The sequence below is a fragment of the Pseudoalteromonas sp. SG43-6 genome, from assembly GCF_014164365.1.
GTDB classification, from domain to species: domain Bacteria; phylum Pseudomonadota; class Gammaproteobacteria; order Enterobacterales; family Alteromonadaceae; genus Pseudoalteromonas; species Pseudoalteromonas rhizosphaerae.
In genome coordinates, this window is sequence record NZ_JACJEZ010000007.1 from 73028 (window position 1) to 130698 (window position 57671).

At 40.4% G+C, this 57671-nt stretch carries 38 protein-coding genes, 5 tRNA genes and 1 pseudogene (1 of these 44 cut by a window edge); 23 read left to right on the top strand and 21 right to left on the bottom strand.

Annotated elements, in window-relative coordinates; translation table 11 throughout:
- The first annotated feature begins 108 nt into the window (after positions 1 to 108).
- The 10 genes from H5201_RS04750 to H5201_RS04795 all read left to right on the top strand — a co-directional run bounded on the left by H5201_RS04750 (position 109) and on the right by H5201_RS04795 (position 9856).
- A tRNA-Phe gene (locus tag H5201_RS04750) sits at positions 109 to 184 on the top strand.
- A 72-nt stretch (positions 185 to 256) separates the two neighbouring features.
- Positions 257 to 332: transfer RNA gene (locus H5201_RS04755), tRNA-Thr, on the top strand.
- A gap of 49 nt (positions 333 to 381) precedes the next feature.
- Positions 382 to 457 (top strand) — tRNA-Phe (locus H5201_RS04760).
- 58 nt (positions 458 to 515) lie between these two features.
- Positions 516 to 591 (top strand) — tRNA-Thr (locus H5201_RS04765).
- Positions 592 to 640: 49 nt separating this feature from the next.
- Positions 641 to 716, top strand: a tRNA-Phe gene (locus H5201_RS04770).
- 413 nt (positions 717 to 1129) lie between these two features.
- Positions 1130 to 2530, top strand: a complete 1401-nt coding sequence (locus H5201_RS04775) for a TolC family protein (RefSeq protein ID WP_182717019.1) — start codon at positions 1130 to 1132, stop codon at positions 2528 to 2530.
- A 2-nt stretch (positions 2531 to 2532) separates the two neighbouring features.
- On the top strand, positions 2533 to 3834 hold the full coding sequence (locus H5201_RS04780; RefSeq protein ID WP_182717020.1) for an efflux RND transporter periplasmic adaptor subunit: 1302 nt from the start codon (positions 2533 to 2535) through the stop codon (positions 3832 to 3834).
- A complete protein-coding gene (locus H5201_RS04785; RefSeq protein WP_182783811.1) occupies positions 3831 to 6914 on the top strand; it encodes an efflux RND transporter permease subunit in 3084 nt (1027 codons plus the stop codon). Before H5201_RS04780 ends, H5201_RS04785 begins: the two co-directional genes overlap by 4 nt.
- 121 nt (positions 6915 to 7035) lie before the next feature.
- Positions 7036 to 8388 (top strand): magnesium transporter, encoded by a 1353-nt coding sequence (locus H5201_RS04790; RefSeq protein ID WP_149980876.1) that lies wholly within the window; start codon positions 7036 to 7038, stop codon positions 8386 to 8388.
- A gap of 550 nt (positions 8389 to 8938) precedes the next feature.
- On the top strand, positions 8939 to 9856 hold the full coding sequence (locus H5201_RS04795; protein WP_182783813.1) for a lipopolysaccharide assembly protein LapB: 918 nt from the start codon (positions 8939 to 8941) through the stop codon (positions 9854 to 9856).
- A gap of 65 nt (positions 9857 to 9921) precedes the next feature.
- Here the strand turns inward: H5201_RS04795 and H5201_RS04800 are convergent, their stop codons facing one another.
- From H5201_RS04800 to H5201_RS04815, 4 genes are all read right to left on the bottom strand, one after another.
- A complete protein-coding gene (locus H5201_RS04800) occupies positions 9922 to 12444 on the bottom strand; it encodes a TonB-dependent siderophore receptor (protein WP_182717024.1) in 2523 nt (840 codons plus the stop codon).
- Between the two features lie 225 nt (positions 12445 to 12669).
- Complete coding sequence (locus H5201_RS04805; RefSeq protein ID WP_182783815.1) at positions 12670 to 13665, bottom strand: GGDEF domain-containing protein; 996 nt, start codon at positions 13663 to 13665, stop codon at positions 12670 to 12672.
- A gap of 177 nt (positions 13666 to 13842) precedes the next feature.
- Positions 13843 to 14238, bottom strand: a complete 396-nt coding sequence (locus H5201_RS04810) for a DP-EP family protein (protein ID WP_182739399.1) — start codon at positions 14236 to 14238, stop codon at positions 13843 to 13845.
- A 19-nt stretch (positions 14239 to 14257) separates the two neighbouring features.
- Positions 14258 to 17506, bottom strand: coding sequence for a winged helix-turn-helix domain-containing protein (locus H5201_RS04815; RefSeq protein ID WP_182783817.1), 3249 nt, complete (start codon positions 17504 to 17506; stop codon positions 14258 to 14260).
- A gap of 232 nt (positions 17507 to 17738) precedes the next feature.
- Here H5201_RS04815 and H5201_RS04820 point away from each other — a divergent pair, with 232 nt between their 5' ends.
- Positions 17739 to 18173, top strand: a complete 435-nt coding sequence (locus H5201_RS04820) for a hypothetical protein (RefSeq protein ID WP_182717028.1) — start codon at positions 17739 to 17741, stop codon at positions 18171 to 18173.
- Positions 18170 to 18367: a helix-turn-helix transcriptional regulator gene (locus H5201_RS04825; protein ID WP_145237509.1), complete on the top strand. Its 198-nt coding sequence runs from the start codon at positions 18170 to 18172 to the stop codon at positions 18365 to 18367. The genes H5201_RS04820 and H5201_RS04825 overlap by 4 nt, the downstream gene beginning before the upstream one ends.
- A 44-nt stretch (positions 18368 to 18411) precedes the next feature.
- Here the strand turns inward: H5201_RS04825 and H5201_RS04830 are convergent, their stop codons facing one another.
- On the bottom strand, positions 18412 to 19614 hold the full coding sequence (locus H5201_RS04830) for an MFS transporter (protein ID WP_149980869.1): 1203 nt from the start codon (positions 19612 to 19614) through the stop codon (positions 18412 to 18414).
- A gap of 447 nt (positions 19615 to 20061) precedes the next feature.
- Between H5201_RS04830 and H5201_RS04835 the strand changes: the two genes are divergently transcribed.
- Positions 20062 to 22212 carry a TonB-dependent receptor gene (locus H5201_RS04835; protein ID WP_182783819.1) on the top strand — a complete coding sequence of 717 codons (2151 nt, stop codon included), beginning with the start codon at positions 20062 to 20064 and terminating at the stop codon, positions 22210 to 22212.
- Positions 22213 to 22254: 42 nt separating this feature from the next.
- Here the strand turns inward: H5201_RS04835 and H5201_RS04840 are convergent, their stop codons facing one another.
- Positions 22255 to 23133 carry a LysR family transcriptional regulator gene (locus H5201_RS04840; protein WP_182717031.1) on the bottom strand — a complete coding sequence of 293 codons (879 nt, stop codon included), beginning with the start codon at positions 23131 to 23133 and terminating at the stop codon, positions 22255 to 22257.
- A 111-nt stretch (positions 23134 to 23244) separates the two neighbouring features.
- On the opposite strand from H5201_RS04840, the gene H5201_RS04845 reads away from it, so the two are divergent.
- Positions 23245 to 24213 carry a TDT family transporter gene (locus H5201_RS04845; protein ID WP_182717032.1) on the top strand — a complete coding sequence of 323 codons (969 nt, stop codon included), beginning with the start codon at positions 23245 to 23247 and terminating at the stop codon, positions 24211 to 24213.
- Between the two features lie 64 nt (positions 24214 to 24277).
- On the opposite strand, the gene H5201_RS04850 is transcribed toward H5201_RS04845, so the two are convergent.
- The 3 genes from H5201_RS04850 to H5201_RS04865 form a co-directional block, all read right to left on the bottom strand.
- On the bottom strand, positions 24278 to 25093 hold the full coding sequence (locus H5201_RS04850; protein ID WP_220497016.1) for a GyrI-like domain-containing protein: 816 nt from the start codon (positions 25091 to 25093) through the stop codon (positions 24278 to 24280).
- A gap of 430 nt (positions 25094 to 25523) precedes the next feature.
- The gene (locus H5201_RS04860; RefSeq protein ID WP_182783821.1) at positions 25524 to 26924 is read right to left on the bottom strand and encodes a pre-peptidase C-terminal domain-containing protein; all 1401 of its coding nucleotides are present in this window, start codon (positions 26922 to 26924) and stop codon (positions 25524 to 25526) included.
- A gap of 297 nt (positions 26925 to 27221) precedes the next feature.
- On the bottom strand, positions 27222 to 27392 hold the full coding sequence (locus H5201_RS04865; protein ID WP_182783823.1) for a DUF2986 domain-containing protein: 171 nt from the start codon (positions 27390 to 27392) through the stop codon (positions 27222 to 27224).
- Between the two features lie 471 nt (positions 27393 to 27863).
- Here H5201_RS04865 and H5201_RS23445 point away from each other — a divergent pair.
- From H5201_RS23445 to H5201_RS04895, 6 genes and pseudogenes are all read left to right on the top strand, one after another.
- A pseudogene (locus H5201_RS23445) lies at positions 27864 to 29093 on the top strand (methyl-accepting chemotaxis protein); the annotation flags it as partial.
- Positions 29094 to 29237: 144 nt separating this feature from the next.
- Positions 29238 to 30728 carry a dipeptidase gene (locus H5201_RS04875; RefSeq protein WP_182783825.1) on the top strand — a complete coding sequence of 497 codons (1491 nt, stop codon included), beginning with the start codon at positions 29238 to 29240 and terminating at the stop codon, positions 30726 to 30728.
- Between the two features lie 217 nt (positions 30729 to 30945).
- Positions 30946 to 31569: a YqiJ family protein gene (locus tag H5201_RS04880; RefSeq protein ID WP_257325469.1), complete on the top strand. Its 624-nt coding sequence runs from the start codon at positions 30946 to 30948 to the stop codon at positions 31567 to 31569.
- Between the two features lie 62 nt (positions 31570 to 31631).
- Complete coding sequence (locus tag H5201_RS04885; protein WP_145237480.1) at positions 31632 to 33734, top strand: flotillin family protein; 2103 nt, start codon at positions 31632 to 31634, stop codon at positions 33732 to 33734.
- Positions 33735 to 33815: 81 nt separating this feature from the next.
- On the top strand, positions 33816 to 39137 hold the full coding sequence (locus H5201_RS04890; protein ID WP_182783827.1) for a DNA repair ATPase: 5322 nt from the start codon (positions 33816 to 33818) through the stop codon (positions 39135 to 39137).
- A 28-nt stretch (positions 39138 to 39165) separates the two neighbouring features.
- Positions 39166 to 39429: a biotin/lipoyl-containing protein gene (locus H5201_RS04895; RefSeq protein WP_149980857.1), complete on the top strand. Its 264-nt coding sequence runs from the start codon at positions 39166 to 39168 to the stop codon at positions 39427 to 39429.
- 80 nt (positions 39430 to 39509) lie between these two features.
- Here the strand turns inward: H5201_RS04895 and H5201_RS04900 are convergent, their stop codons facing one another.
- The 6 genes from H5201_RS04900 to H5201_RS04925 all read right to left on the bottom strand — a co-directional run bounded on the left by H5201_RS04900 (position 39510) and on the right by H5201_RS04925 (position 46134).
- Positions 39510 to 40652, bottom strand: coding sequence for a N(5)-(carboxyethyl)ornithine synthase (locus tag H5201_RS04900; protein ID WP_182717038.1), 1143 nt, complete (start codon positions 40650 to 40652; stop codon positions 39510 to 39512).
- Between the two features lie 375 nt (positions 40653 to 41027).
- Positions 41028 to 41582, bottom strand: coding sequence for a zf-TFIIB domain-containing protein (locus tag H5201_RS04905; RefSeq protein ID WP_182783829.1), 555 nt, complete (start codon positions 41580 to 41582; stop codon positions 41028 to 41030).
- A 141-nt stretch (positions 41583 to 41723) separates the two neighbouring features.
- Complete coding sequence (locus H5201_RS04910) at positions 41724 to 41876, bottom strand: DUF2256 domain-containing protein (RefSeq protein WP_145237463.1); 153 nt, start codon at positions 41874 to 41876, stop codon at positions 41724 to 41726.
- Positions 41866 to 43380 carry a cryptochrome/deoxyribodipyrimidine photo-lyase family protein gene (locus tag H5201_RS04915; RefSeq protein WP_182783831.1) on the bottom strand — a complete coding sequence of 505 codons (1515 nt, stop codon included), beginning with the start codon at positions 43378 to 43380 and terminating at the stop codon, positions 41866 to 41868. The genes H5201_RS04910 and H5201_RS04915 overlap by 11 nt, the downstream gene beginning before the upstream one ends.
- A 169-nt stretch (positions 43381 to 43549) precedes the next feature.
- Positions 43550 to 44515, bottom strand: coding sequence for a carbohydrate kinase (locus tag H5201_RS04920; protein WP_182783833.1), 966 nt, complete (start codon positions 44513 to 44515; stop codon positions 43550 to 43552).
- A 461-nt stretch (positions 44516 to 44976) separates the two neighbouring features.
- Positions 44977 to 46134, bottom strand: a complete 1158-nt coding sequence (locus H5201_RS04925; protein WP_220491209.1) for an ROK family transcriptional regulator — start codon at positions 46132 to 46134, stop codon at positions 44977 to 44979.
- Between the two features lie 288 nt (positions 46135 to 46422).
- Between H5201_RS04925 and fucP the strand changes: the two genes are divergently transcribed.
- Positions 46423 to 47730 carry an L-fucose:H+ symporter permease gene (gene fucP / locus H5201_RS04930; protein WP_182783835.1) on the top strand — a complete coding sequence of 436 codons (1308 nt, stop codon included), beginning with the start codon at positions 46423 to 46425 and terminating at the stop codon, positions 47728 to 47730.
- A gap of 80 nt (positions 47731 to 47810) precedes the next feature.
- On the opposite strand, the gene H5201_RS04935 is transcribed toward fucP, so the two are convergent.
- Positions 47811 to 49124 (bottom strand): DASH family cryptochrome, encoded by a 1314-nt coding sequence (locus tag H5201_RS04935; protein WP_182783837.1) that lies wholly within the window; start codon positions 49122 to 49124, stop codon positions 47811 to 47813.
- Positions 49125 to 49218: 94 nt separating this feature from the next.
- Here H5201_RS04935 and H5201_RS04940 point away from each other — a divergent pair, with 94 nt between their 5' ends.
- Positions 49219 to 49830, top strand: coding sequence for a flavin reductase family protein (locus H5201_RS04940; protein WP_182783847.1), 612 nt, complete (start codon positions 49219 to 49221; stop codon positions 49828 to 49830).
- A 107-nt stretch (positions 49831 to 49937) separates the two neighbouring features.
- Here the strand turns inward: H5201_RS04940 and H5201_RS04945 are convergent, their stop codons facing one another.
- Both H5201_RS04945 and H5201_RS04950 read right to left on the bottom strand, forming a co-directional pair.
- Positions 49938 to 50366 carry an OsmC family protein gene (locus tag H5201_RS04945; RefSeq protein ID WP_182783839.1) on the bottom strand — a complete coding sequence of 143 codons (429 nt, stop codon included), beginning with the start codon at positions 50364 to 50366 and terminating at the stop codon, positions 49938 to 49940.
- A gap of 219 nt (positions 50367 to 50585) precedes the next feature.
- Positions 50586 to 51185 (bottom strand): FMN-dependent NADH-azoreductase, encoded by a 600-nt coding sequence (locus H5201_RS04950; protein WP_182783841.1) that lies wholly within the window; start codon positions 51183 to 51185, stop codon positions 50586 to 50588.
- Between the two features lie 361 nt (positions 51186 to 51546).
- On the opposite strand from H5201_RS04950, the gene H5201_RS04955 reads away from it, so the two are divergent.
- A complete protein-coding gene (locus tag H5201_RS04955) occupies positions 51547 to 52050 on the top strand; it encodes a DUF6622 family protein (protein ID WP_182767472.1) in 504 nt (167 codons plus the stop codon).
- Between the two features lie 44 nt (positions 52051 to 52094).
- On the opposite strand, the gene yghU is transcribed toward H5201_RS04955, so the two are convergent.
- From yghU to H5201_RS04970, 3 genes are all read right to left on the bottom strand, one after another.
- On the bottom strand, positions 52095 to 52934 hold the full coding sequence (gene yghU / locus H5201_RS04960; protein ID WP_149980847.1) for a glutathione-dependent disulfide-bond oxidoreductase: 840 nt from the start codon (positions 52932 to 52934) through the stop codon (positions 52095 to 52097).
- Between the two features lie 512 nt (positions 52935 to 53446).
- Positions 53447 to 56740 (bottom strand): two-component regulator propeller domain-containing protein, encoded by a 3294-nt coding sequence (locus H5201_RS04965; protein ID WP_259399655.1) that lies wholly within the window; start codon positions 56738 to 56740, stop codon positions 53447 to 53449.
- Between the two features lie 790 nt (positions 56741 to 57530).
- Positions 57531 to 57671 carry the 3' end of a rhomboid family intramembrane serine protease gene (locus tag H5201_RS04970; protein ID WP_145237407.1) on the bottom strand. Its footprint extends 456 nt past the window's final position, so only the last 141 of its 597 coding nucleotides appear in the window; its start codon lies beyond the right edge, outside the window; its stop codon occupies positions 57531 to 57533.

The window sequence follows — 57671 nt, forward strand, 5'->3', positions numbered from 1 at the left end:
CCTTTGTGATTTTTTATTAATACTGAAATTGCCCAGATAGCTCAGTCAGTAGAGCTAAGTGGGAATTGCATTGAAAATCCTTTGTGATTTTTTATTAATACTGAAATTGCCCAGATAGCTCAGTCGGTAGAGCAGAGGATTGAAAATCCTCGTGTCGGTGGTTCGATTCCGCCTCTGGGCACCATTATTTAAATAATGGTGTTTAAATCAAATGATTAAAACATTATTATGCGTGCCTTAGCACACAGTTTAGTGTGCCGACTTAGCTCAGCTGGTAGAGCAACTGACTTGTAATCAGTAGGTCAACCGTTCGACTCGGTTAGTCGGCACCATTTATTTAAATTAAATGTTTTAAAAACATTTAATTAGCACTGTTTAAGTGCCTCGATAGCTCAGTCGGTAGAGCAGAGGATTGAAAATCCTCGTGTCCGTGGTTCGATTCCGCGTCGAGGCACCATTTATTAAAAGTTATCAATCTTTAAAATTGAAACGTGCCTTAGCACACAGTTTAGTGTGCCGACTTAGCTCAGCTGGTAGAGCAACTGACTTGTAATCAGTAGGTCAACCGTTCGACTCGGTTAGTCGGCACCATTTATTTAGATTTATTGTTAGGTTAACAATAAATCAGCACAGTTGATGTGCCTCGATAGCTCAGTCGGTAGAGCAGAGGATTGAAAATCCTCGTGTCCGTGGTTCGATTCCGCGTCGAGGCACCATTTATACTAAAGCCCTGCATGAAAATGCGGGGCTTTTTTGTTTTTATTTAAGTTAAAACATAAGCGGCCTCGAACTACGTTCGATTACAAAATGCTTCCCTGTATTTTGCCCTACGGGCCATCCTTCGGACGTTAAAAATTGTTCCAGACAATTTTTTGCCGCCTCAGTGCACCATTTATATTAAAGCCCTGCATGAAAATGCGGGGCTTTTTTTTTAGAGAAAATTAGCACAAGTAAAGTTTGCCAAGTACTCGGTTGAGTTTTCTAATTCACCTTTCACCTTTAATCCCACAAAACCTGCGCTTCACCGCTGTTTCCTTTAAGCATGTGTAATGTTATGTAAAGTCAGTTGAGCTATTGCTGCACTGGTGCTTGAATTACACTCATAAATAGCAGTAATTCAGGTTTTTATATGATTTGGCAACTTAAGCCGAGTTTAGTGGCGGTGAGTGTGTTGCTGCTCAGTGCATGCAGCAATCAGCTCAATCCTACTGAACGTGCGCAAGATATCGCAAATACCCCAGAGCTTTGGCAACAAGCGACTACGTCTGCATTAAAGGTTGAAGATAATTGGCTGCAGCAGCTAGAAAACCCACAAGTTTTTTTTCTAGTTGAACAGGCATTAGCAAATAACCAGCAAATTTTGCAGTCCGGTTATGATGTTGCTATTAAACAGCAGCAGCTAATTGCCACAGGCGCCGCGTTGTGGCCGAGCTTGGATTTATCTTCGCGGACGAATCGCAGCAAAGATAATCGCCCTGTTAGCTACAATAATGCCAGTTCGGCAAATTTAACCCTCAGCTACGAAATTGATCTATGGGGCAAGCTATCTGATGCGCAGCGTCAAGCTAACCTTGAATTTTTAGCAGAGCAAGCCAATTTTGAGCAAAGTAAGCAGCGCTTAGTAGGCGATGTAGTCAGCGGCTGGTTTAATGTCATCAGTGCGCAAAAGCTATTGGCACTGTATCAACAGCGTGAAAAAAACGCTGAGCAAAATTTGGCAATTATTGAATCGGGTTATCGCCAAGGTTTAAATGATGCGTTAGATGTGTATTTAACGCGTAATGAACTAAATACTGAACGCTCGCGAATTGCCGGGCAAAAAGCGACATTAAATCAAGCTATTCGAACACTTGAACGGCTAACTGGAGATTATCCAAAAGGCGCCTTAACTGTCGAGGCCGAGCTACCATTATTAGATAAACCTATTCCATTAGGTTTACCGTCAGAATTGATCACCCGTAAACCAAGTTTAATGGCCAGTTGGTATCAACTGTTAAGTACCGATGCTAATTTGGCCTATGCCCATAAACAACGTTTTCCCAGCTTAGATTTATCAGCAACGTTAGGTGATAGCACAGACCGAGTAAGCGACTTGTTTTCTCCGTCGAGCCTGGCATGGTCGTTGGTTGGTAGCATTTCTATGCCGCTGTTTGATGCAGGTAGACTAAAAGCAAACGAGGAAGCTGCGCGGTTAGCAGTGCTAAGCCAAGAGCAAAATTATTTAGCGAGTTTGTATGATGCATTTAATGATGTTGAACAAGCTATTTCGCAAGAGCAGTCATTACAACAGCGCTACCAGGCTACGCTTAAAGCGCAAGAAAATGCTATTGCAGCAGAGCAATTATCATTTGAGCAATATCAAAGTGGTTTAGTCACTTACACCACCGTATTAGATGCACAAGACCGCTCTTTTGATGCACAAAGCTCAGTCATCGAAATTAAAAACCAACTTATTATTAACCGTATAAATCTTCATATTGCCCTTGGTGGCGATTTTTCACAGCCAACCAACGCATCAACAGAGCAATAACTATGAACTTAAAAACCAGAAAAATATTGATCCCAGCCGTAGTGATTGCAGCAACCGCAGCAATCGTTATGTTCATTCAAGGTAACCCGCCGCAAGCTAATCGTTTTGCAGCGCCACCTAAAGCACAAATTAGTGTGGCAGTGCAGTTACTAACACCGCAATCATACCAAGTGATGATTGATAGTTTTGGCACCGTAAAACCACGTACGCAAAGTGGCTTAGTTGCTCAAGCATCGGGGCAAATCATTGCGGTTAGTGAGCAGTTTCGCGAAGGGGGCTTTTTTGAAAAAGGGGATGTGTTACTGCAACTTGATGATAGGGATCACCGCGCTGAAGTAAAAGCCGCACAAGCAAACTTATTAACTGCGCAACAGGGCTTACAAGAAGAGCAAGCGCGAGGACGTCAAGCTTTGGTTGACTGGCAGCGTTTAGGTAATGGTGCACAAGCGAGTAACTTAGTGTTGCGCGAACCACAATTAGCCGCAGCGCAAGCACAAGTGTTGTCAGCTCAAGCGCAACTTGAAAAAGCTGAACTTGATTTAGAGCGTACTAAAATTACAGCTCCTTATGCCGGTCGTGTACTCAGTCGCAGTGTTGATCTAGGCCAAGTGGTGTCTAATAATACTCAGCTTGCAACGATTTATGCCATTGATAGTGTGGAAATTCGTCTGCCAATCAAAAATAAAGATTTGCCATTTATAAACTTACCAGAGCAATATCGTGATGGGCAAAAAAATGCACTTGGATCAGCGGTGCATTTCACTTCAGACTTAGTCGGCAAGCAAAGTTGGCTTGGGCAAATTTCGCGTACCGAAGGAGCTATTGATGAAAGCGCCCAACAACTGTACGTGGTGGCACAAATTAATGATCCATACAAAGCAACAGCGCAAAACCAATACCCAATTAAGATAGGGCAATATATTAAAGCGCAGATCAGCGGTAAACAGGTAAACGATGTATTGGTTATTCCTAACAGCACCATTTATCAAGGCAGCTATGTGTATGTTGTTGAGCAAGGCGTACTTAAGCGTAAAGAGATTAGCTTAGCATGGCAAAACGCCACGCAAGGAATTATTGCCAGTGGTTTAACGGCTGGTGAACAGTTGGTACTCACACCGCTTGGTCAGGTGAGCTCGGGTACGCGAGTTAAAGTAATGGGTGAACCCGCAACCTCGACAGAACCTGTGAAAAAACAGCGCCCAAGTCGTGAGCAGCTAGAAGAGATGGCTAAGAAACAGGGTATTACTGTTGAGCAGTTAGTTGAAAAACGCCGCGCAGCAAGATCGCAAGGAGATAAACCATGATAGCTTGGTTTACCAAAAATCATGTTGCAGCTAATTTATTGCTGATCAGCATTGTATTTGCGGGTCTATTTAGTTTAACTACGCAAATACCGCTTGAAGTATTTCCTTCATTTGAAACCGATCGCATTAGCGTTAGCGTATCATTACGTGGCTCAACGCCAGAAGATGTAGAGCAAGGGGTGACGATTCGAATTGAAGAGTCAGTGCAAGATTTAGAAGGGATCAAGCAGATCTCAAGTCGCTCCTCAGAAGGCTCTGCCTCGGTTAGCATCGAAGTTGAAAGCGGTTATGATCCGCGGGAGTTATTAGCCGATATAAAAAGCCGGGTTGATGCGATCAATACCTTTCCTGTTGATGCCGAAAAGCCCGTTGTAGCTCTTGCAGAGCGCAAGCGCGAAGTCATTGCAGTCACCGTTGCCAGCGATTACGGCGAAAAAGAAACCCGCGAATACGCCGAGCAAGTACGAGATCAATTACTACGTTTACCGAGCGTGACGCAGGTTGAACTAAGTGGCGTGCGCGATTACGAGTTAGCCATTGAAGTCAGTCAAGATACATTACGCCAATATAGTTTAAGTTTAAGTGATATTTCACGGGCCATTAGCAATTCGAGCTCAGACATTTCTGCGGGGAATTTAAAAACCGAAGGCGGCGACGTACTCATTCGCTCTAAAGGCCAAGCTTACCGTAAAGACGAATTTGCCCAAGTTGTAGTAAAACACCAAAGCGATGGCACCATAATTCGCCTTGGAGATATTGCTAAAATTAGCGATGACTTTGAAGAAACCCCAGTGCGCACCCGCTTTAATGGTAAACAAGCCGCGTTTATTGATGTGTACCGAATCGGCCCGCAAAGTGCTATTACCGTGGCGGATGAGGTTAAAGAATTCATTGAAAACCAGCAAACAAATCTGCCGATGGGGTTTGAGCTGAGTTACTGGGATGATGATTCAGAACTGGTTAAAAGTCGTATTGCCACGCTTACCACTAATGCCTTACAAGGCGGCATTTTAGTGTTGGCTTTACTGACGTTATTTTTACGACCGGCCATCGCATTCTGGGTGTTCATTGGTATTCCAGTATCGTTTATGGGGGCTTTTTTAGCGATGCCATTCTTTGGTGTAACACTGAACATTATGAGCTTATTTGGTTTTATTTTAGTACTGGGAATTGTTGTTGATGATGCCATTGTTACTGGTGAAAATGTTTATACTCATTTAAAAACGGCTGAATCAGGTGAACAAGCGGCTATTCGTGGTACCCAAGAAGTGGCAACGCCGGTAACGTTTGGGGTTTTAACCACAGTCGCGGCCTTTTTACCTTTGGCGTTTATTGAAGGTGGCCGTGGCGCGTTATTTGCGCAAATTCCAGTGGTGGTGATCCCCGTGCTATTATTCTCGTTAATTGAGTCTAAGTTCGTGTTACCAGCGCATTTAAAGTACATCAAATTACGTCATCAAAAAGGCGAGCCCTCAAAATTTGATAAGTTCCAACAACGTTTTGCTGATGGTTTTGAGCATGCAATCTTAAAATACTATCAGCCCATTTTAAACCTCGCTTTACGGCATAAACTAGCAACGGTGAGCTTGTTTGTTGGTATTTTCTTGATCATTTTAACCATGATCACCAGTGGTTGGACTAAGTTTATTTTCTTCCCACGTATTCCAAGTGAAACGGTTCGAGTTAACTTAACCTTGCCAACGGGCACACCGTTTGAAGTGACTAATAAATATGTCATTGATATGTCGGATAAAGCACGCCAATTACAAGATAAGTACCGCGATGAAGATACAGGTGAAAGTGTTATTTTAAATATACTCGCCACCACAGGCGGGCGCGGTGGTGCGTCTAATTCCGGCAGTGTTCGTTTTGAAATAACACCCGCTGAAAGCCGCGACTCTGATATTGGCTCGCGCGAGCTTGCCAGTGAATGGCGCGATTTAATTGGTATAATACCGGGTGCAGAGAGCTTAACCTTTAGAGCCGAAATTGGCCGCAGTTCAGATCCGATTGACGTACAACTGAGTGCAACCTCACTCACCACATTGCAAGAAGTGGCTGATCATGTCAAAGCGCGGTTAGCGACATACCCAACGGTATTTGATATTGCTGATAGTATGTCCGATGGCAAAGAAGAGCTACAAATAGAGCTAACAGAGCAAGGCCTAGCACTGGGGTTGAATCGTGTTGATGTATCGCAACAAGTGCGTAATTCATTTTTTGGTGCACAAGCACAGCGCATTCAACGTGGTCGCGATGATGTGCGAGTAATGGTGCGTTTACCAATTGAAGAACGCCGCTCAGTGGCGGATCTAAAAGATATTTTAATTAATCTACCCGATGGCGGCACAGTGCCTTTATCGCATGTAGCTAAGCTGGTGCCGGGACAAAGCCCTTCGTCGATTAATCGCATTGATCGCTACCGTACTTTAAATGTGACTGCTGATATTGAAAAACAAAACACCAATATGACGGTGCTACAAGCTGATTTAAAAGAGTATTTAGATGAACTTGTACAGCAATACCCAGGAGTAAGCCACTCACTTGAGGGTGAAGCTAAAGAGCAGCGGGAATCATTTGGTTCACTCGCGTGGGCATTGGTCTTTGTGTTTTTCATTATTTATGGCTTATTAGCAATTCCATTTAAATCTTACTTGCAGCCATTAATCGTTATGAGTGTGATCCCATTTGGCATGATAGGCGCAGTTATTGGACATTGGATCATGGGCATGGAACTGACCATTATGAGCTTACTCGGCATGCTAGCGCTGATTGGCGTAGTGGTGAATGATTCACTGGTATTGGTTGATTTTATAAATAAAAAACGCAGTGAAGGTGGTGATTTACTGGAGGCGGTAAAAATGGCGGGCGCATCACGTTTTCGCCCTGTAATGCTAACCAGCTTAACCACCTTTATAGGCTTAATGCCGCTGCTGTTTGAGAAGGCGACACAAGCGCAATTTTTGATCCCGATGGCGGTGAGCCTTGGCTTTGGGATTATTTTTGCAACCTTTATCACCTTGTTGTTGGTGCCAGTGAATTACTTGTTGATGGAACGCTTGCAAGGCTGGTTTAAATAAACAACTTTCCCCACAGCTAATTAGGCTGTGGGGAATACGAAATACGATGCAAAATTTCTCAAACTATTTTTTCAAGCTGAGGTAAACTAAACACAAAGTAGTTAAATTCAAAGGCTTCAACATGATTGAATACCCGATTGATCAACTCCCACAGCTTATTGATGAGCTTTTACAATGTGATACTACAGAGCGTAAAAATAAGCTGTTAGCTGACGCCAAAGAAATACTCTCGACAGAACATTTATCGTTATTATTTGAAGCCTTACCAAAAGATCAGCGTATTGATATTTGGCAATTATTAGATGAAGACACCCAGCACGAAATATTCATTAATTTAGGCGCCGATAGCTGTCGTTGGCTATTACAAACACTCGATGAAGATGACGGTTTTAAATTACTTGATGAAGTAAGCGTTGCTGAGTTACTTGAACTTGAAGAAGTGATCCCTGAGCGCTTTGTTGAATACGCTCGCCGTCAACTTGATGAAGTACAAACCAAGCAATATGAATTAGCGCAGCAATATAACCCTGAGCAATTGGGTCATTGGCTTGATTTTGATTCACTTAAGGTTTCAGACAAACTAACGGTCGGTGGCGCACGAAAAATCCTGCAAAAAGGCTTACCGCAATATACCGAGGTTATTTATTTAGTAAGCCGCAAAGGTACGCTAATTGGTGAGGTATCGGTTAACACGTTATTTAAAGCTAAGGATTCAGATACCTTATTAAGTTTTGCTGATCACGATATCACCTCACTGCATGCTGACGATGATTTATACGAAGCCGCGGAAGTGGTGATCCACAGTGAAAAAATGGCAATGCCCGTTGTCAATGTCGATAACAAGTTACTGGGGCGATTAAAAGTTACCTCAGCTTATGAATTACGCCAAGAGGTCACCGATGAAGCGGCGGCAAAAGCGGGTGGTTTACGTGAAGATGAAGATCTATTTGCCAGCGTACGAAAAAGTGCGAAAAACCGTGGTATTTGGTTAGGCATTAATTTAGCAACCGCATTTTTAGCATCCTGGTTTATTGGATTATTTGGCGCAACCATTGAGCAAGTAGTTGCATTGGCAGTATTAATGCCGGTAGTTGCATCAATGGGCGGTATTGCCGGTAGTCAAACACTTACCGTAATCGTGCGCGGTTTAGCGCTTGGTCAGGTAACCGACTCAAACCGTAAGGCGTTACTTAAAAAAGAGCTTAGGGTAGGGGCTGTAAATGGCTGTGTGTGGGCTATGGTAATTGGTGTGCTTACCTATTTCTGGTTTAGTGATGTGATGCTCAGTATCACTATTACAGTGGCTATTTTGCTTAATTTAATTGCAGCCTCTTTGTCTGGCGTGGTGATCCCTTCGATTTTAGATAAAATGAAAATCGACCCAGCACTGTCAGGTTCAGTAATCTTGACAACAGTGACCGATATCGTTGGCTTTGTCACTTTCTTAGGGTTAGGTAGTTTATTACTACTTTAGTATTTTAGTGTACGCAGTATGATAACTTTTACAGGTATTTGATTAATTTCAGTTTTATTTCTGTTGTGTGAACCTTTAGTGAAGAACTGGTTGGCGCGTATCATCTGGTTCTTTTTTATCATAAAGTACAACTCTCGCAGTTGCGAGCTACATAATTAAAAAGGAAATACTCAATTTCAAAGAAACCAGCTAAAGCAATCAGTAAAGAAGTAAAATCGATTAAAAAAGAAATCAGCGCTCGTAAAGATAAAGTCGCAAAACAAAAAGCCAAAATAGGTAAGCTTAAAAAAGCGCTGAAAAAAGCAGCTTAATTTAGCATACAAAAACACTGCTGTGCGGCTAGTTATTTAGTGCCATCAGTAAAGGTATATAAATATACTTTTCAAATACTTAGGCAATTATAAAATATTTTTGTAATTGCCAAGCCAGTTTTTTATCCCACTTTTTGTTCATCATGCTCTGCTAGTGCGTAATATTTGTTAATAATTTTATGCAAATATGTTTTAATCTATGTATATCCTTTACAGCATTAAGCGTTTGCTTAAATTTTATGATAAAAAATCACTTAATAATCGCTATTTTTATCTTTATTTTCTCTACGCTAGCTAATGCGTCTGAACACTTTAGTGATCACGAACAATTCTGCTTACAGCAGCCAGAGAAAGACTGCTTAGTTTATATCAATGAACGTATAGAGCAATCAGGGCTACATTCAACTCGGTGGTATAAAGCCAAGTCTTACTTATTTGATTATTATTACGATAAAAGTGATTATGAAACCTTAAAAACCATTGTAGAGCCATTCGCAGAACGAGATGATCTACCTGAAGTATTTAAAGTCCAAGCTTACTTTTATTACGCCAAAGCCTTACGTTATTATGGGGATATTGAGCGTGCAAAAATATATGCTAATAAGGCTCTTACAGATATACAGTTGATGTACGACGCGTTTGCAGATCCAATGCGAATGCTTGAGTTAGCCAATTTGCAGTATGTTTTTGGTAATAAAGAATCCGCTTTTCAAATGCTACTCAAAACCGAACGAAAGTTTGGCAAGAGTAAAGACCCAATTTTTAATTTTGAATTACATTCCAATAAAGCAAATATTTATCATGCTTTTGGCGATTTAGAAAATGCCAGAGATAGTAGAAAAAAAGCACTCGATCGGATACTTCCAACTCAGCATCAAGGCAAAATTATTGTTGCACAAGGGAATTTAGCGCGTACATATCAATTGCTCGGACAGTATGACCTTGCCATTAAGTATTATGTTGACTCGTTAAGTTATATGATCGATGGCAGCGATGATATTACCAAAGCTTCGCATACATTAAGGCTGGCAGAAATATGCTGGCAAGCAAAAGATAATCAGCAGGCCATTAAGTGGTTTAAAGCGGTTAAAGTGAGTGACTTAAATCGTAACCATAAAATAGTCTATGAACAATTAGCTAAAGCCTTAACTTTGTAGCGATTGTAACTATGCACCCTCGATAAGACGGCCCATATTTATATGGGCCGTAGTTATTTGTTTAATTAAAAGCTAAACGCTACATTCGCATAAACAAAGCGGCCATCTAAACTATATGGCGTGAACCCGCTGTAAGTGAAAATTTGGTTAAAATCACTATAACCAATATTACTTACCGTATCTTGCGGGTACTGATCAAATAGATTATTAGCACCTAAAGCAAGTTTCCATTGCTCAGTTGGACGATATGCCACTTCAATATCGGTGAGCCACTTTGCTTTTAGAAGCTCATCACCCTCAGCACTACTTGAGGTATCAACTACTTCACCATAGCGTGTTGCACGAAGCGTGGTTTGAATATTTTCATAATCCCATGTTGCAGACAGGTTCCATTTATCTGCTGGTGTGCCTTTTTCGAATCGAGAAATTTCACGTCGTGCAAAGTATTGATATTCATCACCTAACGCTTCCAGTTCCGGTGGATTGTCTTTCACATGAGTAACTTCTGTATCGTTAAAGTTTACAGCGGCACTTAAGCGTAAGTCACCATAGTCAGCTAAACCAAGTAAATAGGTGGCAACAATATCTACCCCTTGAGTACGCGAATCGATAGCATTGGTAAAGTAGCGCACACTTTGGGTATTAAGCTCAGCGGCTTGTTGTAAAATAGCTTCAACAGCAGGGCCTTCTAAGTTTTCAGAAAGCACAATGCGATCATCAATATCGATACGATAAGCATCAAGCGTGAAGCTAAAATTACCTTCTGTGAAGATAAAACCAGCGGTCATATTGACAGACTCTTCAGCGTCTAAATCTTTTGCGCCAAGCGCTTTGGCAGCAGGCTCACTACTTGGAAATAATCCGACTTCTCTAGGTACGCCATTTTCAAATACAGTGCTGACTGATTTATAAGACGTTTGTGCAAGAGACGGTGCTCTAAAACCACTACTGATAGCACCACGTAACGATAATGAAGGAGTAATGCTATAGCGGCTGGCAAGTTTCGCTGTAAAAGTACTGCCAAAGTCACTATAGTCTTCAAATCGACCTGCTAGCACAGCATTCCAATTTTCAGTGAGGTAGGTATCAAATTCAGCAAATAGAGCAATGTTATGGCGGCTTTTATCAGTTGCACTATCCGGTGAAAAACCTGATAAAACTTGTGCACCACCGGCGGCAACAGGTACGCCTTGTGCATCAAGTACCGTTAAATACGAAGCTTGTTCACCGGCTTTGATTTGGTAGTTTTCATGGCGATATTCAGTACCAATGGTAACAAACACGTCATCAGGTAAGCCTAAGTCAAAGCTATTGCTGGCATCCATGTTAACAAGGAATTGTTCATACACTAATGCGCCATTATCAAACTCTGTCGGACTGTTAGCACCCATAGAGGTATTGATGCTATTGCTAACACCTAAGGCAAAATCATTGCGACCATAATTAGTGCTGATATCCCATGTCCAATCATTACTAACCCCATTTAAACCGATAGCAAACGAATAGTCGTCAACATCAGTGTCAATGTTTGGTAAAAACCCATCTGGATAAACGCTTGGCAAATTACGGTTGTCTTTGGCACGACGATAGAAACCGCCTGAGTTACCTTTACGATTTGAATAACTGGCAAAAGAGTAAAGTGATAAGTCATCACTAAAGTCGTAGCCAAGATTATAAAATAGCGCGATATCTTCAACATCGGCTTTACCAAAGCGGTGATTATAACGGTCAAACGTCAGCTCTTTTGGATCAAGCGCGCCATTTTCATCACGATTATATTGTTCTCGCTCATCAATACCTGAGCGGTTAGTTGGCTCGTTGTTACGGGTTTCAATTGAGATATTGATAAAGCCATTCTCGCTTAGCGAAAAGCCCGCATTGGCACTTGCAGTTCGGGTAATACCATCGTTTACTTTACGGTCTTCGCCTTTGGCAAAGCTTAAATTACCTTGCGCATCAGCACTGGTGCTGAGTAACTGAGGAGAGCCCGCCATTTGTGTGTCGTACTCACCATAGGTGTAGCTTACACTACCGCCTTCATCGGCATCTTTGAGTACAATATTGATCACACCAGCAATGGCATCTGAGCCATATTGAGCCGCTGCACCATCACGCAGTACTTCGACGCGCTTAATCGCAGAGGTTGGAATATTATTTAAATCAACAGCCGTAGAGCCGCGGCCAACTGTGCCACCTAAATTCAATAAAGCACCTGAGTGACGGCGTTTACCATTGACAAGTACTAAGGTGTGATCGGGAGCTAGGCCTCTTAATACTGCAGGTTTTGCATGGTCAGTACCATCAGCGAGGGTTGCACTTGGGTAGTTAAAGCTAGGTAATTGGGCTGCAAGCACTTGGCTTATTTCTAGTTGGCCTGTGGTTGCCAGATCACGACTGGTTAGCAAGTCTACAGGAACTGTACTTTCCGACAGGCTGCGTAAACTACGACGTGTGCCGGTGACCGAAATAACTTCAATATCTTTTACTTCGTTTTCGCTAGTTGGTTGCTCTGCTGCAATGGCACTTACTTGAAAAGCAAATGTACTGCATATTGCTAAATGTAGGGGCAGTTTTTTTAAGTTAGCCATATAGTAATCCCTTGAGTATGTTGATTTTAACCAACAACATTTTACTAATAAAATGTTTACTCAACAAAGAATAGATCAGAATACCATAGTAGCAATGTACCTTAATTGTTAATATTTTGCGTCTTATGTAACTGTTAGTGTGTTTTATTTACAAGTTGCAGTTCTGTCTGCAAAAAGTAATAGCGAGCTGTAACTTATAGACAAATGATTTACCGTTATAGCGTATTAAGCACTAATACTAATTTTATTTCTGCCGTCAGATTTTGCTCTATATAAAGCCGTATCAGCGGCACATATTAGCGCTTCGCAGGTGCGGTATTGGTTATCAAATTCGCAGGCAATACCTTGGCTCACACTTACTTTAACTTCTGGCGGTAGGCCAATATCAGTAAATGACATCGCATTAATTTGTTGTTGAATATGTCTGGCAACAACTGCGGCACTATCACGGTTGCAACGTGGCAGAATAACAGCAAATTCTTCACCGCCATAGCGAGCGGCTAAACAATCTCTTGATGGTATACATTGCAAAATAACCTTGGCTATTTTTTGTAAGCATTTATCACCTTTTATATGGCCATAGTTGTCATTAAACTTTTTAAAATAATCAACATCAATCAGTATTGTGCTCAAAGGCTGGTGGCTTTGAATACTCTCTGCCCAAAATTTATTTAATGACTCATCAAGCATAAAACGGTTAGCAAGGCCGGTTAAGTGATCAGTCGATGCTTGTATTTTTAATTGATTAAATACTGCTTTGTGTGCACTTAAATCATGTAATACACAAACGTATAGCTTTTGTGCACAGGCAATGCTTTGTGGCATGTTAGAAATAGATAAATCGGCTTCAATTATACTGCCATCTAATTTATTTATTTTAACTTCATTTGGGCCAAAGTTAAGGCGGGTGTCTTTTATATCAAGCCAGTTTAATAACGTGTACATGTATTTGTCACGATCTGTTTCGTGCAAAAACGGCAGTAAGCTTTGGCCAATTAACGATTGTTGTGAGTCACCTAAAAGTTGCGCCGCCATCGGATTAACAAACTCAAACGTGCCTTGTTCATCGATAACAAAAATACCTTCGGCAGTGCCATTAAATAGTTCTATTAATGCGCCAAACTGTATGTGTGACAGGCAGGTCGACAATGTTTTACCCGCAGCTTTTGATTGCTGTGTTGTATTAAGTGCTTGGTTATTATTATTTGTTTGCTTAGACACGTTTGATCCTTACGCTTTGCTATACGTTTTTGGTGTCTATAAATTTACTTAAAAAAGTGCAAATAAACCTTCTGGTAATCTTCTGGTTTTAAGGTGTTGATTTTTATTGTCTTATTTTTTAATTTGCACAGGTTTTTAACTAACCTATGCAAAGTATTCAGGCGTTATTAGCCTGTTTTAGTTAGGTTCTTTCTTATTTTCAATTTGTGGATCCGGGCTTTTGTAAGTTTTACCGCCGCGTTCTACTACAAAACGCATGCAAGTACGGCCGGTATTTTCATTTGAATCATAAACACAAATGGCTCTACCCCCTTTTATTAATGCGCCTGCAAAGTCTTCTTTAGGGCAAGGCTCTACAGAGCCTTCTACCTCAGAGAACTCAACATCAACGAATGTGATGCCGTCATTGGTCGTGTTATCTCTAATGATATAAAGGCCAATTGAATTGGCATCTACAACGCTGCCACCACCGCTAACTACTTTGTCATTTTCATAGTAAGTTATGATCGCTTCGTCATTGTCGTTTATAGTAATGTCCACGTTAAATATAAATGGAGTTAAGGTTGGAAGCATGTTTTTTCCTTTTTGATTGTTATAGTTCAAAGTTACTGATGCCCAATTTAATTAGGCTGTTTTTTAAGCCTGTAATCTCGGCGTCTCTATTTAAGCAAGTATGCGCTTTAATGAGTGGGAAGGTATAGTATATACTTTTGCTTTTTTTATTCTCTAAAGTGATAAGTATATTTTGGCAATATTGTTTTCTTTTTTCTTCGTTTGGAGTGAGTTTTGCATTAATTAAATATAATTTTACTAAAATAGAGGTAAAGCTAGTTTCGTCAAATCGAGTTAGTTGTTCTTTATAATCATCACTTTGTTCAAGTGCTGTTAAAAGTGCTCTAGCTTTAGGCTCAAAACCTCGTTGTAAAAAATATTCAATCAAGCTTATTTGGGTATTAATTACTTCTGTACTCCTAAAACCCTCTTGCGCTATAAAGCTTAGTATGTCATCCACCTTGCTATTAACCTTTTTATCATCAGATAACATTAATTGCAAAGCTAAAAATCTATAATAATAGCGCTGAATTTGATTATTATCAGGGTCTTGTATACGAGCTTGGTTGATGGAGTCAGTCGCAAGCTTAGCTTTTTCATACGCTGCGCTTTTATCAGTAAAGTAACTTAATAAATAGCTTTGCTGTATATATTGATAAGCAAGAGCACTGTGCAAACTGGCATCGTTTGGGTATTGTAACAATAGAGTCCCTAGCTCGTTAGCAGCGCTATTAAGCATGCCCAATGCTTCATTAAAGTTACCTAATTTCTCATCAGTACTGGCAAGCCAGCTAATTGTATCTGTTTTATCACGTAATAAGTTTTTATTGTTGGGTTTAAGCTCGAGTGCTTTGTTTTTAAGATTTAGCGACTCTGTGAAGCTTTGTTTTGCAGCAGCATAGTTAAATTGTTTTAAATATAACGAGCCGAGAGAGTTATGTGAATAAGACAACTCCATAATGGAGTTAAAGTCATTGGGTGCTAGGGAGTACATTGTTTCACTATAGGCTTGGTATTTTTTAAACATTGGCTCTGTGGCAGCGTAATCACTTTTATCATAATGAAGCTGCCCTAACCAAAAGGCATTGGCACCCGCAAGCGTTAATAACTCTAAATTATTAGGCTGTATTTTTAATAAAGCCTCAAGGCGAGTGCGGGCGTTTTCAAACGCGGTATAGGCCTCACTGGTTTTACCGCGGGAATAGGCGACTTCCCCCATTGCCTCAAGGGTTTGCGCGTATTGAAAGCGGTTGTTAAATTCGGCTTTTTGGTCGTTAAAACTAAAAAATGATGCTTCATCTTGTGCTTGATTAGTAAAATACTCCAGCGCTTTATTGCTAATACCATCGAGCAAATCCATACGTTTAACGCTACGCAGTTTATCGGCAAATTCACCCACCATAAAACCAAGTAGGCTTTCGGCTTCTAAGCGCTGTTGCTGCGCGACTTGCTCGGCGTGGTAGCTGCGTACGCTCATAAAGGTGGCTATAAAACTGAGTAAAATAAGTGCAACCGCGGTGGCTTGTAACACTGTTTTTTTACGTTTTGCCCTGCGGTTTGATGCTTTAATTAAGCTCAGTTCAGCAGCGCTGAGGGTAAACATAGCGTTATTTATCAGGCTTTGTGCTTCTTGTAACGGCTTGCCCTGGGCTAATAAAAAGTCGGCATGTTTTTGCTCGTTTAACCAACGCTCGGTGGCGATTTGCAAGCGACTTTTAATGGCTAAGCTTTGTTGGTGGTGGTTTATCCAGTCTATGGCACGTTGCCACTGACGTAGTAGCGCTTCGTGTGCCAAACTAAAACAGGCTTGCTCGTTTTTAAGGTGCGATACAAATAAGCGGCTATCGACCATCGCTTGTGCAAGTTGTGTTTGTGCCGGGGTGGTGAGTTCATCCCAACGGGCTGCGCGGCTGGTGAGGGTTTCGCCATCGGCGTGCAGGGTAATTAGTTTTGATAATACCAAGCTCAGCTGGGATTGTTGTTGCTTGGGCAGTTGTGTAAAAACGTGCTCAGCTTTTTGGCCAATCGCGCCTTCAATACCGCCCAATGCTTGGTATTGTGAGACTAATAGCTCATCGTCTTCGCTGCGCTGTAAGTACAGTTGTTGCAAAGTGTATTGCAGCATTGGCAGGGCGTCGGGGTTATTGGCGGTTTCGTTACAGAGTATTTCATCCAGTGGGGTTTGGTGCTCAGGGTCAAGCTGCCAACTAAGCCCTGCGGCTAAAGCTGGCAGGCGGATCATCTGTTTTAATTCAGTGCGAGTGGGAGGCAGTAAGTCAAAATGGGCGCCATTGGCTTTGCCCGCCATTAAGCTAGGTTGATTAACCACTTGCGGATAAAAGTCATTTCGACAGGCGCTAAATATAATCATGCAGTTACTGGTGGCCAGTAACTCTATAATTGTTAAAAACTGGCTGCGCTCTTGCTCGCTAAATACTGGCGACGACAGTAATACTTCAAGGCGGTCAATAAATAAAAATAAATACGGTTTTATATGGGCTGTTTGGCTTTGCTTTACAGCCATTTGGCAACCCTCAATAACTTGCTCGGGCGCGTTTTGTAATAACTCGCTCAAAGTGTCGGCACTCATATCACTAAGCACCGGGGCGTCGTTGATTTCTAAATCAAGTAGGGTAGAGGCTAAATCGAGAAATAACCGATCTTTAGTTATATCAGCAAAATCAAGTTGGCAGTATGACTCAACCCGAAAGCCATCAAAGCCTGATTCACTCATTAATGCCGGTAATATACCTGCATTGACTAAAGATGATTTACCTGAGCCACTAGAGCCGAGCAATAAGCTAAAAGCACGGCCAAAACTTATTTGTGCCGATACCCGTTGTAATAGTGTATTTATTTGTTTGCTGCGGCCAAAAAAAACATCGGCTTCATTGGGAGTAAACGCGCTTAAGCCAACAAAGGGTGAGCTGCCTTGCCATTTACTATGGCTGGCTTTTTGTTCTTCATCGAGAGGGAGCTCTATTTTGGCGATAACGCGGTAGCCGCGCTTGCGGATTGTCTCTATGTATTGCGGATCACTGGCTTTGTCGTCAAATGCTTTACGTAATTGCGTGATAACTTTGTGCAATGGATTATCGCCCACCGCAACAGTGCGCCAACAATGGTTAATGATCTCGTCACTGCTAACTAATTCTCCTTGTTTTTCGCATAATAACAATAAAACATCCATCGCTTTGGGCTCAAGTTGTTTGACTTGCGCACCTCGTCGTAAGCTATTGGTGGCAGGTGTTACTTGCCATTCACCGACAAAGAAAACAGATTTACGCATGCAGGGCTCATCATTGTTATTGTTAAAATTGAGGTTGCTTTAAACAGCTTTGTTTTATCCTACTGCAAGCAATAAGTTAATACAATATTCTGAGTTAAACGTTAAAAAGCTTTATTAAACAGTCACGGTACAAGCTATGTCTGCTATACATTACTTTATGTAAAGCTTGCTTGACTTTTCTGTGAGCCTCAACAATACTTAGTCAAGTTTACTTGACTAAAAAGGCGAGAGCATGAAACAACAAACAGGATTAACATTCAAACAACGCAACAAACTAAACGCTGTTTATTTAGCAAAGTGGACTCTGGCGTGGGTTTTAACTTTGGCGCTTGCGTCATTCGGGCCATTGTTGCTGTGGGGCGAGCAGAACACGCTACTTAGTATAGTGGCAATTATGGTTAATGTTTTCGCAGGTATTATGATGATTATGGCAAATAAACGCCATTTAGCTGGCTTAGATGAATTGCAGCAACGGTTACATTTAAATGCGATGGCGATTACCTTAGGAGGGAGTTTAGTATTTGGTTTAGCATACTCGGTATTACAAACGAGCGGGGTAATTTCGTTTCGACAAGGGATTTCCCATTTAGTGATGTTTATGGGGATAACTTATTTAGTGTCTGTCGTAGTGATGAATAAACAACTTGGCGCTGAGGACGAAGAATGAAAAACCGCCTTAAAGTATTGCGCGCAGAGCATGACCTTACTCAGGCAAAATTAGCAGAGCTACTTGATGTATCAAGGCAAACGGTGAATGCTATCGAAAAAGGCAAGTTCGATCCTAGTTTACCATTAGCGTTTAAAGCAGCTCGTTTATTTAAATTAAAAATTGAAGATATCTTTCAAGATGAAGAGGTATAAATTCTACACTCTGCGTGCTTAAAGTACGCAGAGTGTAGTGCTGTTTATGGGGCAACTAATTGCGGTTTTTGTTTACCCATTTGCAATGCACTCAGTAACCACATGATAAATCCACCAGCAAATAACACTGCGGCGACATAGCCGGTTTGATTAGGTTGCGCGCCTTGTGCAATTGCTAAGCCGCCAACCCAAGGACCAATTGCATTTGCAGTATTGAATGCGCATTGTACAAGTGCGCCAATCATTGCGTGCCCATGCGGAGATACATCCATCAACATAGTTTGGATAACTGTGCCAAGTCCGACACTAAAACCAATAAAAAATATAACTGCATAAAGTAACCAAATGTTATGGCTTGCCATTACATAAGTTGTAGCAAAAACGATTGCGCCAACAAGTGCTATACCAGTGGTTTTAAGGGGCGAATGATCCGCCGCTTTACCTAAAATATAGTTTCCCAGCGTACAACCAATACCGAACATAACCATTGCAATTGATATAGTGTAGGCTGGTGTGTGGGTGACCACTAAAATTGTATCGGCAATATAAGTATAAATGCAAAACACCCCGCCAAAGCCAACAATAATGATCCCTAAAATTGACCAAACCAGCTTATTTTTCAGTACGCTCAACTCGCTTAATAACGACGAAGGGGCTGAATTTTTTGTGTTTGGTATGAACTTTACAATTAGAATTAACGCAACAAGTGCCAGCACTGCGGTGCCCGCTAAACAATAACGCCAACTAAAATTTTGACCGACTAAAGTAACCATAGGCACGCCAACAATCGTTGCTATGGTAAGGCCCATAAATACTTTAGACATAAAGCTGGCGCGTTTATTGGCAGGTGCTATATCTGCGGCTAATAAAATGGCAACAGCAAAATAAGCTCCGTGGGGTAAACCACTTAAAAAGCGAAATAATATAAGCTGCTCTAACGAATTAGCAAATGCGCTTAAGCCGTTAAATATAAACATCATCGACACAAATAATAGCAAAGCATTACGCTTGCGCATGTTTGCTGTGGTGATCATAAAAAACGGTGCGCCGATCACTACGCCAATCGCATAGGCGCTAATGGTATAACCGCTTTGTGCTGGTGTTGAGGCAAATGTTTCGCTGAACAATGGCAGCATCGGCATCATCGAAAATTCCGATAATCCTAAAATAAAAGTACCCAGTGCAAGTACTAACAAAATAGCGGTAGTGCTTAGCGTATTGTTCACGACGCTAGGTTCAGGTGACATAGATAACCCTTGTAAAAAGACTGACGACAAAATATGAATGATTTATTTAATAAAAAGCAGGAAACTGCAATTTTGAAGAACCAATTAAACCGCGATTGTATGATAAAAATAAGTCAGCGTCTTGCACTAAAAACAGTGTATTTAGAGCAGAAAATACGATTTTAGATTGCAGTGTTTTTGGCTGAATAGGAACGTTCTAATTTTCAATGACTTGATATATTCACCTTGGTTATTAAGCGTCATGCTGATGAAAAATAAATTTTCAGTGGTCGTGGCTATTTTATGTTTTTAGTGTTCTAACAGCCTTTTAAAAGTTATTAGCGTGTTTAAAATAAGAACAATAAACATCGAGTCAGAGCTTGGGGTGCGACAATTTGTCGCGTGTTCAGTGTTGTCGTCAAGTTATATACTTTGCTTATCTTAAACCTGCTGTAATTAAAGAATAAAATGAGTAACCACAATCCACCTATCAATTCACGTTATGCACTTTCTCCGTTAGCACTTTGCATTGCGAGTTTAGTCTCTCCTTATGTACTGGCTGATGATTCAATTGAAGTGATTGAAGTACAGGGCCAAAACGTTAACAGCCATGCAAATTTAGGTTCTGCTGAACAGCTTTTAACTGAGTTGGGGGTGGATTTCTCTGCGGCAGGTGGCATTTCTAGTTTACCTATATTAAATGGCATGATGGGCGATAGAGTTAAAGTACTGGTCGATGGCGCAGATATTACTGCGGCCTGTGGCAATCAGATGAACCCACCATTATCTTATATTTCGGCTAATCAGCTATCGTCTTATCAAGTGATTGCAGGTATTTCGCCAGTAAGCGCTGGTGGCGATAACATTGCCGGCGTTATTGTAGTAAACACCATTGCTCCGCAATATGGTGAGAGTGATATGTTAGTGTGGCATTCAGGTTATGTGTCGGCGCAGTATCGCAGTGTAAATAATGCGCAAGCGGTTGGTGTTGGCGCACGACTTGCCAGTGACAGCTTTAGTTTAAATTATCAAGGTGCCTTTGAAGACGCTGATAGTTATGACGATGGTAATGGTGATTTAGTATTAGATACTCTATATCGCGTGCAAAATCATGCATTAACCGCAGCGCTGCGAGATGAAAAACAACAGCTAGTGGTTAAATTAACGCATCAAAAAATACCCTTTCAGGGCTTTGCTAATCAATATATGGATATGACGGATAACACCAGTTATGGCATAGTCACTCAGTATAAACGCCAGCTTGAAAGTGGTGAGTTTCGAGCGCAAATAAACTTTAATGATGTAAAGCACGAAATGGGTTTTTTCAGCGCTGAAAAAACCGGCATGATGCCGATGAATACCGACGCGCAAGATATCAGTTATCAACTTAATTGGCGTTTAGACTTTGATGCTGACACTGTATTACTGCTCGGCCAAGAATACTATGGTTACCGCATTGATGATTGGTGGCCTGCGATTGAAGGCTCAATGATGATGGGGCCTAACGACTATGTAAATATTAATGACGGTGAACGTGACCGCTACACCGGTTTTGCTGAGCTGCAAAAGCAGCTAAATAACAAGTGGTGGGTCTCTGCTGGTACGCGTATTGAATATGTGCAAACGGATACCGGTGAAGTGCAGCCATATTCAGACATGGGTGATGGCATGAATGGAATGTCAGGTATGGGAAGTATGCCAGCAATGAATATGGCAGATCCAAATAAAGATGCTGCAAAAGAGTTTAATGCCATGGATCGCGCGCGCAGTGACACGCTTGTGGATGCCAGCCTATTATTACGCTACCAAATTACTAATGAAGATGAACTACAATTTGGCTTAGCACGTAAAAATCGTGCGCCTAATTTATATGAACGTTATAGCTGGGGTGTCAGCACAATGTCGACCAGTATGATTGGTTGGTTTGGTGATGGTAATGGTTATATTGGTAACCCAGACTTAGTAGCCGAAACCGCGCATACCATCAGCACCAGTTACACTAAATCGGCAGAAGATGGTCAGTGGCAAATAACAGCTAACGCTTGGTATACCCAAGTAAATGATTATATTGATGTTACTGTTGTTGGCAGTACTAACCGCACAGATAAGGCATTAACTGAGCGTAATACCCTGCAATTTACCAATTTAGACGCCACACTTTATGGCACTAAGCTTGAAGGTATTATCCGTGTTGTTGATAGTAAAAATGCAGGCACATGGGATTTAACCGCCGCGCTTAATAGCACCCATGGCGAGCGTGATGACAGTGATGAGCCGTTATATCAAATAATGCCACTGCATAGCAAAATAGCCCTTGAGCAACAACTCGGTAAATGGCAAAACTCATTGAGCTGGGAGTGGGTAGATAGCAAAACGCGTGTAGATCCACGTCGTATTGAAAATCTATCAGCCAACTATAGCTTAGTGAATTTAGCAACCAAGGCGACATGGGATAAGCTAACAGTTAAGTTGGCAATTACTAATTTACTTGACGAATACTACCAGCAGCCTTTAGGCGGAGTCAGTATTGCCCAGTTTAATGTGGATCAAGGCCAAGGCTTTAACCAATTAGCAGGACAAGGTCGCTCGGTTAATGCCGGTATCAGCTACGCATTTTAAGTAAACTACCTAAATGTAGCCATGATGTTTAGCATGGCTACATTATAGCTGATCACAAAAATCTATAAACTGCGTTAGCAACGGGTTTTTATATTTGTCTTTATGCATTACTAACCAAAATTGCCTTTGCATAGGGTGGTTTAAATTAAGTTTTGTAACGCGGCCATCTTGTAAAGCGTATTGTGCCGCGAGTGACGATAAACATCCCAGCCCTAACCCTTCAGCAACGCTGTTGATCAATGCCTCTGTGGTATTGAGCTCAAAACTTTGGCTCCAATTATCGATATGTGTAGCGAGGTTTTGTAAAAAGAATGAGCGTGAACCAGAGCCGGCTTCCCTTAATACCCATTCGCTGTTTGCTAAGTCATTAAAACTAAGCTGTGGTTTTTTAGCTAAAGGGTGGGACAGCGGCGCAATAATACACATAGTGTCTTTACTAAACACGGTTGAGACTAAGTCGCTTTGCTGGGCTTGGCCCTCTATTAGTGCAATGTCGAGTTCAAAATCGCGCAGTTTTTGACAAATAAGCTCAGAATTTGAAATAAAAACTTGCTGTGAATAATGCAGCTGTTGTTGGCGAAATCCACTAAGTATAGAGGGTAACACATGATTACCAATGGTATCGCTGGCACCTATTTTTAAGGTGCCGCTGGCTTTTGCGTGGGACGAAAAAAGCGTATTAATATCATTTGCTCTGTGCAGTAATTCATCGGCCAAGGGCAGTAATTTTTGCCCTTCTTGATTTAAAATTAAGCGATGATTTACTCGGTCAAACAGTGGGTGACCTAACTGCTTTTCAAGCTCGCTAAGCGCCATGCTCACCGCCGCTTTAGACAAGTAAAGCCGCTCAGAGGCTGCGGTAAGTGTTGCATGCTGAGTAATACCTACAAACACTTTAAGTTGTTTAAGAGAAATATTCATGAGCTTGGTGTTTAATTTTTATGAACATGTGTTCTATATAATTAGATTTAACTAAACAAAATGCAAGGTTAAACTTCTTTATAAGATAAACAGTGAGTGTGGAGTATAAACATGTTTAATTATATAAAAGCCAAAGTAATAACCGCACCTACCCCAATGGGTGGATTAGCATTAGGCATAGCCAGCCTTGGTTGGGCTTGGGAAAATATGTTTAATGTAAATGGCGCAGCGCAATACACTGGGGCGGCAATTGCGAGCGCATTATTATTAATACTTGGCTTAAAATTTTTACTGTACCCACACTTATTAAAGGCCGATTTAGCGCACCCTGTTGTAGGTAGCGTTGTGCCTACTTTTGCTATGGCAACGTTGGTGGTATCTAATTCGTTAGGGCACGTTAATCCATTAGCAGGGGATGTGCTTTGGGTAGGCGCATTTTTATTGCACTTGGGATTTTTATTGAGCTTTATTATTCATCGTGTTCGTGAGTTTAAAATTGAGCACATGGTGCCAAGTTGGTTTGTACCACCGGTGGGTATTATTGTTGCCGATGTCGCGTTCTCGGGTAACCCAGCACTGTTGTTTTTAGCACAAGCAGCACTTTATTTTGGCATGTTAATGTACGCAGTTATGTTGCCGTTAATGATTTACCGGATAATATTTGCTGAGCAAATTCCTGATGCTGCACAGCCCACATTAGCTATATTAGCTGCGCCGGCAAGCTTATCGTTGGCGGGGTATTTCACTGTAGTGACCCAGCCGTCGCCAGTGATAATTGGGGGGTTATTTGGTATTGCCATACTAATGACACTCATTATTTATACGGCATTTTTTAAATTACTACGCCGCAGGTTTTGCCCTGGGTTTGCTGCATTTACCTTTCCCATGGTCATTGGTGCTACGGCGTTATTTAAACTCGCGGATTGGATGCTAACTATGAATGTTGATGTACAGTTTATAAACCAAATACATCATTTAGCGGTAGTTGAATTGCTAGTAGCAAGCGCTGTGGTTGGCTATGTAGCGATCCGTTATACGCATTATTTTAGTTCCTTGGCTTTAAACGGCTTGAAGGTGTGAAATTGTAATAGTATGAATACAGAACGAAGAGGCAATAATGAGATTTTGCCTCTGCGGTTAATTATTATTTTAGCGGCAAGTAAATATCAGTTATTAAATCACACTCATCTACTTCATGAATGAGATTTAAGTAATGAAAGAAGCACGGAAAATCTCTAACTTCTTCAGTGCTGTTTGGTAACCATTGACGATATAGATAATAAACAGTGTCGCTGATAGTGTCATGACTGCCAAAGTGCTTGACTAAAGCGCAGCGACCTGCCGGGATCTCACCATTTCTTACGCCATATTGATTATCGCTAATTGGTTGCTTGACGCTGCCGGCGAAGTCAAAGCGAAAATCGTTGTCGTCAGTCACCGCAGGATCGCTATAAGGGATGCCATAAGTATCACTGGTTTTTACCGGTGATAAGCCTGACTCTTTTCGCCATTTAATAAACTGTGCGGCTGTTTCCATAAGCTTAGTGGCCGAACCGTTGTGGGTAAGCAACGCAACAGCTTGCGGTGCAAAGTGAACAATTTCTACTTTCATATTACTAACCTTTAATTCAGGTATTTTAAAGTCAAACTGCGCATGCCAATGTGGCCAGTTTGGTGTGCTTCTGAATTGAGTTGGGGATTGAGCAAAAACACGTTTGAAAGCACGACTAAAAGCTTCAGGACTTTCAAAACTTGCCTCTAATGCAATATCAATAATGCGTTTGTGATGCTCAAAAGCAAGCCGATAAGAGGCGCGCTTTAAGCGAGCAAATTGCGTGTACTTAGTAACGCTTACCCCCATTATTGAGATAAATAAACGATGAAAATGAAATTTAGAACAATAGGCAACGGCACTTAAACTATCTAATGTAAGTGGCTCATCAATATGGTTTATACCCAAGCCACCTCAAGATGCAGAATTCAGCGTTTCACAGGTGCTTAATATCAAGGCGTTACTTTGCAAGAATGGCAGTCCCTTTTAAGAAGTAACAACGATGAGAGTATGTGCCTGTGAAACGCCCAACGGGTTGGTTTAAAAGCGATTTATACTGCGTTATTAATTTTAATAATAGAACCACTATTACTTGCAATCAATGCCTTGCCTAAATCGCTTTTAATTCCAACTGAAACTTGCATCTTGAGGTGGTTTGGGTATACGTAACCACAGACATGATGGATGCGCTGTAGGTGCGTGTTTTTCATAGTTACTCGTTATACTTTTATTCAGAAGTGGCGTCAGTGTGACAAAGTAAGAGAATGCCTGCCTGATTGAAATTGCTCAAGTTGCTTTTTAAATAAAAAAGAGCCCAAAGGGCTCTTAACTGGGGGAATTAATAAGGATTGATAGGGGAGTAGAAGTTATTGTTATTACCATTAATGCTCACGTCTAGTTGCATACCATTATGAGCGTGGCTAACCACATTGTAATTATCACCAGGTAGTAGCTTTACTCTATTAATATTTTGATAGTTTACTGGGCTCCCACATTGCAATGTCACTCTTTGCGTATTAGCGGTTTCTTTAAAGATGTAAACTTCATTGCTGCCGTCAACAACACCTGTACCAGAGGCATCGATGAACAGTGAGGTTGCCTCACTGGCTGCAATAGAAAAATACTGATTGCTGTGATGGCCTAAAGACACGATGGCACGCCCCATTCTGTCACGTTCTTGGAAGTGCGTATCGGTTAAGCTGTTGTTTAATACAGGCACATCAATAAATCGACTGCTGAAGTTAAGTGTTTCGTGGCAAAAGTCAGTGACTACTTCATCTGATACTGCGCCAGCAACGCCATCTGGGTCGTACACGCTGTTTGCCATTAACGCCATGCCTGCAGACGTTCCGCCAACGACACCGCCTTTATCAAAAACGTGTTGCACAGCGGTTTGTACTTTTGTACCTTGCCATTGATTAAGATAATCTGATTGGTCACCGCCTGCAATCCATACAAATTCGGCGCTGCGGATAGCCCAGTCAACATAGTCATCATTCGCTTTGTTGCGAGTATCAATGATCAGTGTTTCTACTGAGTCGGCATTCATTAAGTTCAGTAAATAATCGTTGTAGGCGTCAGTACCTGAGGTTCTAAGCACAACAACATCGGCACCGCTGCCAACATGGTTAGCAACGCGATTACTAAATGCTTGATCAACATCGCTGCCACCACCCATCAGTAATACAGCACCTTGATCAGCTGTTAATGTGCTGCATGAATCAGCACTGCCACCTTGTAAATATGCTTGTAATGAACTTGGCTTTGCAGGGCGAGAGCTATAGCCACAATCACCGCTGCCACTTCCGCCACCGGTGTTACTACCTTCACCAAAATTGACCGTTAAATCGTACCAACCTGTACCGGAGTAACGCGTTACTTTTACATAATAAGTACCCGTTGATTGTGCGTTATAACTGCCTGTTTCTGGAACATTACTGGTCGCCCCTTCGGCAACAGCAGATCCTATTTCTTGGTATAATGCCCAGTCAAAATCATCGTTAGTGTTGTGCTCAAGGCTGACCTCAATAGGCCCGACTTGAGTTACTTCAAAGCTAAACCAATCAGTATCATTGCGGCTCAACGAGCCTGCAACGGTGGTATTACTACAAAGTGGGGAATTTGCATTGCTTTCAGTGTCGTTTGATTCAACTTCGTTTGTTAAACAAGCATTACTTGCAAACGAAAAAAACATGCACGCGGCTAGTGTTCCATTAAGAATTGAGAGTTTTCTTTTCATTATTGTTACCTGAATTTTAATTACATAGAAGCCTTCCTACTGCGAGGCATTATTGCTTTTAAATTATTCAGGTTTTTTTATTCGTCGAACCATTCACTTAAATGATAGTTGACAGAACATTCTTGAGGAGCACTAGGAGCGATAATAAATAATTTGTTCATTTATGCCTCCTAAGTGATTATTGGTGTGTTTCAGCATTGTTGCTGAATATTCAACATTACAGTTAGGTGTGTAATTTGCAACTATTTATTAACTTTTATTTTATTTAAATCTCAAGTTTATGTTTTTATTGGTTTATCAATTCGCTTCATCGTTTAAAGTGTCTATTTGCTGTTCTTGAGCGAGTAGTGCCAATCTTTCACGTTCAGCTTTAGACACATAAGCAGGCTTATTACTTTTATGTAATTTTGCATTTGCGCGCTTATCTTTGTTATTAAACTTTGTAACGATTTTCTTTCTGCGATTCATGATCGACCCCATAATTTTAAGATGCGCATTATACTTCGTTGTATGCAAATATGACTAATAAATTTATAAAATGTTTGTTATGTGGGCATTTTAAATGCTCTAACACATTAAAAATTTAGTTGCTCAAAAGTAACAAGATTTACTGATAGCTCATTTATTTTAGAAACTCAACTATCCCTATACTATTATCGTTTATATCTCCTGCGTTTTCTGTAATACCCCTTACTAATTTGATGACTAATCTTGCTCTTTTTAAAATTCTCAACTATTAGATATTATTGATTTTTGTTACTAAATGGTAGTGAATAGTAGTCACAATTAAAGTGTGGCTGTTAAAGAGTAGTGTTGTTAATTCTATGATTTAAATAGCTAATAAGAATGATACAGTCAAAGGATAAAATGATGTTTTTTAAGTCAAAGAATGCTGTTTTAGATAAACATAAACAAACTGACCCAATGACCTCTCAGGCTCAAAAAGAGCTAAATGCAATTAAATCTAATATAGCTTTTATTAGTTTTACAGTGGATGGCATCATTGTTGATGCTAATAAACATTTTTTAGATGTAATGGGGTTTAAGCTTAGTGAGATTGTTGGCCAACATCATAAAATATTTTGTGATTCAGACTATGTAAATTCTGAGGACTATCGCCATTTCTGGCAAGATTTAAGTGCGGGTAAATCATTTGGTGGTACTTTTTTACGTTTTACAAAAACTAAGGTTCCTATTTATTTAGAAGCAAATTATTTTCCAGTTGTAGAAGATGATGGCAGCGTAAGTAAAGTTATTAAAATTGCCAATGACATCACGACTATAAATAATGTGTTGAAAAACAAAGATGCAATTCTTAATGCGCTAGATCTATCGTTAGCAGTCATTGAGTTTGATACACAAGGAAATATTTTAGATGCTAATGAAAACTTTTTATCAACCGTTCATTATTCACTTGAAGAAGTAAAAGGAAAACATCATAAAATATTTTGTGATAAAGAGTTTTATCTTAAAAATCCAGAGTTTTGGCAGAGCCTTAGTAAGGGACGATTTAATTCAGGTCGTTTTAAGAGATTTAGCAAAGATGGTCGCATTTTGTGGCTTGAGGCAACTTACAATCCAATCTTTGATGAAAACGGTAAGGTATATAAAGTTATTAAGTTTGCATCAGACATAACAGAGCGCGTTAACTTAGCATTTAACACGATTGATCAAGCTGCGACTATTTCAGAGGAAACCAGTCAAGTAACTTCCAATGCAGTAAATATTTTAGGCTTAGCTGTTGAAACATCAAAAAACATTGCTGAACGAGTTAATAATGCAACGGCAACAGGGAAAGAGCTTAAAATACAGTCTAAAAGTATAGTTGATATTGTGGTTACTATTCGATCTATTGCAGATCAAACAAACTTACTTGCACTTAATGCTGCAATTGAAGCTGCTCGAGCTGGTGAAGCTGGACGTGGCTTTGCTGTCGTTGCTGATGAGGTGCGCACACTTGCAAGTAATACCGCAGAATCGACCGCAGAGATAGGCCGTGTCGTTGAGCAAACTCAAGCGTTGATAAGTCAAATGGATGAACTATTAGGATCTGTCGCTGGTATTGCAAACGAAGGGCAAGAAAGTATTTTAGAAGTATCTCAAGGGTTAAGTGAAATTACGCAAGGGGTTAAACGTTTTGTTGAAATGGTTGATCAGATGAAACCTTAAGTTTCTTACAGCCTATTATTTACCTAGCTGCTTTGCTCTATGTTTTATTAATAATAAGTTGTCGGTCTATCGCAAAGCATTGTTCGTTATTAAGCCAGAGCGTTATAATTGTGATTCTTAGTTGTTAATTGAATGGGACTTGTTTTGAAAAAATTAGCTTTAGCTAGTATCGCTTTATTGGCCTTTAACGCACATGCAAAATTAAATAAGATTAATGACAGCGTTGCTGATTATGCTGTAAATACCTACCAAAGTGCGCAAATTCATACCTTAGCTAATTTAGTATCATTCCCGACGGTTAATAAAGACGGCATCAATACTCCTGATAATCCCGACTTTATTGGCTTTAAAGCTTTGTTAAAAATGAAAGCTGCTGAACTTGGTTTTGATTACCAAGATTTAGGTTACACCGTACTTATTGGTATGGGGCAACAAACTGAAAAGGTAACCATAGTAACCCATGGCGATGTGCAACCTGCCAACGCAAGTAAGTGGAAAAAAAGCCCGTTTGAAATAGATAGTACCTCAGAGCCAGGTAAATTAATTGCGCGTGGAACAGAAGATGATAAAGGTGCTATCGCGACCGCTTTATATGCAATGAAAGCTATAAAAGATCAACAGATCACACTTAATAATCGTATTGAGTTGATGATTTACTTAGCTGAAGAATCTGATTGGGGTCCGCTTGAAGAGTTTATGAAAAGCTATCAGCAGCCTAAATATGCGGTTACTATTGATGCGTCATACCCGGTGGTTGTCGCGGAAAAAGGTTGGAGCTTAATTGCACCAACGTTTAATGCTACCTCAGCACAAACAGGAGTGTATGTAAGTGAACTTACTGGCGGCGCTTTTAAAAGCCAAATACCAGAAGATGCGAGTGTGGTGTTACATAACGCCGATACTGCGTTAGTCAGCAAACTTAAACATGCAGCGAGTGCGCTTAACGCTGTGGAATTTAACTTTAGCGAGCAAGCTGATGGTGTTGTTATCAGCGTAAAAGGGTTGTCTGCTCATTCATCAGAGCCAGAATCTGGGGTTAACGCCATTGCTTACTTAGCGGAAGCTTTTAAAGGTATTGAGCTTGAGAATAACAGTGATGGTCAAGCAATTGCGTTTATTAATCAGCTAATTGGTCTTGATATACATGGCAAACAGTTTGGTGATATTGCTTATAAACATGACTTTATGGGACCTATGACAGTAGCACCAACGCTTATTGAACGTGATGGTAATGAACTCACACTCGCTGTGAATTTACGTCGTCCAATGGGTAAAGATGAAGCGGTATTACGTACGCAAATTGATACCGCACTGAGTAATTGGCAAGTGAGAAATAACGTAAAGTTATCTGGTGTTGATGTGGTGATTGGCACGCCAATGTTGCTCGACAGCGCACCTCATGCACAAGCATTATTAGATATTTTTAAACACTTTACCGGTGATCAAGAGGCTGGATTTGTATCTATTGGTGGCGGTACCAATGCAAAGTTATTTGATAATGCAGTATCGTTTGGGCCATCAATGCCAGGCAAGCGCTACACCGGTCACTCAGAGCATGAGTTTATTACAGTTGAACAACTTAAGCTCAATCTTAAAATGTATACAGCAATGATGATAAAGCTGGGTAATATGTAACTTAGGTCGTCATACACACAAAGTAAAACGCCGCTAAATTGCGGCGTTTTTTTACTTCTAAGTCGTTAATTAAGCTAAGTTAACGTTTCAAAGTAGTCGTTCATTTACAATTTTTTATATTAACAACGTTGATTTTCCATAAAACACTTAACATTTACGCGACTAAATGATAAAAAGTTTTATCGCCTACTGCGTTTAAAATAAATGGATAGTTGTAATGATGGAATTTTTAAACTTAGCGCTTACTTTCCCCACCGTTATTTTTTCAGCCCTGTTGTTAGTTGTGATGTTGTTTTGGCTAATAACCCTTATTGGCTTTGCTGATATTGACATGTTTGAATCAGATCTAGAAATTGAAGCCGATGCGTCGCAAAGCTCAGGCTTGAGTTCATGGTTTAGCATGGGGTTTGGTGGCATACCAATTACTGTATCTATTAGTCTCGTAGTGATGAGTAGCTGGTTGATCAGCATCTATGCCCATAAGTTTTTTGCCTACCTGTTAGGCGATGGTATGTGGTTTTATATTTTTGGCGTGCTAATGCTGGGCGTTTGTTTGCTGATTGCTATGCCAATTGCGGCCATTATTTCTCGGCCATTACAGCGCTTTTTTAGCAGCGCACAAACCTCGCAAAGTTCAGATTTACTGGGTTTAGAATGTGTTGTTGTTACTGGCAAAGTAACAAATACATTTGGCCAAGCACGGGTTAAATTTCAAGGTACTGAGCAGTTACTTGAAGTTAGAGCTGAAAATGACGAGCAATTTACATCAGGTGACACAGCGGTGTTGCTTGAACACCTCAAAGAGCAACACTGTTACATTATTACCGCCAAACCTTGGTAATACCCTAGTTTATTTAGGGGTAAGTAACACATAATAAATCGATAATCACGTTAGGACATAACATGGAATTTTTAGATAATCTCATACCTATATTGACATTTGTAGGTATAGCAATCGCTGTTATTTTTGCTATTTTGCTAATTATCGGCAAGTTTTATCGCAAGGTAGAGCAAGGCCAAGCACTGATCATTAATAAAATGAAGAACGAGCCCGATGTCACCACTACGGGCGGAATTGTTTATCCTGTGATCCATAAAATGGAAGTGATGGACATTTCAACCAAGCGCATGGTGCTTGAGCGTAAAGATAAAGGCGGTTTGATCTGTAAAGATAATATTCGCGCCGATATCGCCATTACTTTTTATATTCGTGTTAACGAAAACAAAGAAGATATTTTACGCGTTGCTAAGCAAGTCGGTTGCGCCCGTGCATCAGAGCACGCCACATTGCAAGAATTGTTTGAAGCGAAATTCTCAGAAGCACTTAAAACTGTTGGTAAGCGAATGGATTTTGTTGAGTTATTTACTCACCGAAATGAATTTCGCGATAATATTAAAGAAGTGATTGGCCAAGATTTATCGGGTTATTCACTTGAAGATGTTGCTATTGATTACCTTGAACAAACGTCAATTGATAAGCTCGATCCGCAAAATATTCTCGATGCCGAAGGTATTCGCCGCATCACTGAAATGACAGCAGTACAAAATGTATCTACCAATCAATTGAAGTGTGATGAACGCGCTAAAATTGAGATCCAAAATCAAGAAGCCACCGAAAAGTCACTGGAAATTGAGCGTCAAAAGCAAGATGCCATGTCACGTCAAGTGCGCGAAATTGAAACCGTGAAAGCCCGCGAATATGCCGAAGCTGAAAAAGTACGCCAAGAAGAGCGCTTAAAATCAGAGCAAGCCCGCATTCAAACAGAAGAAGCGATTGGCATTAGCGAGCAAAATAAGCAACGTGAGCTTGATATTGCCGAACAAAACCGATTACGCGTTTTGGGTATTGAAGAAGAGAAAGTTGCTCGTTCACGTGAAATTGAAGTGATCGAACGTGAAAGAGAAACCGAAATCCTGCGCATCAATAAAGAAAAAGCACTGGAAGTAGAACGTAAAGAAATTGCCGATGTAGTGCGTGATCGCGTGATTGTTGAAAAATCAGTGGCTGAAGAAGAAGAGCGCATTAAAGATGTGAAAGTACTCGCAGGTGCAGAGCGCGAGAAGAGTGCGATGATCATTCGTGCCAAAGCCGAAGCCGAACAGTCATTAGTAAAAGATATCGAAGCTGCAAAAGCGCAAGAGCAAGCCGCAGAATATAAAGCTCGTGAGCTTGAAACAATGGCCAATGCAGAGCTTAGAATTGCTAATCAACAAGCTGAGTCGAAAAAGATTTTGGCGCATGCGCAACAAGTTGAAACAGCTGCTAAAGGGCTTGCTGAAGCGGATGTTATTAAAGCGAAGGCCGAAGCAAATGCAATTCAAGGTGAAACTGATGCTAAAGTAATGCGTCAAAAACTTGAAGCTGAAGCACAAGGTAATCGTGAAATTGGTTTATCTCAGGCGCAAGTACAAACAGCCATGGCTGATGCGAATGAGAAACAAGGTGAAGTGGAAGCGATTAACCTAGAGCGTAAGATGCGCGCCGAAGCAAAAGGCCTTGAAGAGAAGCTACAAGCCTTGAACGCAATGGATCAAGATGCTCGCGATTACGAAAGCTTTACGCTGCAGCTTAACCAGCAAAAAGAGCTCGTATTGGCAAAAATTTCGGCCAGCAAAGACATTGCTGAGCACCAAGCACATATTATGGCGAAAGCCTTAGGTAATGCTGATATTAATATTATGGGCGGCGATGGTCAGTTCTTTAATCAATTTATGAGTGCAATTAGTTTAGGTAAATCAATTGATGGCTTAGTTGATGAAAGTAAAACCGTACAAACCGTATTTAAAGATCACTTAAATGGTGATCGTAATTTAATTGAAGACCTAAAAGGGGTGTTAGCTGGGGCGAATGGCTCAGCCGAAACACTTAAAAACTTCAACATGAGTAAGTTATTAAAGCAGTTAAGTAATACCTCTGCGGCTGAAAAAAGCCAATTACTAAGCATGTTAGGCGGTAACTTAGGTGGTGGGTTAGATGAGAAAATTAAACTAGATCCAAAAGACTAGCTTAATTTCTAAGTTCTCTCGTTGTAGCCGCAATAGTTTAACTATTGCGGCTAACTTCTATTAAATTTCAGGATAGGTTTCATGACGGACGCAACTCAACAAGCGCTAGAACAAGGCTCGTACGATTTAATTAAACGCCGCTTAAATAATTTTGGTGCTAGTTTAAAAACGCAAATAGATGATGTAAATACACAGCGTATTAACGAGTTTGGTAGCACTGATCTACAAGTAAAAGGGCGTGTTCGCGTTCGTACGGAGCAAAATTGTACCCCGCGCGATATCGTGATTATTGGCGATAAAGTTATCTTTGCTTACAACGTATTTTTGGGATTAAAAAAAGAAACCGCAATCAGTGATGTATTTAGTGTACAAAAGTTGGTGGAGCAAGACGACCATTACGAAATTGAGCCTTACCCAGAGACAACGCGTTTTTTAACCGATAGTCGTTTTATTCGTGATTTTGAAGAACTGTATACCTACTACAAACAAACCAGCCTACAGCATTTATATCAACAAAATGGCAAGCTATTTGCTCTATTCCAAATCGGTGACAAGTTATCGGATGTGCGGGTTTTTCGCTGGGAAATTCACCCAGACAACACCATTAATTATATCGATAACCGAGGTGAGCGTGATATTCAACACGCACATGACTATGATTTTGAATGGCTCAAAACTGACCGAAGTAACCACATAGAAGGGCGCCACGCTCATATCAACATCGCGGACCAAGTGTTTGTTGAAACCATTGGCGGTTCACTGACCATTAAAATAGAAAACAGCACTGACACCGGTGAAGGGATTTATCAAGAAGCTGTTGATGATAAAAACCAATCCCTTGCTGACAGCGAAGTTGAGTACGCGCTGGTAGGCGACTTAGTGCTGCTAAAAATTCTCCCATACCGTGAAAAAACATGGCGTTACTTTATTTATAACACCCGCACTCAGCAGGTCATGCGCCAAGATGCAATCGGCAGTGCATGTGTTACTTTACCTGAAGATCACGGCATTATTTTCCCTGGCGGTTACTACTTACAATCAGGGCAAGCACGCTCGTTTGAAGAGCAAATAGAAGATTTAGAATTTCACCGACATATAAAGTCACCAAACGGCGAAGATGTTTTATACGTGTTTTACGAGCCAAGTGAAGGCCGTTACGCGCTATTTGCCTATAATATTATTGATAAAAACCTGCAAAATCCAATTTATTGTCACGGTTATGCTATTTACAACGATGGTATAACGCTGACTTTTAAAGCCGATAAAGACCAAGCGGAGCGAGTACATCCGATTCAAATTTGGCAAAGCCCGTTTGTATCGGCTGAATTTGCAGCCAATGCGCCGCCACTTACTAGCTTTTTTGGTAAAATAGGTAACCCCGATTTAGTTCGCGGTATTTCTGATTTATACAGTGTCTGTAAAGCCATTAGCGAGCAAAGCCCGACTTTATTTCATTACGAAGATTTAATTGCCCTTAGCCGGAATATCTTTGACCGTTACCATTGGCTTAACGAAAGCGAATTTGCGAAAATCGCACAAAACCTACACAGCATCAATGAAACCGCTGAGCAAGTGCTTGATGAGTTTGAAAAAGTCACCGAGATTCAAAACAAAGCCAAGCAAGCCTTGGTGGATATTAATAAGCAATACACTGATGTAACCCGAGAAGTACGTCCTGATAGCTTTAAAGTAGCACCGCAATTTGTGCAAGGTATTGATGCATTAAAAATGCTCAAAGGGCAAGTAATAAGCCTTGAAGATATTAAATATATAGATATTGCTGCACTGAATAACTTACAAAGTGAAATTGATACACGGCTGGTTGAAGTAAGCCAAGCAACTGCCGCGTTTTTACAACAAGACAGCGCGCTGGCGCCGTACCACGAAAAACTTAAAGAGCTTGAAGAGCTAAGCAGTAAAAGCGAAAGCGTTAGCGAGCTGAAGACCTATATCGCACAGTTAGATGCGCAAAGTGTAGAGCTGGATTTACTTAACCACACTATGCTTGATTTAGACATCGACGACAGCCGTGTGCGCACGCAAATCCTCGAAGATATCAGTGCTGTTTATGCGTTGGTTAATCGTGCTAAAGCGAGCATTGAAATCCGTCAAAAGAGCCTTGGCAGTGTTGAAGCTAAAGCTGAATTTGCCGCACGCTTTAAGCTTTTTTCGCAAAGTATTACCAACGCACTAAATAATGCTAAAACCCCAGAGGCGTGTGACGAGCAACTTTCACGTTTGCTTATTCAGCTTGAGGAGCTGGAATCGCAATTTAGTGATTTTGACGAATATCTGACAGAGATCATTGCCAAACGTGATGACGTATACGAAAGCTTTGAAGCGCATAAACAAAGCTTAATTGATACCCGTCAGCGCCGCGCATTGAATTTAGCCAATGCCGCCGAGCGTATATTGCAAGGCGTTAACCGCCGTGCGCAAAGCTTTACTGAGCTTGATGCATTAAATACTTATTTTGCCGCCGATCCTATGATCAGCAAGCTTCGTGCATTGACTAGTGAGCTTAAAGAGTTAGGCGATGAAATTCGTGCCGATGATATCCAATCAAAGCTAAAAGCCAGTAAAGATCAGGGCATACGTTCGTTACGTGATAAACAAGATATTTTCACTGACGGCGGCAATACAGTCAGTATTGGTAAGCACGCTTTTAGTGTTAATAAGCAATTACTCGATTTAACCTTATTGCCGCGTGACGAGCAGCTGATGCTGCACTTAACGGGTACTGATTATTTTGAGCCAATAACAGATGAGAAAAGCTTACAAACGTTACAGCAAAGCCGTCATTTGTGGCAACAAACATTAGTTTCTGAAAGTGAGGTGGTTTATCGTGGTGAGTATTTAGCTGCACAAATATTACTCGCTTGTGAAAACAGTGAGCATTCGCTGACTTTTGCACAATTAGAGCAGGCACAACGAGATAAACAATTATTGCAGCTGGTGCAAAAATTTGCTGAACCGCGCTATCAAGAAGGCTATGAAAAAGGCATTCATGACCACGATGCATGGGCAATTATTGACACCTTATTGACGCAAAAAAATAGTCTGGATTTACTTATTTATCCGGCTAGTTGTCGTATTATTGCGCAGTTATTTAGTGCGCAATTGTCATCTGCACAACTGAACGAATATTTCCATCAAGCGAGCAATGCTATTTTGATGGATAAACACTTTGCTGCGACCAATTTTATCGGCACGTTAACCGCGCAGTTAAGTGAACAGATCAATGCCTTTTTAACTCAAGTTAGCAAATTATCTGCACGTTTTGCTGATTTATCCACTGACTTGGCCGCTGCTTATTTAGTGCAACAATTAGCGCAACAAAAAACGGCAGAGCAACAGCTATTTATCGTTTCTCAACAAGCTAAAAATTTAGCTGAACAGTTTAGCAGTGACGCTAAAGCCAAAGGTTATAGCAACGAGCTTGCTCAGGCCTGTGAAAACGTAAAGCAAACTGATGAGCGGGCATTATTATTTTTAAGTTGGCTTAATGCGTACTGCATGCAAAATCCTAAAGTGTCGGCGATGGTGCAGGCGGAAGCGGCTAACTACTTGCATCTCAGTGCCACCACAACATTAAAATACACTGTGTTGGACGTCACCCCAAACACCCAAGTTGAGCGTTTAATGGGGCAGCATAAACGAGTGCAAGAGCAAACTTTACATGTTGATTATGCAGAGTTTTATGCCAGAACTCGTAAATACATCACTGAGCAAGTACCGGCTTTTGAGCAGTATCATGCACTGCGCAGTGATATTTTAGCGGCGCAAAAAGAGCGCCTGCAACTTGAGGAATTTAAAGCCAGGCCACTTAGCTCGTTTGTACGTAATCAGCTGATCAATAAAGTGTACTTCCCAATTATTGGTGATAACTTAGCAAAACAAATTGGCTCAGCAGGTAAAAACAAACGCACTGATTTAATGGGCATGCTATTACTGATCTCGCCGCCAGGTTACGGTAAAACAACCTTAGTTGAATACGTTGCTAACCGTTTAGGGCTGACTTTTGTAAAAGTAAATTGCCCGTCGATAGGGCACGATCAGGTGTCACTCGATCCTGCTCAAGCCATTAATGCTACTGCTGAAAAAGAGATTGCAAAAATCAATCAGAGCTTTGAAATGGGCAATAACGTGATGCTGTATTTAGATGATATTCAGCATACTAACCCTGAGTTTTTACAAAAGTTTATTTCTTTGTGTGATGGCTCAAGACGTATTGACGGGGTGTGGAACGGTAAAAGTAAAACCTATGATTTACGCGGTAAAAAGTTTGCCGTAGTGATGGCAGGTAACCCGTATACGGAATCTGGTGAGAGCTTTAAAATTCCTGATATGTTGGCAAACCGCGCCGATATTTATAATCTTGGTGATACCTTAGCCGGGTGTGAGCAAGAGTTTGCCATGAGCTTTATAGAAAATGCGCTAACATCTAATGCAGTATTAGCGCCATTGGCTAACCGTAACATGGAAGATTTATATAAGTTAGTGCGGATGTGTCAAGGCGAAGATATTTCATTAAATGAGCTTGAACACGGCTATTCACAAGCGGAAGTTAACGAAATTAAAGCGGTACTCAGCCGATTAATCACTATTCGTAATACCGTACTAAAAGTGAACGCCCAGTATATTGCCTCAGCCGCGCAAGATAATAATTATCGCACAGAGCCGCCATTTAAATTGCAAGGCAGCTACCGTAATATGAATAAAATGGCAGAAAAAGTCGTTGCTGCCATGAATGACGAAGAGCTAGAAAACTTGATTTGTGACCATTATCGTGGTGAAGCGCAAACACTCAGTAAAGGCTCTGAAGAGAACTTACTTAAACTCGGTGAACTGCGTGGCACCTTAAGCGCAGAGCAGCAGCAGCGCTTTAGTCAAATTAAAGGTGACTTTGTACGTTTAAATAAACTTGATGGCGCAGGCAGCCCGGTGATGATGGCGGTGGAGCAAATGGGCTATTTGCATCAATCACTGGAAGAGATTGCCGGTAAACTCAGTAAAAACAACCTAAGCCACGATTACAGCCAGTTATTACAAAGTGTTGGTGTGAATATTCAAGGTTTAGATAATAAACAAGCAATTAGTAGCATAGCGCAATCGCTTGATAATGGTTTTGTGCAAACGCCTTATATGGCAAGTTTAGAGCAATTAAGCCGTGCTATAGCTGGTAATAACTGTCAGCCACACTTGCAGGCGTTAATTGAGCAACTTGCAGCCCTTGATAATAAAGAGGCTGTGAATGCGCTAACTGCAGCGGTTACCAGTAACAATAACCAAACGTCATTTACTGAGCTTGTTAATGCAATTAACCAACAAACTCAAGGTATCAATAATAACAATGTGCAGGCTCAGTTTGAAAAATTGATTGCTGCATGGGGCGCGAAATAGCATTTAAATTAACTACTAAGGAAGCAAGATGGATATCAAAGTACCTGAACTACAAGGAATGATGGGTAAGGCTACGATTTCGGCAATTTACGTTAATGAGGGGGATGCCGTAGTACGAGACCAAACTTTATTTGATGTTGATTTTGATAAAGTGGTGTTGGAAGTGGTTGCTACCACTGCCGGGGTTGTTCATAGCTTTAGTGCCAAGCAAGGAGATTTAGCTATATCAGATCAAGTGGTGATGCAACTGAGAGAAAAAGTCGCTGGTGAGCAAACAACATCAGAACAATGACTCTTACAGTTGAACTCGTCGAGCAGGATTAACTGCTCGGCGTGTTTATTGATGTTTGAAAAACTAATTATGTTTATTAACTAAAGTGCATTATAAGGCGGGTTTAATTGGCGCTTTTGAAACGCTAGAATCGCAGTATTTTTGATTATACCGTCTTCAATATTAATCGCGCGACGGATGGTTTCATCTTTTTGCCATTGTGCCTTGCCTGCTAATACTGTAGGTAAGTATACAATCATGGCGGCTGAGATTGAACGTGTTGCGCTTTCCCATAAATAACTAGGTGTATGATCAACCGCGTAATAATCAACGGTTTTATAGCGAAACATCGGATTTGCAAATGTGGTAGGTTTAGCAAAAAAGAACCCCATACCTTCGTCACAGCTTACATCTATAATTAAACTATTTGCTTTTAGGCAGTCCGCTTCAGATTCAATAACAAAATTAACTGGGTTTGCAGTTTCTTGAAAAGTGCCATTGACGATAATATCGGCTTCGCTAATGAGCTCCGTTAGTGGCCGTTGCGTACCATCGTGTTCAACCACCATCATCCGTGCTTCATCGTGTTGGCCTTGGCGAACTTTAACGTAATGGCAGTCGAGGATCTCTTCGCGTACTTCGTGATCGGGGCGCTGGATGCAAATCGTAATATCTCTAAAACCATGGGCTTTGAGTGCATAAATTGCACCGCGACTAACAGCACCAAAACTAAAGATGATGGTTTTACGCTGATCACCATAATGTCCATCAATACCTTTGAGCTGCAGTGCGTGTAACACCGCACAGTAGCCGGCCATTTCGTTATTTTTATAAAAAGTATGACGACCAACATTGCCTTGCGGCGACCATACAAACATATCTTCAAACGCAATGAGAGTGAGCTTTCTATCAAGTGCAGCTTGGGTTATTTCGCGTTGTTGTACGCAATGTACGTAGCCCCAAAGGGTTCCACCTTCACGTAGCTCCTGTAAATCAGCAAGCACCGGTTTGGCGATGATCACGGTGCCTATTTTGGTTAAAATATCACTGCGACTTGCAACACCACCGGTTAATGCGGCTATTTGCGCATCGCTCACATTAAAAGCTTCGCCGTAGCCTTGTTCAAAGATCAGTTGTTTTCTAAGTTGTTCTGGAATGCGCTTAAGGTGGTCTGGGTGGATAGGGTAACGTCGTTCATCTGTCTTGCGTGACGTACCAATTACGCCAATAGTTAATTCACTCATGCTATCGCCTTGTTTAAAGTATGCTGAGTTCATAAACGAATGATGCTACTTCGCCAACAAACTGTGGGCTGTTTTACAGGCAAGCGAAACACTTGACTGTAAACAATGGTCTCAGTAAAGGGTTTTGTTATTTACTAAATTAGTATTTTTAATATAAAGCGGTTTTAAATCAGGTGGTTAACTTGCATAGAATGACAAGTTGAAAGTAAATATGACATAGCCGCGATTGGCTTCTGCGTATTAGCATTTGAGTATAACAGTAAAACAGTGGCGCATGCGGTTAACACAGCAATAAGAAAATTAAACAAGTACAATGACTGTGGTATTTTTTGTGATAAAAGGACTCGATACAGCGAGTCCCACTTTTTTAGCAGCTTACTTTTCCGCAGAATATGGGTCTTCAGCCATTAGGTAGGCTCTCAAATCTGCTTTTTGCGGTTGTGCATTAAGCCATGTTCTGAGTTCTTTCACTTTTGTATAAGTGTCTGCGCCGAATTTATCAGCATATATGTCACTAAAGTTTTGCTTGGTACTTTGCTCTCTAATTTGGTTTTGCCATTGCTGTGTTACTACTGCATTCAATGTACCAGCTAAGCCTTCTTCTTTTAGTAATTCCCATTCACCTGCATCTAACCAGATCCCACCTACTGGTGCGCTGTAATCAATACGGTGGTCAGTTGATGATGAAATACGAAACTTACGCATAATGACCCCCGATACTGGGCAAATTAACGCTTTTTTAGTGTCTTTAGCGTCGGCTTCGAATGAGATATTGTCAGCAAATGCAAAGTTTGGGTTACGCTCTTTCCAAGCTGCAAAGTCTTCGATTAGTATCCAGTGGCCATTACAGTGCGTGCATGTGTGCGAACGAAATTGACCTTCAATAAAACTCGGTTTAAGTAAACCTTTACCACAATTAGTACAATTCATAGTATCCCTTAATTTATTTTACTTACCCTGAAAAACCACCGTTAGGATAATTATTGCTATTTATTATTAATAATAACAATGATGTTACCGTATTTTTAGAATCAATAACAAAGCTTTGTTCTGTTTAACTGCAAATTTTAGCTAGCGCGTTGACTCTTCGTTTTTATTGCGTTTGCAACGCTGCGAGCAGTAAATAACGTTATCCCAGTCGCGCTGCCATTTTTTACGCCAAGCAAAATCACGTTTGCAAGTGGGGCAGGTTTTTTGCGGTAAAGTTAGTTTTTTATGAGCCATTGTGATGGTTTGTCTTGGTACTTTTTGTTCTAGGGGCGATGCTTACATGCTTTTTTAAAATCGCAGGAATAGCGCGCTTAACCTCAATACGTTCGCGATATTGCCAAAGCCGTTCTCTCGCTTCTTTAGACGCTTTGGTTAAATCAATCATCGGTGCAGGGTAATCGTCACCTAGTTTAAAGTCGTTAAATAATGCTTCCATGGGTGTTTGCTCCCAAGGTTCATGCAAGTATTCTACAGGCAGCTTTTCAAGCTCTGGGCACCATTTTTTTATAAATTCACCGCTCGGGTCTTGATCCTCAGATTGTTTAATCGGGTTGTAATGTCTAATAGTATTAATGCCCGTAACCGATGCTTGCATTTGTATTTGCGGGTAGTGGATCCCCGGTTCAAAGTCTAAAAAATAGTTAGCCAACGGCAGGCTTGCATGTTGCCAGCTGATGTTTAAATGATGCGTAACAAAACTAACTAACATAGCGCGCATTCTAAAATTAATATAACCGGTGGCTTTTAAACAGCGCATACAGGCATCAATAATAGGAATACCGGTTTGCCCCTGTGCCCAGCGTTCAATATCGCTAGTAACTTGTGCGTCATCACGATATGGAAATGCATGGTACCCCGGATTTAATGCTTTTAATTCCATGCTGCATTCGCTTTCAAACTTTTGCATAAAATGGCAATGCCAGTGCAGGCGAGATACAAATGCAGCAAGCGGGCGCTTCCAACCTTTTTTATCAGCATGAGTGCTATGGTATGCGTCAATCGCCATTTGATACACTTGCCTCAGGCTGATATTTCCCCACGCTAAATAGGGCGATAGCCTAGAGCAATGAGTACGGCTTAAACTAGGGCTAGATATTCCTTTTTGATAACCCTTACCGCGTTCAGCAAAAAAACTTTGCATTACTTCACGGGCAAGTCGTGGTCCCCCATGCTGAAAATGTTCATTATCTTGCGTATAGGCACTAGGCAGCTTGGGGGTTTTATAGTCAGTAAGGATGAGTGGCTTTATTTGCTTCCAATTAGGTATAGCAATAGGTGCTTGCATGGTTTGTTGCCAGCGTTCGTTCCAATTGTGGCGATTTTTTTTGCCACGTATCACAGCCCCAGTTGGCGACTCTAACCAGTTAATATGATGGTGTTGGCACCATGCTTTAATGGTTTTATCACGTTCAAAAGTGTTGTTTAGCCCTATTTCTTGATGGCTAAACATGTTTGTGATTGCAAACTGCGAGTGAAGCGATTCAAGTAGGGTTTGCATGTCTTCATTAAATATATACGCGCGGCTATTATAGCGAGCTAGTTGGGTATTTAAATCAACAATAGATTGATAGACAAAGCGCCAATGCCGCTCGTTGTAATGCCCATCGGCAAGCAGTAAAGGTTCAAAGTTATAAATTAATAGTGTGGGCAGGCCATTACTAAACGCATTTTTTAAAGGCTGATGATCGCTTAGGCGTAAGTCACGTTTAAACCAGACTATGTTTATTTTTTCTTTCATACTGGTGATATCAAAACCGTATCGTTTATAAATAATTAGGCATAAATAGTTTTATACGTATTAAATGTAAAAGTAGTTTAAAAGCGATTTTGTTAGACGACTAAAACTAAAAATATGAGTTTTAGTCGTTAGAATAGAGGTTACAAATAGGCTGGTTGATTGTAAGTGCTCAGGCAGACAGGTCTTGCTGCGTTGGTAAAGCGTCGAATGCACCAAACTTTGCGACAGTTGAGGCGCCACACTTAGCTGCAAAGTCGATTGCTTTTAATACTTTTTCAAAATTATTGGCCCAATCAGTAAATTCATTTTTATCACTTACTAGCGAAGCTACTTGGTATAAAAAACCGCCTACAAAAGCATCACCGGCAGCTGTGGTATCTACGACATTCGCTGGTGGACAAGGATATGTACCACTAAATGAGCATGAGGAAAATGTAATTGGCTCGCCACCATCAGTCATTAAAACCAATGACACGCCATTGTCTACCCAGCTTTTTATTGTGGTTTCAATATGCTCAATGCCATACAGGGCTATCAGCTCATCTTTACTTGCTTTAATAACATCAACCGTTTTAGCTATATCATTAATAATGGATGGGGCTGTAAGTGGTTCATCCCAAAAGGCAGGTCGAAAATTAATATCAAAGCATGTAACCGAGTCTGCTTCTTTAAAGTGTTTTAGTGCATTTAACGTAGTATTTAATATGTGAGCCTTAGCTAAAGAGCCTGAGCAAAAGCTCACTATTTTAGGGGCTGCAAATAAAGAGGGGGTTAAATCGGAAATCTGCAAATCATAATGCGCGGCGTCTTTATCGTAAAAATCAAATGTACGTTCACCGCTTTCATCTAATGAGACAAAGGCTAGTGCAGTTTTACCCTTTTTAGAAAAGCTAACATGTGATGTTTTAACATTATGTGTATCGAGTGCCTTTATTAAAAAACGACCAAACGGATCATCGCCTACCTTACCAAGCAGTGAGCTCAAACCGCCTAACTTTGCTACGGCGACAGCTACATTTGCGGGCGCACCTCCTGCAAATTGAGTGAATCCTGGCTCGCTGTTTAATACTGTTTTATCTATACAATCATTTGAGAGTAAATCAATTAAGGCTTCACCAATTGCAACTACTTCCATTACGTTATTCCTATAAAAATTGTCAGGGTATCGCCGCGTTTAAACGATACCTTTGGTTAAATCTAAGCCTTGACCACCAAGACAGTTATTGATTTTGGTGTCAAAAAATACGTCGCTTTATGTATCTTCTCGAATCAAGCCAGCTAACTTAGCTGGGTTAATGGCATTGATAGATTCACTCTTTTTTGACCAGATGTACCCGTTACGATTATGTGCCCAAATCCTAAACCATTTTTTGCTTTTGTTGCGTGTGATTAAAAACTTGCTGTTTTATCAACCCGCCTCACCAGTTTGGGCAAATTTGTAAATAGAATGTAGAGAACTAAAAGTAATAAATCAACTATTATTACTTATTTTTTTGTACAAGTTTATGGAGTTATTTAATTGAATTTATTTGCGGGTAATCCAGGATATTAAAGCGCCGGCGAATAGCGCCGGCTGCTTGATAAATTTATTGGAAGCTAGTTGTGGGAAAGGCTGACGTTATCTTGAGAAAAGTTTATAATTAACGGTAGGTTAGCGCAACCTATTGATTGAGCTTTAGCACCAATAGAGCCGCTTTGTACGGCACAGCGATAAATGCCACGATGATCGGCTTGGCTTAATTTTGACTTTGTTGCTAATACTATTTTCTCTCTTACATTGATAGGGATTGCACCATCAATCACAATGGCTTCAAAATCAAAAATAGCCAGTGAGCACAGTGCTGCATAGGCAAGGCCATCTGCAACTTGATCTATCCATTTATCTAAAACAGGGCCTAAATCTCCCCAATATTCTTTTGAACTCCACACTATGTCGGTATTGTAGCCATCATCTTTAAGCATTTTTTCAAGGATATACAGCGAAGACTGCATGATCAGCTGTTGCGATGTTAGTTGGCCTTCACTATTGAGTACAGGCCTTGGTAATGAGCCAATAGCTCCCGCATTGCCTTTTTTACCGGTAAATAAGGTTTCATTTATAACGACTCCACCACCAATAAAAGTGCCAATAAAAATGTATAAAAAATCGGTAAAGCGAGCTGGGTTGCCAAAGCTCAGCTCTGCTGAGCATGCTGCGGTATCATCATTACATACATAGACAGGAAGAGAGATGATCTGATTGATTCTTTGTTTAAAATCGAAAGACTTCCACTCATTCATTACTTTCTTTGGTGCGCCAGCTTCTTCAGTCCAATTCCAAATTTCAAAAGGAGTTGCAACACCAATACCTAGAATACGCTCGGCTAACTCGTCACTTAAGCTCATTTTAAGTACGCTGATACCTTTTTCTAGAAAAGTGAGCAGACTATTTACAGTAGGGTAGGCACAGTATTCATTTAAGGTTGCGCGAATATTTCCGACCAAGTCAATTAAGGTTAAATCATAACTTCGGCGACCAACTTTTAAGCCGATGCCAAAAGCACCATCAGGATTTAAGGCAAACGGAATCGTGGGTTGGCCAACACGGCCACGCTGTGGCTCTTTTCTTATTAATAACGACTCGGCTTCCAAGCTATTGATAATAACTGTAACGGCTTGTGCAGAAAGACCCGTTTTTTGTGCTATCTCGGCTTTTGGCGCACTCCCTTGTTGACGAATTAAAGACATAATTCGCCGTTCATTGTGAGCACGCAAGCCAGATTGGCTTCGGCCTTCTTGTGAGACGAGTCGAGGGTTTTTAGCTTTGATAATGATTCCTGTCTAATCTGTTATTGTCTTGAATAACTTAACTAATTGTACACTGAGCGGACATACTTGGCGACAGCATTGGTTTTATTACTGTGCTGATCATTTAATATTAAATTAACGACAGAGTACAATTAAGTATTGTTAAATGTAATAAATAACTATAGTTGATTTATTGACGAGGTGATATTTACCTGTTTAAATGCTTTACTCAAAGTTAACAACTGAGACATGGCAATGACCACACACACACATACAAAAACACCTCTTGTCTCTAAGGAGATGGTGGTTCCCTTTATTTTGCTTGTACTTTGCTTTGCAGCATGGGGTGCTGCAGCAAATATGACTGATCCGTTAGTTAAAGTATTTAGTAAAATATTTACTATGTCTTCAGTGCAATCGGCACTTGTACAGTTTAGCTACTATGGCGCCTACTTTTGCTTAGCCATTCCTGCCGCTTATATAAATAAACGCTTTTCTTACAAAACGGGAGTATTGACAGGCTTAGGCATGGCTGCGATGGGGGCATTTATGTTTTATCCCGCAAGCCAAGCAATGACTTACGGCTTTTTTTTAGCCGCTTTATTTGTGTTAGCTGGTGGTCTATCTATTTTAGAAACTTCAGCAAACCCCTATGTGATGGGAATGGGAAATCAGCAAAGTGCAACCCGTAGATTAAATTTAGCGCAATCTTTCAATCCTGTTGGTACTAATATCGGTGTGTTTTTAGCCGCAACCCTTATTTTACCTAGCCTAAATATAGCTTCCTCAGATGAGCGTGCAGCTATGATCGCTGAGCAACTAACTCAGGTAATAAAAGCAGAACTAGATGCGGTTATGGTGCCTTATGTGGGTATGGCTTGCGTACTTGTGCTTATTTGGCTGGCAATTGCATTTACTAAAACACCTAACTTTTGCAAGCAAAAAAAGGTATCTAAGCATGTCGATTTTCGTGCAACCTTTAAACGATTATTTAAAAATACACATTATCGCTTTGGCGTTATTGCGCAGTTTTTTAATGTTGCAGCGCAAACCTGTGTATGGACCTTTACCATTCAATACGTTATGGAAGCACTTGATACAAACGAAGTGACCGGTGGAACGTTTTTGCAATACAGTATGATCACTTTTCTGTTCTCTCGGTTTGTGATGACATGGCTTATGGGATTTATTAGACCAGCAAAACTATTAATGGCAACCTCTGTAATTGCGACGCTACTATGTTTATATATGGTGCAAATGCCAACTATAAGTGGCGTTTGGGCTTTAGTTTGTATATCGGCTTGTTTATCGTTAATGTTTCCCACTATTTACGCAATTTCATTACATGGTTTAGGCGATGATGCAAAGTTAGGTGCTGCCGGATTAGTAATGGCTATTTTAGGTGGAGCAATAGTACCCGTGGTACAGGCTGTATTTATTGATACCTTCAGTGTCGCTTTTTCTTATATTGTGCCAGCAGGCTGTTTTATTATTGTGGCTGGTTATGCAGCATTTGATTTAAAAACAAAAATTAGAACATTTAATAATGTTGCACCTTGCTAAAATGCACAAAACCGAGTCTTAAAGGCTCGGTTTTGTGTGCTACAACTTTTATTCTCACCACCGCTATTCTTTAAGCATTATTAACTGCTTAACGGCCAATCTGCGGCATCTAACGAGTCTATGGCGTGTACCTCATCACCTTGCCAGTGATTAATAAATTGATTATTAGCATCGTAGGTTTGGGTTTGCTTTACTAAATTGAAATGCCTACCCGAGCGAGGATCCGCGCCAACACCTGCAAGGTATTGCCAATTTCCCCAATTAGATGCCACGTCGTAATCAATCAGTTGTTGTTCAAAATAAGCAGCGCCAAAGCGCCAATCTAGCTTGAGCTCGTTTACTAAGCAGCTTGCAACTAATTGCCGGCCACGATTTGACATATAGCCGGTTTTATTCAGCTGTTTCATACATGCATTGACAATGGGATACGGTGTTGTGCCTGTGCACCATTGCTTAAATCGCTGTGGGTAAAAACTGGTTAGTGGCTTACGCTTTGTAATTCCGGCAAAAGAAAATAACTTATTGCCATAACGCAGGCTGTATAGTTGAAAGTATTCACGCCACAGTAATTCAAAATAAATCCAGTAAGTTGAGTCGTTTGCGCCATGAATGTGCTCATAATTACGCAAAGCGTTGACTATTTTCCGAGCACTAATGCAGCCATTAGCAAGCCAAGGAGAAAACTTGGTTGAGTTTTCAATACCAGCTAAAGCGTTGCGAGTTTCTTTGTAGGTAGATGGATTAGCACTTGAAAAGTAATCAGCTAGGTGATCAGTCGCACTTTGTTCACCACCTGCGAATAACGCTCGTTCTTTACTGACATTAGGCAATGTAGTTGGCCAAGGCATTGGAGCAATTAAAGGTCTGGCTATGTACTCTGGAGGATCTAAAAGTGTATTGATAGTGGGCGTTGTTTGCTCAATTAGCTTTCTGAATTGACTAAATGTTGCTGGCAGTTCATTAATAGTAAAAGGAAGTTGCTGGTTGTCATATAAGGTAAATGTATTAGCTTGTTTAATAACAAGATCACCATGATTTTTCGCTACATTGAGTAGCGTTTGCTGCTCATCGTAACCAATTTGTTCACTGCAATATAGAGTACGCACGTTGTGATGGTGATAATAATGTTCAATCACCTCATGAGCAGCTTGATGGTAGATCACTAAATGTTGCCCATAGTCTTTCAGAGTATTGTTTAACTGTTGTAAAGATTGCGCTAAAAACTGCCAGCGATGTTGTCCCATTGATTGGCAATCATGGTGATTGCTTTTAAACCATTGAGGGTCAATACAATATACAAAGCTAAGTGCTGTATCTTGCTTTGCAGCAAGAGAGATTAGTGCGTTATCGCTTAGTCGTAAATCGTTAGTAAACCAGTACAAAGAGTGTGTCATAGTAATAAAGCGTTTTTTTCATTTACTTTGTCTTTAATACGTAACAAAGTGAAAAGGCGTTTAGTTTAATGAGTTTAAATTTAATGAGGTGATGATGTATTTTGATTTAACTGATCCTGACGAGCAAAAAGGGGCATACAGTAAATTGGTTGGTGGGATCACGCCAAGGCCTATCGCATGGATAAGCACGTTAAGTAGTGATGGCGTGGCGAATATTGCGCCGTATTCATTTTTTACCGTGGCAAGTGTAAACCCGCCAGTGTTGAGTGTGACTCAGGTAAATCCAGCTGAGAATCAAAACAAGGATACCTTAAACAATTTACTGGCCACAAAAGAGTGCGTTATCAATGTGGTCAGTCATAATCTGGTGGAGCAAATGAATCAAAGTTGCGGTAATTTTTCTTCGCAAACTAGTGAATTTACGGCTGTGGGGATCGCATCATGTGCAAGTCAATCAGTAACTCCATTGGGGGTGGCAGCAGCTAAGGTTCGTTATGAATGTAGCTTACGTGACGTGGTCACTATTTCTGAACAAGAAGGTGGCGGGCAAATGATGTTATTAAATGTAGTTGGTATTTATATTGATGAAAGTGTACTTGTTAACGGCTATATTGACCCAAGAGCTATAAATACCGTTGGTAAAATGGGCGGAGATTACTTTACGACAACGCATGATTTATTTAGCTTGGCTAGGCCAGAGATTTAGCTGAAATTTTACGTTATTTTATGTTTATACCTTTTACGTATAGTAAAAACCGTGCAGTAAAAAGCCAAGTAATAATTACTTGGCTTATATACGGTTAATTTTTTAGCTTAGTTGAGTGCCATAGTGAGAGATATCTCAGCATTCATTAATTTTGAGATAGGGCAGCCTTGTTTGGTTTGCTCGCACAGTTTTTTAAATTCTGATTCAGCAATACCGGCAATTTTTGCCTCTACACTTAAGGCTATATGACTAACCTCAAAGCCATCATCCACTTCATCTAAACTAACCACTGCACTGGTGGTGATATCATCAGCAACGCAATTTGCTTCAGTTAACGCAAGTGATAGCGCCATACTAAAGCAAGCACTGTGCGCCGCAGCTATTAGTTCTTCTGGGTTAGTGCCCGCTTTATCTTCAAAGCGCGTATTAAAACCATAGGGCTGATTATCTAAAGCGCCGCTTTCGGTGCTAATTTGACCTTTACCAGATTTAATATCGCCAGACCAATGTGATTGTGCAGATTTCTTAATCGTCATACTCATCTCCTTTGTAATAATTTCGCTAACTGTGAAAAGATTTCACCTTTGCATAGCGAAATGGGCGGTTTATAGAGAGTGTTGCAACATAAGCACCAAGTTTACAAAAGTATTGAATGTTGAGTTACACGGATCCACTGACGATAAGAATGTGTAATAAATGAAATCAGCATGGCTAACTAAAAAGCGGTCCTTACTGACCGCTTGTTTATCAAAAAATTAAAGTGCCGATACGTAATCTGAAATTTCTTTACTAGCGGCGTTTTTGCTGTCATCACCACCTGGCATATTTAGGCCTTCAGCATAAATAAAGTCCACATCGTTGATACCTAAAAATGCAAAAAAGTCTTTTAGATACTTAGTTTGCGTATCCATATCAGTACCTAAGTACATACCGCCACGAGCAGCAAGAATAACTACTTTAGTATTTTCAACTAACCCAACAGGGCCTGTTTCAGTGTATTTAAACGTAATGCCAGCGCGAGCAACACGATCGATCCACGCTTTTAATGTAGATGGAATACCAAAGTTATACATAGGGACGCCCATCACGATGAGCTTATTATTTTGCAGCTCAGTGACCAACTCATCAGAAATAGCAGCCAGTTTATTTTGCTCATCGCTACGCTCTGAAGGCTCTGTCATCCATGCGCCCATTTCAGCTTGAGTTAGGTGTGGTAATGAGTTTTCGGCAACATCACGACGAGTCACTGTAATGTCAGTTTTTTGTGTAAGCTCAGCAATGAACTGCTCACTAAGCTGATGTGAATTACCGTTTTCACCGTTGAGTGATGAGTTGATTAATAATACGTTCTTCATAGCCGTTCCTTTAATTGTAAATTACTAATAAGAGCATATCCTTTTATATTACAAATTAACAATGCAATTTAATGGCTTAACCATTCGATTTAAGAGAATGTTTTAGTTTGCTGCTGAGTGGTTTTTGGTTATCAAATTGCGCTGTTGTTTTGCTACTACTGAAATGATGGCGATTACACTCTGCGATATTTGTTTGTCGTCGCCTTTTACTATTCTCTAAGTTAGCATCGAGATGGCACATTAAGCTTGCTACGTATATAAAGGTTAAAAAAATGTAATTGTAACTTTATTAATTATTTAAATAAGATTAAGCTCAAGGCACTAATACAATAAGCAATAACAACAATAAAAAGGAAGTTTAGTGATTGATATAATTAAACATACACCGCTGTGGGTGTTCGCGTTATTTGCCGGCCTGATTGTGCTTGGTGTCAAACAAACCCGAGCAAGAGAGGTCACGTTACGCAGTGTTTGTGTGTTACCTGTCGCAATGGCTGGCCTGTCAGTTTTTGGGGTGTACTCCGCATTTTCTGGTGTAATTGCATTAGCAGTTTGGTTTGTGTGTTTAGTACTTGGTTGGGGAGTCGCTCGTCAATTCGGTTTGCCAAAGGGAGTGCGCTACATAAGTGAGCAGCATGTGTTTCATATACCTGGTAGCAAAGTACCATTTATACTAATAATGGCCATTTTCTTTACTAAATATTGTGTTGGAGTGATGTTGGCAATACAACTAGCAGTTACGCAAAGTACAGAATTTATGGTTATTGTCAGCGCGATTTACGGTATTTTAAGTGGCATATTCTTAGCTCGCGGCTTACAGATCCTGCAGGCGCGAGATAACCAAATAGATTTACAGCCAGCATAAGTAACAGCGCGGTTAGTCATACTAATCGCGCTGTTAGGTTTTCGTTAAAAGTCGCTTTTACTGTGGCGCTCGGCTAGTTGCTCATCTTCTGGGCCCCAAGTCCGGTTAACTCTACGACCACGCTTTACTGCAGGGCGGCGTTCAATCTGTTTTGCCCAGCGCATCACGTGGGTATATGATTCAACATCTAAAAACTCGGCGGCGTCGTATAAATATCCCAATACCAGCGAGCCATACCATGGCCAAATAGCAATATCTGCGATTGAATAGTCACTACCAGCCATGTAATCATGATCACTTAAATGGCGGTTTAATACATCTAGCTGGCGTTTAACTTCCATCGTAAATCGGTCAATAGGATATTGCATTTTGTGTGGTGCATAGGCATAGAAATGACCAAAACCACCGCCTAAATAAGGTGCTGATCCCATTTGCCAAAATAACCAGTTACGGCATTCGGTTTTACTGGTGTGGTCGCTTGGCACTAGCGCATCAAACTTCTCTGCTAAGTATTGTAAAATAGCACCTGACTCAAACACTCGCGTTATAGGGGTCGTACTGTGATCCATCAGCGCTGGAATTTTTGAATTAGGGTTAACACCCACAAAGCCTGAGCCAAATTGATCGCCATCGCCGATTTTAATTAAAAACGCATCATATTCGGCTTCAGTGATACCAAGCTCTAACAGTTCTTCAAGCATGATGGTGACTTTTTGGCCATTAGGGGTTGCCAGTGAGTAAAGCTGAAGAGGGTGCTCACCAACGGGTAAATCTTGCTGGTGCGTAGCGCCTGCAATTGGTCGATTTATTTTTGCCCAGTCACCGCCACTTTCCGCGTCCCACTGCCATACTTTAGGCGGGGTATAGTTTTCGCTGTTACTCATCAAAACTCCTTAAACGTTGGTTACTTTAATTAAGGTTACGAACAACCCATCCTAGTTGATCATTTAGAGCAAGGGAAGCAAAGATAACTTTCATGAGTAATATGAAGATCATTTAGATGATGCAATGTTTATGTTGTCTCCGTTACTCAGCTTTAAATTACGACATTTAATCTTTGAGCCACTGAATACTTTCTATGAATTTGAACGACAATTGCGTTACCACATATCAATGAGTAATGTTATTAAATATGAGCTAAGCAGAGCTGCAGAGCTCATTCGTACAACTACGACCATCCCTTGATTGAGCATGACCACCAAAGCACTGATCACGCCGTTGTATTAGTGACAATGACGCTGAGATCATAAGGTATAATATAAACTGCCACGCCACGTAATAAGCATATCGTGTGTTTATTGGTTTACATCGCGGCTATTTTTTAAGTGTTTTTTGTATAATTAGAAGATAAACCTGCAACTACTTAACTCTATTTAATGGAGTAAAAAAAAGTGTATTAATGCCACTTTATTTTATCCGGTTTAAGAATTGAAGACTCTACTTTTATTTGCTCGAGGTTGATCAATTGCTGCGTTTTTTCAGTGATGGCTACAAATAAATTATCATCGTAACAATCAATGTCGCTTAGTCCTACCCAAGCATTTCTTGTTGATTCTTTCGCTGCATACAAACAGTGATCGGCAATATCTACAACTCGTTCCCAATTTAAACTTTCGGGATTATTTATTGAAAAAGGAAAACTAGCATAGCCAATTGAGCATGTTTTTTTGATAATAGTTCCGTCATCTATGACAAAATTATGCATTTCAAACGATGCTCTTAATCTTTCCGCAAGTAGCGGTGCATTTTTTCGGTCGGTAAAGCGGGCAACTACTAAAAACTCTTCACCTCCCCACCTCACAAGATAGTCGGTATTTCTAAAAACGTGTTTTAAAATAGGTTTAATTTGCATTAATACGCTATCACCTGCGGCATGACCATAAAGATCATTTATTTGTTTAAAGTGATCTAGGTCGATTATAAAAAAGATTAAGTCTGATTCACTATGATTTTCAATATCATTATTTTGATCATGAGTGCGATATTTTCGTAGCACTAAGTCAATGTCTGTTTGCAAATTATTAGCGACAAATCGTCTGTTATTTAACCCTGTGAGTTCGTCGGTTACAGTAATTTTAGCTAGTTCTTCATTCGCTTTTTGTAAACCTAGTGTCCGTTCAGCCACTTTAATTTCTAATTGCTCATTTAGCTTCTTTATAAATATGACTTTTTTGCGTTGCGCGCGCACAAATAGCCAAATAATGAACAGGAGTAACGTGCAATAAAATGAGTATGCCCACCATGATAGCCATGGCGGTGGTAATACAGTGACTTTAAGGGCTACTCCTTTTTCGTTCCAAATGCCATATGGATTGCTGGCTTTAACGCGTAAAATATAATTGCCGGTTGGTAAATTGGTATATGTTGCGCGGCGGTTTTTATAAGTAGTTGTGATCCACTTTTCATTAAAACCTTCCATTTTATAGGCATATTGATTCTTTTTGGGATTGGAAAAATGCAGTGTACTAAATTCAAATGTTACAAGGTTTTGTTGATGAGTTAAGGTGATTGCAGAAGTGGAGTGAATTGGTTTTTCTAAAGAATAGCTACTATTAGGCGTGTTTTTAATTATGTCTGATTTTTTATCTAATGGTACTACATTGCTGATAGGTACGGATTGGTTAGATAGTAACATATCGGTAATAACAACCTTTGGTTGTTGGGTATCACTGATTATTTTATCGGGGAAAAAACGATTAAAACCATTGATCCCGCCAAAAAATAATTCACCGCGTTTATTTTTAAATGATGCATCAGCATTAAACTCGTTACTTTGTAATCCATCATCCATATTGTAATTTTTAAATGTTTTTGTATTAAAATCAAAGTTAGATAAACCAAGATTTGTGCTCAGCCAAAGACTGCCTTTATTGTCTTCTTCAATCCTATAAATAACGTTATTAGGTAGGCCATCTTTTTTCAGAAAACGAGTGAATTTACCGGTAGTTTTGTTGAATAAGTTAAGGCCACTGGCGGTACCTATCCAAATATTTCCTTTTCGATCTTCGGTAATCGCGTAGACAGTGTCATTACTTAAGCTGCTAGGATCTGTTGGCTGATGTTTGTAATTAATAAATTTTTCGGTGTTTGGATTAAAAACATTAAGGCCCTTCCAAGTCCCTAGCAAAAGATCACCTTGTTGATCTTCAGTGATCACCCGAATACTGTCATTACTTATGCTATTAGGGTTATCTGCTTGATAGCGATAATGAGTAAATTGCTCCGTAATTGGATTAAAGCGATTAAGACCTTTCCACGTGGCAAACCAAAGATCGCCATGCTGGTCTTCAGTAATGGCACTAACCGCATTATCACTTAGGCTGTTAGCATTGCTAGGATCATGACGATAGTGAGTAAATTCCCCTGTCATTGGATTAAAACGATTAAGGGCATTACCATCAGTGCCTATCCAAAGATTATTTTGGCGATCTTCAGTGATGGCATAGACTTTATCGTCGCTCAAACTGTTGGGATCATCTTCATTATAACGGTAATGAGAGAACTGCTCGGTGACGGAATCAAAGCGATTCAAACCGCCTCCCCAAGTTCCTACCCACAGTATGCCTCGACTGTCTTCGGTAATAGCGCGTATTATATTATTACTTAAACTGTTGGGTTTATTAGCTTGATGATGGTAGTGAGCAAATTGTTTAGTAAGTGAGTTTAAGCGATTAAGTCCGCCGCCATCGGTTCCTATCCAAAGATTACCCTGTTGGTCATAAGTGATGGCTCGAATATTGTCATTACTTAAACTATTTAGGTTTGTTGTCTGATTGCGATAGTGGGTAAATTTTTGGGTTTTTAAGTTGAGATAATTGAGTCCACCACCTAAAGTTCCTAACCAAAGGTTACCTTCTTGATCTGCGGTAATGGCTGCTATTTCATTATGGCTCAGACTCTTGGGCACAGTTGCATTATGGATATAGCGAGTAAATTTATCGTAAGTGATATTAAAATAATTAAGGCCGCCACCCTTTGTTCCTACCCATAGATTACCTTGTTTATCTTCAAGAATGGCACTGACAGCATTATTACTTATACTATTAGGGTTTGTTGCTTGGTGTTTGTAATGAGTAAATTGTTCAGTGATAGGATTAAAACGATTTAAGCCGCCACTCCACGTGCCTACCCATAGGTTTCCTTGTTGATCTTCAGTAATAACACTAACAGCATCATCACTTAAGCTTGCAGAGTTTGCTTGCTGATGACGATAATGAGTAAATTGTTCGGTGACAGGATTAAAACGGTTAAGGCCTCCACCGTCTGTCCCCACCCAAATATTTCCCTGTTTATCTTGCGTAACAGCATGCACGGTATCATTACTTAAACTGTTTAGATTTGTTGCTTGATGGCGATAATGCGTAAATTGTTCAGTTGTAGAGCTAAAGCGATTTAGGCCACCACCTCTGGTGCCGATCCAAAGATCGCTCTGTTGATCTTCAAAAAGAACAGTTACATAATTATTTGAGAGTGAGTGGAGATTATCTAAACTATTTTTGAAAACTTTAAACTCATAACCATCATAACGGGCCAAACCTTCTTCAGTACCAACCCATAAAAACCCTTTACGATCTTGTAACACCGCTTTCGCGCTGCTTTGAGGTAAGCCATCTTTGATAGATAGACGTTCAAAATGAACTGATGGCGCGTTAGCAAAAGCAAATGACATTGCAAATATGAGTGCTAACAAAACTATGCTCAGGTGTTTAATTATCTTTGTCAAAAATAGGACTCCGATCTACTATGTTTTATGGCTAAATAATTCTTAAAAAGAGTAATAATCAGCTAATAGCTACTCTTGATTGTAGTTATTTACCTGTTGAGCCATCGTTTACGCTAGGAAAATAGCAGCTTCGATTCATAATCATACTTTGAGAGTTATACACGAAGAAATAGTTTCTTGTTAAGGTATTGCTTTAATTATAGGTTCTATAACCGAGTGTAGTTAGTTATTAAGTAAATTTAAGTAGCTTAATCATTAAAAAGGCTCAACATTATTGGCAAAGTATAATAATTTAGCAGTATCAATATCTGATTAATAGCTAGCAAAATGCTGAAATCACTAATACAAGATTGCGGTTTCAGACTCTGGATAAAACAAACCTGCAGCTAAAGTTGGTTCCATATCGATTGAGCGCCCCTAATTTACTCGAAGTTTGTTACCTGCTCAGCAATAATTATGGTTATTTTGCTGTACCGCCCACGATTATAGTTATTGCCAAGATGGTACGTATGAGCAAAGGCATATTGTTGATAATGGACTTCGTGAATGTGTAGCTGAAGTAAGCGAGGCGTAAATAGCACAACTCATGCTCGCGGTGTGCGTGTTGGCGGTAGTCCATATTCTCCAACAACATTTAGATGGGGTTATGGTTGGCCTTATCCTCTAGGATATAAAGCGCTAACCGAAATTGAGAAAGCGCAAATTGAATTAATCCGAGATAATGACGGTTAATATTTTATCTTTAACCTTGCTAACTTTAAAGCTTGTAACTTGCGCTTTTCTTATCTTGTTTTGCTAAATAATAGCCAATAAGAATACCAGCGAGTGCGCCAAACAGGTGGCTTTCAAATGACACATGGGGACGCTGTGGCAAAACACCCCAAATTAAACCACTATA

Bases quoted from the DNA above. Each gene is read 5' to 3' on its own strand.
- H5201_RS04785 (WP_182783811.1), top strand. From the start codon at position 3,831: ATGATAGCTTGGTTTACCAAAAATCATGTTGCAGCTAATTTATTGCTG.
- H5201_RS04825 (WP_145237509.1), top strand. From the start codon at position 18,170: ATGAAAAACCGCCTTAAAGTATTGCGCGCAGAGCATGACCTTACTCAG.
- H5201_RS04830 (WP_149980869.1), bottom strand. From the start codon at position 19,614: ATGTCACCTGAACCTAGCGTCGTGAACAATACGCTAAGCACTACCGCT.
- H5201_RS04900 (WP_182717038.1), bottom strand. From the start codon at position 40,652: ATGAGTGAATTAACTATTGGCGTAATTGGTACGTCACGCAAGACAGAT.
- H5201_RS04795 (WP_182783813.1), top strand. From the start codon at position 8,939: ATGATAAAAAATCACTTAATAATCGCTATTTTTATCTTTATTTTCTCT.
- H5201_RS04865 (WP_182783823.1), bottom strand. From the start codon at position 27,392: ATGAATCGCAGAAAGAAAATCGTTACAAAGTTTAATAACAAAGATAAG.
- H5201_RS04780 (WP_182717020.1), top strand. From the start codon at position 2,533: ATGAACTTAAAAACCAGAAAAATATTGATCCCAGCCGTAGTGATTGCA.
- H5201_RS04845 (WP_182717032.1), top strand. From the start codon at position 23,245: ATGTTTAATTATATAAAAGCCAAAGTAATAACCGCACCTACCCCAATG.
- H5201_RS04885 (WP_145237480.1), top strand. From the start codon at position 31,632: ATGGAATTTTTAGATAATCTCATACCTATATTGACATTTGTAGGTATA.
- H5201_RS04935 (WP_182783837.1), bottom strand. From the start codon at position 49,124: ATGACACACTCTTTGTACTGGTTTACTAACGATTTACGACTAAGCGAT.
- H5201_RS04775 (WP_182717019.1), top strand. From the start codon at position 1,130: ATGATTTGGCAACTTAAGCCGAGTTTAGTGGCGGTGAGTGTGTTGCTG.
- H5201_RS04815 (WP_182783817.1), bottom strand. From the start codon at position 17,506: ATGCGTAAATCTGTTTTCTTTGTCGGTGAATGGCAAGTAACACCTGCC.
- H5201_RS04860 (WP_182783821.1), bottom strand. From the start codon at position 26,924: ATGAAAAGAAAACTCTCAATTCTTAATGGAACACTAGCCGCGTGCATG.
- fucP (WP_182783835.1), top strand. From the start codon at position 46,423: ATGACCACACACACACATACAAAAACACCTCTTGTCTCTAAGGAGATG.
- H5201_RS04940 (WP_182783847.1), top strand. From the start codon at position 49,219: ATGTATTTTGATTTAACTGATCCTGACGAGCAAAAAGGGGCATACAGT.
- H5201_RS04810 (WP_182739399.1), bottom strand. From the start codon at position 14,238: ATGCTTCCAACCTTAACTCCATTTATATTTAACGTGGACATTACTATA.
- H5201_RS04945 (WP_182783839.1), bottom strand. From the start codon at position 50,366: ATGACGATTAAGAAATCTGCACAATCACATTGGTCTGGCGATATTAAA.
- H5201_RS04915 (WP_182783831.1), bottom strand. From the start codon at position 43,380: ATGAAAGAAAAAATAAACATAGTCTGGTTTAAACGTGACTTACGCCTA.
- H5201_RS04840 (WP_182717031.1), bottom strand. From the start codon at position 23,133: ATGAATATTTCTCTTAAACAACTTAAAGTGTTTGTAGGTATTACTCAG.
- H5201_RS04800 (WP_182717024.1), bottom strand. From the start codon at position 12,444: ATGGCTAACTTAAAAAAACTGCCCCTACATTTAGCAATATGCAGTACA.
- H5201_RS04895 (WP_149980857.1), top strand. From the start codon at position 39,166: ATGGATATCAAAGTACCTGAACTACAAGGAATGATGGGTAAGGCTACG.
- H5201_RS04910 (WP_145237463.1), bottom strand. From the start codon at position 41,876: ATGGCTCATAAAAAACTAACTTTACCGCAAAAAACCTGCCCCACTTGC.
- H5201_RS04790 (WP_149980876.1), top strand. From the start codon at position 7,036: ATGATTGAATACCCGATTGATCAACTCCCACAGCTTATTGATGAGCTT.
- H5201_RS04835 (WP_182783819.1), top strand. From the start codon at position 20,062: ATGAGTAACCACAATCCACCTATCAATTCACGTTATGCACTTTCTCCG.
- H5201_RS04920 (WP_182783833.1), bottom strand. From the start codon at position 44,515: ATGGAAGTAGTTGCAATTGGTGAAGCCTTAATTGATTTACTCTCAAAT.
- H5201_RS04950 (WP_182783841.1), bottom strand. From the start codon at position 51,185: ATGAAGAACGTATTATTAATCAACTCATCACTCAACGGTGAAAACGGT.
- yghU (WP_149980847.1), bottom strand. From the start codon at position 52,934: ATGAGTAACAGCGAAAACTATACCCCGCCTAAAGTATGGCAGTGGGAC.
- H5201_RS04905 (WP_182783829.1), bottom strand. From the start codon at position 41,582: ATGAATTGTACTAATTGTGGTAAAGGTTTACTTAAACCGAGTTTTATT.
- H5201_RS04820 (WP_182717028.1), top strand. From the start codon at position 17,739: ATGAAACAACAAACAGGATTAACATTCAAACAACGCAACAAACTAAAC.
- H5201_RS04890 (WP_182783827.1), top strand. From the start codon at position 33,816: ATGACGGACGCAACTCAACAAGCGCTAGAACAAGGCTCGTACGATTTA.
- H5201_RS04880 (WP_257325469.1), top strand. From the start codon at position 30,946: ATGATGGAATTTTTAAACTTAGCGCTTACTTTCCCCACCGTTATTTTT.